A 57,671-nucleotide genomic window follows, 5' to 3' on the forward strand; every position below is an offset into this window, starting at 1 on the left:
ACTGCGTAATAGTGGGAGAGTAGGTAGTCGCCGTTTTTTAAGTTTCCCGTCCGGTTCTTCGATTGATAGAAGAAACAGGGCGGGAAACTTGTTTATATATAGGTGTGTATCCAGACTTTGGATTCTGTCTTAATATTTGTTCTAATTTTCTGTATCTTACTTTCGTTTTTCTATTTTCAGCCCCATTTTATTCCATTTTTATAAAACTTTCCTAAAGAAAGTGTCTTTTTCTTGATTGGTTTCCTTAAATAAACATTGATTTTGTACATTTGAACAAACTTCTTGTAAGGAAACATCAATAATAAAATAATATAAACTTCTAAATCCTCCAGTGTATGGAAAATAAGATTCAAGAGCTGACAGATAAAGTATTTCGTGAAGGTGTAGAAAAAGGAAATGAAGAAGCACAGCGATTAATAGAAAAAGCGCAAGAAGACGCTAAGAAAATCGTTGATGCTGCTAAAAAAGAGGCTACGTCTATCTTGGAAAATGCAGAAAAAAAGTCGAAAGAGTTCAAAGAAAATACTCAATCGGAATTGGGACTGTTTGCGAAGCAATCGGTAAATGCGTTAAAGACAGAAGTTGCAAACTTGTTGACGAATGAAGTTGTTTCTACTTCGGTAAAGAATTTTACTGGAAACAAAGAATATCTGAATGAGTTTATTGTTTCTTTGGCTACTAAATGGTCGGCAAATGAAGAAATAGTGATTTCTACTGGAGACGCGGAGTCTCTGAAAAAATACTTTGCTGCAAAGGCTAAAGAGGTACTGGATAAAGGTGTAAAAATAGAACAAGTAAACGGTTTGACCACACTCTTTACTATTTCGCCTGCTGACGGTTCGTACAAGGTGAATTTTGGAGAAGAGGAATTTGAAAACTACTTCAAGGCATTCCTTCGCCCACAATTAGTTGAAATGCTGTTTTAAAGAAACATATGGCAAATTACTATTACTTAGTAGCCAGCTTGCCCGATGTTCACTTAGACGACGGCAAACTTAGCTATACCGTAGAAACTTTCAAAGAGGAAGTTTATCCGTCTCTTTCCGAAACGGATCGGAAGCTGATTGACCTGCTTTATCTGAAGTATGATAACGAAAATTTGTTGAAACTGCTGAAAGATAAAGAAGCCGTAATCAACATGCGGGGAAACTATACAGCCGAGGAGTTAACCACATTAATACATGCAGTAAAGGAAGGAGACGCGATCTCAAACCTTCCTGCTTATTTAGCCCTTTTTCTATCCGAATATTTTCAGGATGGTAGTGATTTGGCTCTTCCCGAGAACTTATTGGCGCAATATTACTATGATTACGCCATGCAATCGAATAATGATTTCGTTGCTGCTTGGTTTGAGTTTAATCTCAACACAAATAATGTGCTTGCCGCATTGATGGCGCGTAAGTATAAATTGGATGTAGCTCCAAATGTGGTTGGCCAAACGGAGATTTGTGATGCCATTCGTACTTCTACCACGCGTGATTTTGGCTTGTCGGGTGAATTAATCTATTTTGATGATTTAGTGCGTATTGGTGAGACAGTAGAAATGGTCGAAAAAGAGAAAAAAATAGATGCTTTGAAATGGAATTGGCTGGAGGACGAATCGTTCTTTAATTACTTTACAATAGAGAAGCTTTTTGTTTTCTTGTTGAAGTTAGAGATGGTTGAACGATGGATATCATTGGATAAAGAGACTGGCAACCAACTTTTCAGAAAGCTGATTGGGTCTTTGAAAGAGGATGTTCAGATACCCGCAGAATTTAGATAATAAACAATAATACTATATGGCAACAAAAGGAACAGTTAATGGTGTAATATCTAACTTGGTAACACTTACCGTTGATGGACCTGTGTCTCAAAATGAGATATGTTACATCGCTACTGGCGGTGACAGGTTGATGGCAGAGGTTATTAAGGTGGTAGGTGTTAATGTGTACGTTCAGGTGTTTGAAAGCACCCGCGGGTTGAAAGTGGGAGCCGAAGCTGAGTTTACCGGACACATGTTGGAAGTAACCCTCGGACCGGGCATGTTATCAAAAAACTATGATGGCTTGCAGAATGATTTGGATAAGATGACGGGTGTATTTCTTAAACGTGGCGAATATACATTCCCGCTGGATAAAGAAAAGAAATGGAACTTCGTTCCCTTAGCAAAAGTAGGCGATAAAGTGAAAGCATCGGCATGGTTGGGACAAGTAGATGAGAACTTTCAGCCGTTGAAAATTATGACGCCCTTCACCCTGGAAGGAACATGGACTATTAAGTCAATCGCTGCTGAAGGAGAGTACACAATTGAGGATGTCATAGCTGTACTTGTAGATGAGAAAGGTAAGGAACTTGCTGTTAATATGATTCAGAGGTGGCCTGTGAAGCTGGCGATGACTAATTACAAAGAAAAACCAAGACCTTTTAAGATACTAGAAACCGGAGTTCGCGTTATTGATACCGTAAACCCAATTGTAGAAGGTGGAACAGGTTTTATTCCCGGACCTTTCGGAACAGGAAAAACCGTACTTCAGCATGCAATCTCCAAACAAGCCGAAGCTGACATTGTAATCATGGCAGCCTGTGGTGAGCGTGCAAACGAGGTGGTGGAAATTTTTGCCGAATTCCCTCACCTGATTGACCCGCATACCGGACGTAATCTGATTGAGCGTACTATCATCGTAGCAAATACATCGAATATGCCAGTTGCAGCTCGCGAAGCATCGGTTTATACAGCTATGACTATGGCAGAGTATTATAGAGCGATGGGATTGAAAGTGTTACTAATGGCAGACTCAACCTCCCGTTGGGCACAAGCCTTGCGCGAAATGTCCAATCGTCTTGAAGAACTTCCTGGTCCTGACGCTTTCCCGATGGATCTTTCTTCTATTATCTCCAATTTCTACGGAAGAGCGGGATATGTAATCCTTGACAATGGTAGCACAGGCTCTATTACCTTTATTGGAACAGTTTCTCCGGCAGGAGGTAACTTGAAGGAACCTGTAACTGAGAATACAAAAAAAGTAGCTCGTTGTTTTTACGCGCTTGAACAAGAACGTGCTGATAAAAAACGTTATCCAGCGGTAAACCCAATAGATTCGTATTCCAAATATATTGAGTATCCAGAGTTTGAAGCATATATCACTGAAAAGATTAATGACCAGTGGATTGGTAAGGTAAATGATATCAAGACGCGTTTGCAACGTGGAAAAGAAATTGCCGAACAGATCAATATCCTTGGCGATGATGGTGTGCCTGTGGAATATCATGTTACTTTCTGGAAATCAGAATTGATTGACTTTGTTATTCTTCAACAAGATGCTTTTGATGATGTAGATGCGGTAACTCCACTGGAGCGACAAGAGGAAATCCTGAACATTGTAATGGAAATATGCCGTACCGAGTTTACCTTCGATAATTTTGAAGGAGTAATGGATTACTTCAAGAAAATGATTAACATTTGCAAGCAAATGAACTACGCAGTGTTTAAGTCGGATGACTACATCAAGTACAAGAGTGAGCTGGATTCATTAATTGCTGAAAAGAAAGTAGGATAAAAGCATTAAGTTATGACAACAAAAGCATTCCAAAAAATATATACACAGATTAGCCAGATAACCAAAGCGACCTGTTCTTTAAAGGCTACAGGAGTTGGTTATGATGAATTGGCAATTGTTGATGGTAAACTGGCACAGGTAGTGAAAATTGCCGGTGATGAAGTTACCTTGCAGATTTTTCAGGGAACGGGTGGTATTCCTACCAATGCCGAAGTGGTATTCCTTGGTAAAGCGCCGACTATTAAAGTAAGTGATCAGCTGGCAGGACGTTTCTTTAACGCCTTTGGAGACCCTATTGATGGTGGACCCGAAATTGAAGGTGTTGAAGTAGAAATTGGTGGACCTTCCGTGAACCCGGTACGTCGTAAACAACCCTCTGAGTTAATTGCAACAGGTATTGCAGGTATTGACCTAAACAACACATTGGTGTCCGGACAGAAGATTCCATTCTTTGCCGACCCCGACCAACCATTTAACCAAGTAATGGCTAACGTGGCCTTGCGCGCCGAGACCGATAAAATTATCTTAGGCGCTATGGGTATGACAAATGATGATTACCTTTACTTCAAGAATGTATTTTCCAATGCCGGTGCACTCGACCGTATTGTGAGCTTTGTAAACACTACCGAAGACCCACCCGTTGAACGCTTGCTTGTGCCTGATATGGCATTGACTGCTGCCGAGTACTTTGCTGTAGAACAAAACCAAAAAGTCTTGGTGTTGCTTACCGACATGACTTCGTACTCCGATGCTTTGGCTATTGTATCTAATCGTATGGACCAGATTCCTTCCAAAGACTCAATGCCGGGTTCTTTGTATTCGGACTTGGCGAAAATTTATGAAAAAGCGGTACAATTTCCTGATGGAGGTTCTATAACTATTATCGCGGTAACAACGCTTTCGGGTGGCGACATAACACACGCTGTACCTGATAATACGGGTTATATCACCGAAGGACAGCTCTTCTTGCGTCGAGATAGTGATATTGGTAAGGTTATTGTAGATCCGTTCCGATCGCTCTCTCGTTTGAAACAGTTGGTTATTGGCAAGAAAACCCGTGAAGACCATCCGCAAGTAATGAATGCAGCTGTTCGCCTATATGCCGATGCTGCCAATGCGAAGACAAAAATGGAAAATGGTTTCGACCTAACTAACTACGACGAGCGTACACTTGCCTTTGCTAAGTCTTATGCCGACAAGTTGTTAGCCATTGACGTAAACGTAAATACCACTGAAATGCTTGATACTGTTTGGGGATTGTTCGGAACCTATTTCCGTCCCGAAGAGGTAAACCTCAAGAAAGAGTTGGTAGAGAAATACTGGAAAGAAAAAGAATAGTTTCAACCCTAATTAGAATCAAGTGGCTATAAAGTTTCAATATAACAAAACTTCGCTCCAGCAGCTCGAAAAGCAGCTTAAGGTTCGTACGCGCACACTTCCCATCATCAAGAATAAGGAAAGTGCCCTGCGTATGGAGGTTAAAAAATGCAAGGAAGAATCTGTGGAGCTCGAAGTGAAACTGGAGAAAAAAATCCAGCGATATGAAACCATGTTTGCCCTTTGGAATGAATTCGATGCTTCACTCATAGCAGTAAAGGACGTAAAACTCGGTATAAAGAAAATTGCCGGAGTACGTGTTCCGTTACTCGAAACCGTCGACTTCGATATACGTCCATACAGTCTGTTTAATGCCCCCAAATGGTATGCAGACGGGATTCATATTCTAAAGGAACTGGCTCACACAGCTATCGAACGCGAGTTTACGCTGGCTAAGTTGGGACTGTTGGAACATGCGCGTAAAAAGACGACTCAAAAGGTAAATCTTTTTGAAAAGGTACAAATTCCGGGATATGAAGATGCTATCCGCAAGATTAAGCGTTTCATGGAGGATGAAGAGAACCTCTCTAAGTCATCCCAGAAGATACTCAAGTCAATACAAGAGAAAAGAAAGGAGGAAGCGGTATGATTACAAAAATGAAAAAATACACATTTCTTATCTTTCATAAGGAATATGAGGACTTTCTGCTAAAGGTAAGAGATCTGGGCGTGGTGCATGTGGAAACCAAGCAAGAGGGGCAAGCTATGGATAAAGGTTTGCAGAATGCGGTGAAACAACATACTACCATTCTCTCTGTTGAGCGTTTTTTGCAGACATATATAGACAAAAAACACGGAGGAGCCCAAAAAACAGCTACTCTTGTAAGAGGCATGGAGTTGATAAAAGAAGTAGAAGAGCTACGCAAAACATCCGAAGCGTTGACACTAAAACTTCAAAGCATTCAAAAAGAAGCTGACATCATGTCGCCGTGGGGAGATTTTGAAATCTCTTCGTTACAAAAGTTGAAAGATGCCGGCTACAAGCTTAATTTTTACATTGCTTCCTCTCGCGACTTTAAGCAAGAGTGGGTTAGCGAACTCAATGCGGTTGTTATTCGTAATACTGGTTCTCACTGTTACTTTGTAATTCTTAGTAAAATGGGTGAACACCCTACTATCGAGGTGGAACAAGCCAAGTTGGGACAATACTCACTCTTGGAATTGGAAAAACAGGCTGAAGAAACAACGCTTCATTTAGAGGAAACAAAAAAACAGATTGTGGAGCTTGCCAATACTGAGATGGAATCTCTGGAACTAGCCAAGCGCGAAGTGCAAAACGAAATAGAGTTTTCTAATGTGGTATTAGGTGGCGACAGGTATGCCGATGATAAACTTGTGATGTTGCAAGGGTGGATTCCCGAAGAGAAAGAAACCGTGCTGAAAAACTTCCTTGATACTGACCAACACTTCTACGAAGAAGAAAAAGTGGCGTTGACAGATAATGTGCCCATTCTCCTGAAGAATAATGCCTTTGCAAAACTTTACGAACCTATAACCCGTATGTTTAACTTGCCAAACTATAGCGAGCTTGACCCTACGGCATTCTTTGCTCCGTTCTTCATGCTCTTCTTCGGACTTTGTATGGGCGACGGTGGATACGGACTTATTATTATGGCAATCTGCTTGTGGGCAAAAACCAAAGTATCCGAATCGGCAAAAGGTTTTTGTCAGTTGGGAGTTTATTTTGGACTTTCTACGGTTATTGTGGGTATCCTTACAGGCAGTTTTTTTGGTATCGCACTAGATAGTGTAGAATGGGCGTGGCTCAAAGGGGTAAAAGGTTACTTCATAACTGACAATAACTATGCCGAGAAGCTTGGAGGTTACAGTCCGCTCATGATATTTGCTATAGTTATCGGTCTTGTGCAGATTCTTTTTGGTATGTGCATCAATGCTGCGAAGATAATCAAGCAATTTGGTGTTAAGTACGCACTCTTCAAAATTGGCTGGGTGGTGTTCTTAGTATCAGTAGGTATAGCTTTCGGTTTGCCGGCCTTTGGTGTTGAATTGCCTATGTTTGTGCTTTATGCATTCTACGGACTCATTGGAGTAAGTGTACTACTTATTCTGTTCTACAATTCTCCCGATAAGAATGTGCTTTCAAACTTCGCCTCGGGACTGTGGGATACCTATAACATGGCAACTGGTTTGTTGGGCGATACATTGTCATACATTCGTCTCTTTGCATTAGGTTTGACTGGTGCAATCTTGGGTGGTGTATTCAATTCATTGGCTTTTGAACTGACGGCTACTTTGCCTGCTGTGGCACGCTTCTTTGCAGCATTCCTCATTCTTATTCTTGGACATGGCATAAACTTTGCCCTTTGTCTGATATCTTCTCTGGTTCACCCCATTCGTCTTACGTTTGTGGAGTTCTACAAAAACAGTGGTTTTGAAGGCGGTGGAACAGCATATAAACCTTTCAAGAAATAATAATAAAACAATTAATAAAAACAAAACAAAGAAAATTATGGAACCAATTGTATTAGCTTATTTAGGCATCGCACTTATGATCGGACTTTCGGGTACCGGTAGCGCTTACGGAGTAACAATCTGTGGTAACGCAGCAGTAGGAGCATTAAAGAAAAACCCGGGAGCAACGGGTTCGTACATCGGCTTGTCGGCACTTCCTTCTTCGCAAGGACTGTATGGCTTTGTAGGATACTTCATGTTAAGTGGTTTCCTTGTGGCCGACATTACTTGGTTTGCAGCAGCAGCGGTGTTTGGCGCAGGTCTCGGATTGGGTATTGTAGCATTGTTCTCTGCTATTCGTCAGGCACAAGTTTGTGCAAATGGTATTGCAGCTATCGGCTCTGGTCACAATGTGTTTGGTACTACTATGGTACTTGCCGTATTCCCTGAGCTTTATGCCATCTTAGGACTACTGGTGTTGATTCTTATCTCTTGGTCTATCTAAGAGAAACAAAACACCTCATAATAGTATTGATTAGGGGAGGAGAGCCATTGCTTTTCTCCCCTTTTTACATACAAAGAAGCAGACTCTTTTTTCAGTGATTTAAACTTTATTTTTCAGTGATTTACGATTCGTTTTTCAGTGATTTATGATTCTTTTCTCAGTGATTTATGATGCACAAAGCAGTGAGAAAACTCTGTATGAAAGTTTTGTCATCTTATTTTGCCGAAAAATTCGGCAGGCTTATAAATAATCGTTATTTTTGCAGACTGGAAAAAAATGAGAGTTCTAATTAGAGTATGATGAATGACATGAAGACCCCCGACTATATTTTCGAAGCAAGCTGGGAAGTATGTAATAAAGTGGGCGGAATATATACAGTATTATCTACAAGAGCAAATACACTGCAAGAAAAGTTTAAGGATAGATTATTTTTTATAGGTCCCGATGTGTGGGAAGGCAAAGAGAATCCTCTTTTTATTGAGTCCGATACACTTTATGCAGATTGGAAAGAACATGCACTTCAAAAATCAGGATTAAAAATTCGAATAGGACGCTGGAATATACCCGGTAATCCAATTGTTTTTTTGATAGATTTTCGTCCCTTTTTTGAGCATAAAAATGAAATCTATACATTAGCATGGGAGTATTTTCAGGTAGATTCCTTACATGCATACGGTGACTATGACGAAGCTTCTATGTTTGCTCATGCTGCCGGCCGGCTTGTAAAGAGCTTTTATCTTTATAACCTCTCAATAACAGATAATGTTATCTTTCATGCTAACGAATGGATGCTTGGTCTTGCAGCGCTTTATTTGCAAGCCCGTGTGCCCGAAATAGCAACCATATTTACTACACATGCTACCTCTATAGGACGCTCCATCGCAGGTAATAACAAACCTCTGTATGACTATCTCTTTGCTTATAATGGAGACCAAATGGCTGCTGAACTGAATATGCAGTCCAAACATTCCATCGAGAAACAAACTGCGCACTATGTGGATTGTTTTACAACAGTGAGTGAGATAACGAACAATGAGTGCCGAGAATTGTTAGATAAAGAAGCCGATGTGGTACTGATGAATGGTTTTGAAGACGATTTTGTTTCGAAAGGTGCTGTTTTTACCGGTAAGCGCAAAAGAGCACGCAGTGCTATGCTACAGGTAGCCAATAAGTTACTGGGTACTGATTGGGGTGACGACACCTTGCTGGTAGGTACCAGTGGACGCTATGAATTTAAGAACAAAGGCATAGATGTGTTCCTTGAAGGGCTGAGTAAACTCAATAAAGATAAAAAACTGAAAAAGAACATAGTAGCTTTTATAAATGTGCCTGCTTGGACACGTGCCCCACGCGAAGATTTGCAAACAAGACTCCATTCAAAGGAGAAATTTGCTACTCCTCTTGTGATGCCCTATCTCACACATTGGTTACATGATATTGAAAATGACAATGTGCTTCGCATGATGGCTAATGTTGGTTTGAATAATAATTTAGGCGATAAGGTAAAAGTGATTTTTGTACCTTGTTATCTGGATGGAAAAGACGGTGTGTTCAATAAAGAATACTACGATTTGTTGCTTGGACAGGATATAAGTGTTTATCCATCATATTATGAGCCGTGGGGTTATACTCCGTTGGAGAGTATTGCATTTCGTGTTCCAACGGTTACAACCGACTTAGCTGGATTTGGGTTATGGGTAAAGAGCTTAAAAAAGAAAAGTACCCTCTATGACGGGGTAGAAGTGTTGCATCGATCAGATAATAACTACGTTGATGTAGCCGATGGCATAAAAGATACCCTGTTGCAATTTGCTGCGTGCAGTGAACAGGAAGTGAAAGAGATTCGAAGAAATGCAGCCACTATTGCTGAAAAAGCATTGTGGAAGCATTTTATCCAATATTATTACAAAGCATACGACATTGCTTTAAGAAAAGCAGAGAAGCGTATGTTACGCTGAATATTTATTTTTTAGTAAAAGAGTATTAGAATGAAGGTAAAAGTTAGTAATGCAAACACTCCTAACTGGAAAGATGTTGATGTAAAGGCATTTATCCCCAAGGAGTTAGAAAAGTTGTCAGAGATATCACGTAATATCTGGTGGTCTTGGAACTATGAAGCCACAGAATTGTTTAGAGACCTTGACCCCCAATTGTGGAAAGAAACAGGACACAATCCGGTTCTTCTTTTAGAAAGAATAAGCTACGAAAGTTTAGAAGCACTTGCCAAAGATAAAGTAATCATCAAAAGAATGAACGAAGTGTATACTAAGTTCAAAGATTACATGAGCGTGGAACCCGACAAAACACGTCCATCGGTAGCTTACTTCAGTATGGAATATGGATTGAATAGCATATTGAAAATATATTCGGGAGGTTTAGGTGTATTGGCTGGCGACTATTTGAAGGAGGCTTCGGATAGTAACGTAGACCTTTGCGCGGTAGGTTTTCTGTATAAATACGGATATTTTACGCAATCACTCTCTATGGATGGGCAACAGGTTGCAAACTACGAAGCTCAAAACTTCGGACAACTTCCACTAGACAGAGTGCTCGATGCAAATGGACAACAGCTGGTTGTTAAAGTGCCTTATTTGGATTACTTTGTAAGTGCCAATGTGTGGAGAGTAAATGTAGGACGCATCTCCCTCTATTTATTGGATACAGACAATGATGCTAACAGTGAATTTGACCGCCCTATTACACATCAACTGTATGGGGGAGATTGGGAAAATCGCTTGAAGCAAGAAATACTTCTTGGTATTGGTGGTATTTTGACACTGAAAGAATTGGGTATTAAAAAAGAAGTGTATCACTGTAACGAAGGTCATGCGGCACTTATCAACGTACAACGTATTTGTGACTATGTTGCCGAAGGTCTTTCTTACGAACAAGCAGTAGAGTTGGTACGTGCTTCTTCTCTTTATACTGTACACACACCGGTTCCTGCCGGTCATGACTATTTTGACGAAGCCTTATTTGGCAAATATATGAGTGGCTATCCTGCTAGAATGGGTATTTCTTGGGATGACCTTATGGACCTGGGACGCAATAATCCGGGTGATAAGAGTGAGCGTTTCTGTATGTCAATCTTTGCTTGCAATACTTCGCAAGAAGTAAATGGTGTAAGCTGGTTGCATGGCAAAGTATCGCAAGAAATGTTTGCACCTATCTGGAAAGGCTACTTCCCCGAAGAAAGCCATGTGGGCTATGTAACCAACGGTGTTCACTTCCCAACGTGGTGTGCTACTGAATGGAAACAACTATACGACAAATATTTTAGCGAAAACTTTATATACGATCAATCGAACGCAAAGATTTGGGAAGCTATCCAAAACGTGCCCGATGCTGAAATTTGGGCAACTCGCCAACAAATGAAAAGCAAGTTGATAGATTATATCCGTCGTCAGTTCCGTGAATCGTGGTTGAAGAATCAAGGAGATCCTTCGCGTATTGTGTCTATTATAGATAAGATGGATGCTAATGCATTGATAATAGGTTTTGGACGTCGTTTCGCTACTTATAAACGCGCACATTTGTTGTTTACAGACTTAGATCGTTTGGCTAAGATTGTGAATAATCCGGAACGTCCGGTGCAGTTCCTGTTTACAGGGAAAGCACATCCACATGATGGAGCAGGACAGGGGCTGATTAAGCGGATTATTGAAATTTCGCGTTTGCCACAGTTCTTGGGCAAGATTATCTTCCTCGAAAATTACGATATGCAATTAGCTCGTCGCATGGTGAGTGGTGTGGATATTTGGTTGAATACACCAACTCGTCCATTGGAAGCTTCGGGGACTTCGGGAGAAAAAGCATTGATGAATGGAGTAGTAAATTTCTCTGTGCTCGATGGCTGGTGGCTCGAAGGTTATCGCGAAGGTGCAGGTTGGGCATTGACCGAAAAACGCACTTACGCAAATCAAGAGCACCAAGACCAACTCGATGCGGCAACTATTTACAGCATCTTGGAGGCAGAGATTCTTCCGTTGTACTATAATCGTGGAAAGAAAGATTTTTCGGAAGGCTGGGTTAAAGTTATAAAGAACTCCATTGCTAAGATTGCTCCACATTACACAATGAAACGTCAGTTGGATGATTATTATAGCAAGTTCTACAGTAAACTATCAGAACGATTCAAACTACTTTCGGCAAATGATAACGCTAAAGCAAAAGAAATTGCAGCGTGGAAGCAAAATGTTGCCGAAAAGTGGGACTCTATTGAAATAATTTCTTCTGATAAGAATGAAGAAATCTTGAGTGGTTCTATTGAAAGCGGCAAAGAATATTCTGTGACGTATGTTGTTGACGAAAAAGGATTGGACGACTCTATCGCTCTCGAGCTGGTTGTTACTTATATCAATGCTGAAGGAAAACAGCATGTTTACTCTGTTGCACCATTCAAATTGATTAAGCGCGAAGGTAATCTTTATACCTTCCAAGTGAAACACTCTTTATCGAATGCAGGTAGTTTCAAAGTAATGTATCGTATGTTTCCTAAGCATGCAGATCTGGCACATCGTCAAGATTTCTGCTACGTTCGCTGGTTTTACTAACCAAGTTTAGAGTTGTGAAAAAATAAGCGATAGCTTTTTACTAATAATGGGAAATAGTTCTGTACACTTATATGTATGGAACTATTTTTTTATTAATAAGTGTGATAACCTGTATATGCTGAATGTCAGTGCTTAAGATGCTAAGGTGCAATTGTGAGTTAATAGAAATAGATAAAAACATCTAAAAACATTTGCGTAGTCCAAAAGTTCGCTCTATATTTGCACCGCATTTGAGAGCAAATGTTATAGAAAGGAAGTGTGGGTGAGTGGCTGAAACCACCAGTTTGCTAAACTGACGTACGGGTAACTGTACCGCGAGTTCGAATCTCGCCGCTTCCGCTGAATAGGGGTCTTAAAAAGACCCTTTTTTTATTTTAAACAATCGATATCGCTTTCATTTTTTGCTTTTAAAGCAATCTCCAAAAAACAAAGCAAATAGTATAGGCGTGTGCTCCCAATACTTGACGCGTCAAGTATTTGGGGCTGAAATACCCCTCTCAGAAGCGTCTTAGCGCAACGTTGTTTTTTAGAAATAGGTAGAAATATAAAGGGAAGGCAAGCACCCAACAAAAAATTCGACTTGCCCCCAAAAAAAGACAATCCCCAGTTATAACTTGTTGGCGAATTAATTAAACTATAAGCATCCAAAATGTGCCTATGGACGAGCAGTCGTATGCCAATGGTGGTTAAAAAAGAATACATGTTTTGGCAATAAGTTCAAGTAAATCGGTAAAAAGTTCATGTTCTCCGCATCTCAAACTCATATTTTTGTCCAATGCGTAACAGGGAGGTTATCCTTCTGTGGTATACCTTAATATATTAATAACTTGAAAAATACAACATGGTATGAATTTAAGAAAATGGCTTCAAAGAGCAACTGTTATTTTATGTATGAGTGCCTTGTGCTTGGTTGCTTTTGCACAAGGGAAACAAATCACGGGTAGTGTTATAGATGGAATTGGCGAACCAATAATTGGAGCCAATGTTATGGTCGTTGGAACAACCAATGGGGCAATAACCGATATTGAAGGGTCTTTCAGCTTGCAAAATGTACCTTCGGATGCAAAGATTCAGGTTTCATTTATTGGCTATATAACGCAAGTTATAGTTTTGAAACAAGAACAGAGTAATATTAAGATTACTTTAATAGAAGACGCACAATCGCTTGACGAAGTTGTTGTAGTGGGTTATGGTGTACAGAAAAAATCGGATCTCACTGGATCTATCGGGAGTGTGGATAATGCCAAACTAATGAGCAAAGGAGCTACAACTGTTATGGAATCCTTACAAGGACAAGTTGCTGGAGTAGACATCAGTCAGTCATCGAGTCGTGCAGGCGAGAGTTTTAGTATTTCAATACGTGGAAAAAGTACACTTGGAAGTAATACAAGCCCTTTGTTTGTAGTAGATGGAGTAATTTGTGATGATATCAGCTTTCTGAACCCCTCGGATATTGAGAAAATAGATATATTAAAAGATGCCTCTTCTACCGCCATCTACGGTTCGCGTGCTACAAATGGAGTGGTAATTGTTACTACCAAACAAGCTAAAATGGACGATGGTATGAAGGTAAATGTAACATACGATGGTTATGTGGGGTATAAAACAGTAGCACGAATGCCAGACTTTATGGATCCCATTGAGTGGATTAATTACCGCTACATGAGATATGCTACGCCTATTGAGAAGATGGGAATAGTTGATGGACGTTTACCTCTTGAAATAACATCAACTAACATGAAAGCCTGTTGGAATAAAAACGCTCCTAAAATGCAAGAACAATTTCTTTATAATGATTTTACCGATTGGACTGATTTAATGCTTAAAGATGGTATACAACAAAATCATTTTATTCAAGCATCAGGCGCTGGAAAAAATATTTCCTATCGCATAGGTGCTGGATATCAACAGGAAGATGGAGTTATGGGCGATGGTATGAAACGCTATAATCTGAAACTGGCAATTGATGGTAAGATAAATAAGCAATTATCCTTGGGCGCAACAGTAAACTTGGTTGCTTTTGAGTATGATTATGGTTCAAGAAGAGCTGTGCAGACTTCTTTTCGCTCCAATGGCTTTTGGTTACCTTACAATACAGCAACCGGTGAATTGAATTACATGCCGGGTAAAGACTTAGTAGCCGGACAAGAAAAAAGTGAGGCGTATCCGGCAGGGTTTACCTCAACAGTTTCGCCTTTAGTCGATGCAATGAATTCGGAAGATAAAACCAAGGGGTATCGCATACTAACAACCATGTATTTGCAATATCAGCCAATAGAAGAAGTACTGATTAAAACAACATTCTCCCCAACAATGTCTACAAAACGAAGAGGAGAATACTATGGAGGGCTTTCTGAAGAACAAGCAGGAACCTACAATGCTAAAGATAACCCAACAGGTGATGCAAAAGCTACAATAACCAAAGATGAATACTTTTCTTATACATGGGATACACAGGTGAACTATATAAAGACATTGGCCGAGAACCACAGTGTAAATGTTATGGCTTTGATGAGTGTTTATAGTACGGAAGCTGAAAAATATGGGTTAACGGGGAATAATATTACTCCTGAAACCTTATGGTATAACTTGGGGTCTGCTGCTGCGGGATATAGTAACGTGAAGAGCTCGTATGGAAAGTCAACTATGCTTTCGTATGCTTTACGTCTGAATTATGGATATAAAGGAAAATACCTGGCTACCTTGTCTACCCGTTGGGATGGTTCTTCAAAGTTTAAAGAAGGTCATCGTTGGGGTATGTTTCCTTCGGCAGCATTAGCATGGCGTCTTAGTGAAGAAAATTTTGTTAAGGACAACATATCCTGGATTAGCAATTTAAAACTACGTGCCAGCTATGGAGCAACGGGAAATAATGCTTCTGTAGGAGATTACGAAACTTCATTTCTTGCCAATCAACTTTATTACTCAGGTTTTGGCAAAGGATTTGGACCCGGTATCATGAACGAACTGTTGAGTTGGGAAACTACTACAGAATTGAATACAGGTTTGGATTTTGCATTGTTGGGAGGTCGCATATCGGGTACTCTTGATTTGTACACAAAGACCTCCAAAGATTTGCTTATGGATATGAAGTTATTGTTAGAGCAAGGCACCTATGATGGGAGTATGACTGCAAATGTAGGTAAAGTACGCAACAGTGGAGTAGAATTGATGTTGAAAGGTATTTTATTTCAATCCAAAGATTTTTATTGGGATATAACCACCTCATTTGCTAAGAATAAAAACAAAATTCTGGAATTACAAGGTAAAAAAGAAGATATGCGTGCCGAGCGTTGGTTTATAGGGAAACCAGTTGATGTAGCTTACGACTTGAAGCAAATGGGGATATGTACTCAAGAGAAAGCAAATGAATTGATAACTATTAATGGAGTGACAAAAAGTAATTCAGAATGGTATGGTTATTTTGAAGGATGCATGACTTATGAAGATGCCAATAAAGATGGAAAACTGAATGATGATGATCGGCAGATATTGGGACATGCTTTACCTAAATGGATCGGGAATTTATCTACTACTTTATCTTATAAGAACTGGGATTTTTCAATGAGCATTAACACCAAGCAAGGACATTTGCTCTATAGTCCGTTTATGGAAGAATTCACAAATTATAGTGATCGTGGACGAACTAAATTAAATATGGATTTCTATATTCCTCAAGGAGCCCCTATTTTTAACTATACATGGGATGGAAAAGACCCAACTACACTAACTTCGAATCCTAAGGTAGTATCCGAACAGACAACAAAAGGCTCTTATCCATATCCATTTGATGGAGCAGCATACAATTATGGTGGAGGAAATGGTTGGTATACCAGTAAAAACCAAGAATTTGAATCCAATAATTACGTAGATGCCTCTTATTGGAAAATTAAGAATATAACAGTAGGATATACTTTCCCTAAAAAACAGATAAAGAAAATAGGTCTTGAGCATTTGCGTATTTATGCTAATGTATTGAACCCTTTCACTTTTACAGATTATAAGGGCTTTGATCCGGAGTGGGCAGATGCTAAAATTTCTGATGGAACAGGAGGCCCTAGCTCTATTACTTATCAATTGGGATTGAATGTGAAATTTTAACGATAAAAGTACTATTATGAAAAAGTTATATACGTTTGTAGCAATACTATCATTTACATTATTAGCCGGATGTTCTGATTTCTTGGAACAAGATAATAAATCCAACGTGCCGGGAGCGGATTATTACAATACACCAGCAGGTTTTGAAAGCTTATGTAATGCAGCTTACAGCTCATTAAGAACTATATATAGTAAGGACCCTTGGTTGTTTGAAGGGGGCACTGACCTTTTTGCCAGTGGGCGTACCTCAGTACAAGTTTGTAACCTATACGGTCAGAACTATTCAAGTGCTGAAGAAAATGTTACGACATTTTATAAAGAACACTATAAAGCTATTTCATTGGCAAATGAAGTAATCTACTGGGGAGATGGTGATGATAATCGGGCAGAGCGCGTTGCTGAAGCACGTGGCCTACGTGCCTTTTATTATTTGAATTTGGTACAACAGTTCGGTGGTGTTCCTTTGAGTATTGATCGTGCTACTTCTCCTATTACAAGTTTACAGAGAGAAAGTTCGGAAACTGTTTTTCAATTTATTATTAATGAGCTAACAGATTTAACTTCTGCTTCATCCTCACTTGCCGAAAAATCAGCAGATGGTCGTTTCACTAAAACTGCAGCTAAACACTATTTGGCAAAAGCTTATTTATGTAAAGGTTATCTTACAAATGATGAGAAAGACTTTAATGCAGCCATTGCATCGGCTAGAAGTGTAGGAGCAGGCAATCCATTGAATACTCCATTTGCAACTTTATTTAGTAATCAGGGAGAAGGAAACGAAGAGGTGTTGTTCTTTATAGATTATAATATAGCAACTGTAGCTAATGTACAGAGTGACGGAAACAGGCAACAAGCCGATTACGGACCTTATTTAAGAGGTGCGGAAGCTGGTCATAAGTACACTTCCTCTACATTGACTCCCACGTTATGGATGCATGAAGTATTTAATACAAATACGGATAATCCGGCTCAGGACGAACGATATGAAGCTACTTTTATGCTTGAACTACGTCAAAGCTATTGGGACTATTATGATGAAAATAAGAAAAACTCAAGTGAAGTGATTTATTATTATTGCCCTTCTTGGGAGATTTCCAATATAGCGAATTGGCGTTCAGCACTTGATAGTCGCAAAAATGCAACTGTAGTGGAGATGCTTCCGGAAGGAAATAATATTAGTAATGAACAAACGTCCTATCAAGCTAAAATGTCTGCTGATATTTGTGGAGTTGCTCCATTCCGTAAATTTGATGATGTGGAAAATGGCAAAAAGTACTTTAAAATAACTTCTTCTATGCGTGATATTTATTTGGCCCGCCTGGCGGAAACAAATTTAATAGCAGCAGAGGCGTGTGTTAAGTTGAATAAACCAGAGGATGCAGTTTCTTATATCAATGTTGTACGCAATCGTGCCAAGGCAACGCCTGCAATTGCATCTGAGGTAAACATTGACTATATTTTGAATGAACGTGCCCGCGAACTTGCCGGCGAATATCACCGCTGGACAGATTTAACACGCACAGGGAAACTGGCAGAATATGTTGAAACGCATAACCCCGATATCCCTTCAGGACGTATTACATCTAAGTTCTATCTTCGACCGATTCCTTTAGCAGCAATTGAGTTAAATCCGGCATTAGTTGGACATCAAAATGAGGGCTGGTAAAGAAGCATTTGTTTAACTATATTACAAAACAATGAATTTACAATTTAAGTTCTTATTACTTCTTGCTGTATCAGTAGTGTTATCTTCACTTCAGCTATTCGCGCAAGATATGGATAAACTATATCAGAATTTACCATTTGAAATGCCTTTCGTAGAACGTCCGTTCATCCCTTCGAGGAGTATTGAATTAACAGACTTTGGAGGAGTTGGCGATGGTATAACTCTTAATACAGAGGCTTTTGAACAAGCAATCTCCCACCTAAGTAATTTAGGTGGGGGAAAGTTGATTGTTCCTCAAGGTGTGTGGCATACAGGACCAATAGAATTAGATAATAATATCGAATTGCATATTTCCGAAAATGCTATTATCGTTTTCAGTCAAGAGAAATCGCTTTATCCTATTGTGCATACACTTTTCGAAGGGTCGGAAACTTATCGGTGTCAACCTCAACTACTAGCCGTAGGAAAAAGCAATATAGCTGTCACGGGCAAAGGTATTATAGATGGTTCAGGAGATGTTTGGCGTCTTGGGCGTAAGAGCGAAATGCCTCCAATGGTTTGGGAAGATTGTTTGAAGCGTGGCGGTATATTAAGTGAAGATGGAGAGCTATGGTATCCCACTGAGAGTTACTACCGAGGAGCAAAAGATGCTATTCAGAATAGAGTTCCTTGGGCAAAAACAATGGAGGATTTTGAAAGTGTTCGCGATTTTCTACGTCCGGTCATGGTTAATTTTAGGTCGTGCGATGGTGTTTTGTTAGAAGGTGTTACCTTTCAAAACTCTCCTTGCTGGAATGTTCATTTATCCTTGTGCAGCCATGTTATTGTCAATGATATTGCTGTACGTTGTCCTTGGTATGCCAAAAATGGCGATGGTATCGATATTGAATCCTGCACCAATGTTATCTTAACCAATAGCTGGTTTGATGTTGGAGATGACGCTATCTGCATCAAAAGCGGCAAAGATGAAGAAGGGCGCAAACGCGGAATACCGGCTTCAAACATTATTGTAGATAACTGTATTTGCTATCATGGACATGGAGGTTTTGTTGTTGGCAGTGAAATGAGTGGAGGAGCCATAAATATTGCTGTTTCCAATTGCCGTTTCTCGGGTACAGACGTAGGACTACGTTTTAAGAGCAAACGCGGTAGGGGAGGAGTCGTGAAAAATATCTTTATCAGAGATATTATGATGAATGATATTGCGACGGAGGCGGTTCTATTCGATCTTTTTTATCAAAACGCCTCTTTAGAGGAAATGTATGAGAGAGGTAAAGAGAATGATATTGCAGATATGTTACGGCTACCGGTAGATGATGGCACGCCCCAATTCAGAGATATTTATATCTCTCGTATTACCTGTCATAGAGCCAATCGTGCAATGTACTTCAATGGACTGCCCGAAATGAATATCGAAAATGTGCGAATAGAAGATAGTGCTATTTATGCAGAGAGAGGGATTGAAATAAACGAAGCTACTGATATCCGGTTGCATAATGTGTTAATTGCTCCACAAAAGGGTCCTGCATTACTCCTTAATAATGTGAAGGAGTTAAGAGCTAAGAATTTGATATGCCCCGACGGAGAAGATGAAATGCTTAAAGTTACAGGAACTCGTAGTAAAAACAACGTGATAACTCACTCAAATATTACTCCCAGCAGGGTTACTGTTTCAGAGAACGCAAGCAGAAGTGTAGTGATAGAATAAATTCTTTACTTATATTTGCACATATAGTCTCTTCCTATGCGAGTAATGGTATTAATAAAGATGTTGTTGATAGGTCTATCGACAGTGGTGGCACAACCTCTTCAAGGTGAGTTTTCTTATTACACCCCTCTTGATGGACTTGTTCATAATCATATACTTGATATCCATACAGACTCCAGAGGCTTTTTATGGCTATGCACTTGGAATGGAATCAGTCGCTTCGATGGGTATCGATTTAAGAATTATTGCAATGATCCTGACAACTTGCCGATACAAAATAATCGTTTTATATCGGTTGATGAAGATATGAATGGGCATCTATGGTTTCGTACATACGACGGACATATTTATCGTTTTAATAGGTTCACGGAAGTTTTTGAGAATATAGACGTGTTAATTCCTCAACTGAAAGGAAAACCTTATAAGGTTGGGAATACATATATTGAACCCAATAGTGCCAGTGCTTGGGTGGAGTTTCAAGGCTTTGGTGTGGCGCGTTTCATCGGAACTCCTGATGCCCTGCCACTTATCGTAGAAAACTATATTGACGATGAAAGGGTTGGGAGTGGAATTAATTTCATAGACGAAAGTAGCGATCGTAAAATGTGGCTTGTCTGTGATGGAGGGCAAGTTTTAACCATAAGCCCAGACAGAAAAATAGAGGAAAAATGGGATAGCGACCTACCTGTTATAGCAAGCACATCTATAGGTGATGGCATGGCTTACACTACTTCGCATGCAGTCAGGTATTTCTTAGACGGAAAAACCACTCACTTAGAACTCGATTCGGATATTATAACTTGCTTAGCTGCCTCTACCAATGGCAATAAACTATTTGTGGGGACACAGAATAGCGGAATTAAAATAATAGATATACATACAGGTGTTTTTGAAGATAACATTCCTTCTGGAAGTGTGCCAAAATGTATCCAGAACATGAAAGTAGATTCACATAATACTGTATGGATAACAACCCCCGAGGCAGGAATATCACGATTTGATACGAGGAAGAATAACTACAAGCATTTCATGCAATCCCCTAATACGGTTGATTATTTCCCAGATTCGCTTACTGTTGTTTTAGAGCGCAATGATGTGGTTTGGGTGAAAATGAAGAAAAGCGGATTTGGCTACTATAATCGTGAGATGGATCAAATGGAGTCTTTCTATAATGATTCATCAAAACCAGATTACCGCATGACGAATGGCGTTACAGCATTTGAAATAGATAGTAATAACGTGATGTGGATTTCACCATATTACGAAAAAGGTCTCATAAAGGTTGTTATCGAAAATGCTCAGCCTAGTATGATTTCACTTAATAATCATTGGGCCGGGGGAAGTTCGGATGATGTTCGCGCTTTGATGCTCGATAGTTCCAAACGTTTATGGGTAGGAACAAAAAACGGATGGTTGTCATGTTATAATGAGCAATATGAGCTTTTACACTCCTGTTCGGAATTTATCAATGGAGTTCCTATTGGGCGGATTTATGCAATCTTTGAAGATTCTTCACGAACCATTTGGGTGGGAACGAAAGGGAATGGACTTTGGAGATTGACTCCTGATGGAGACGGGTATATTGCTAAACAATACCGACATTCAAAAGGAAATAGCAAGTCGATTTCTGATGATAACATTTACGCTATAACCGAGGATGGTGCTGGTAATATATGGATTGCAACTTATGGAGGCGGAGTTAACAGGTTGCTGGATGCCGAAAGCGGACATTTTGTAAATATGCACAATGGTTACCCCAATTATCCAAAAGAAGAAGGTGCCCGGGTGCGATATATCCTCAGTGACATCCCCGAACGGATGCTGGTTGCTACAACCGAGGGGCTGATTGTGTTTAACCCTTTGCTTCCTTCAAGCGAAGTGCAGTTTTCTTTGTATCAAAGACATCCAAATGAAAAAAACTCCATTGGGGGTAATGATGTTATTCATATTCTGAAAGATGCTATGGGGCGTGTGTGGCTATCTACTCATGGGGGTGGATTAAGTCTTATTGCCGGATATTCTGATGATGACTCTCCTGTATTTATTAATTATACCACAAATGAGGGCTTGCTTAGCAATATCGTATTGGCTGCTGTAGAAGATAACGAGAAAAACATCTGGCTTTCAACAGAGAAAGGTATTGTGAAATTAAACCCGGAACGCAAAGTTTTTACTAATTATACAGAGTGGAATAGTTTTAGCCATACGTCATACAGCGAGACCTCAGCAGTAAAAGGTGCTCATAATGAAATCTTATTTGGAGGGATGAATAAACTCCATATAATTGATCCCTATAAAACAGATAACTTCAGTTACGATTACAAGCTGACCTTTACAAGTTTCGAGATGCAGAATAAAGAGGCGGAAATTGGCGTGAATGCCCCTCTTGAGGTTGCAGTCTCTGAGAATGGAACCGTACATTTACCGTATGATTATTTACTCTTTCGTATAGAGTTTGCATCGTTGAATTATGAGATTCAAAAAAAGGTAAGTTACATGTATTACCTTGATGGTTATGACAACGATTGGACCATATCTCGCGACGTGAATAGTGCTTACTACTCGAAGGTATCTCCCGGAGAATACACCTTTAGAGTAAAAGCATTTGTCGGCAATGAGCAAGTAGCAAGTCCTGAAATTACACTGAAAATACAAATTGCTACACCACCTTGGCTCTCTTGGTACGCATATTGCGTATATAGTTTACTGTTGTTGTCTGTTATCTGGATTGCGTTCCGAACACTAAAAACAATAACCCGTCTGCGCTCCGAAGCTCGTATCGAACAACAGGTTTCAGAAATAAAACTTCGGTTTTTCACAAACATATCACATGAGCTACGCACTCCATTAACGCTAATACTGGGTGGGATAGAAGACATACAGAGACGAGAAGCGCTCTCCGAAAAGGGAGTTGATAGCCTTAATATGTCTTATAAGAACTCAAAAAGGATGCTAACCTTAATCAATCAACTGCTCGACTTCAGAAAGATTGTAAAAGACAAAATGGAGTTGAAAGTAAAGTACGTAGACGTTGCATTAATGGCTCAAAGCGTACTTGACGATTTTCGTGATATGGTCAATGAACATAGTCTTTCAGTTCAGTTCTCAGTATCACATCAAAGCATCTTTTTATGGATTGACCCGGAGCGTATGGAGGGCGTTTTTTACAATTTGCTGTCAAATGCTATAAAATTCACGCCAGACATGGGAGTAATACGTTTGTCGATAGTTTGGCAGGAGGAGCAAGAGTGTGTATGGGTAGCAGTTAGCGATACTGGCATAGGAATTCATGAAAAAAATCTGAATAGTATATTTACACGCTTCTCGCAACACAATCGTTCGTTAAGAGGGAATGTAAGCGGTAGTGGCATTGGATTGGCGCTTTGTAAAGAGATTGTCGAACTTCATCAAGGCACAATAGAGGTAGAAAGCAAAAAAAATGAAGGTACAAAGTTTACGATAAAGCTTTTAACCGGTAATTTGCATTTTGGCATGGATCAAATAGACTTTGAACAACGTGAAAATGAAGTAACCCTGGCAACCGAAAAATCCGATACACCTGTTCAGTTGCCACCTCCAGAAGGCATGCAAAATATACTACTGGTAGAAGACAATGCAGAGATGCGACGTTTTATTCATGGCAGTTTGATAGAGAATTATAATATTGTAGAAGCGGTTGATGGCGTAGATGCTTTAGAAAAAATGGTTGTTAATCCTATTAATATGATTGTGACAGACCTTATGATGCCCCGTATGGATGGGATAGAACTTGTTAATAAGGTTCGCGGTGACTTTAGGTTCAGTCATATCCCAATAATTATGTTGACTGCTAAAGATACTTCCGAAGATCGTTTATTAGCTATGAAATATGGAGCCGATGCTTATATAACAAAGCCTTTTAGCATGAATTTGCTGCAAGCACGAATTGATAATTTATTGGCACAACGACGACTGCTTTTTGAACGCTTTTCGACCGAGGCAGCAACTCAGCGATTGGAGGACTTTGTACCGAAGGATATAGTGGTAACTAACCGAGATCAAGAGTTTATGAAAACACTCATGAAGTGGGTTGATGAGAATATTAGCAATACAGAATTAAAGATAAGTGATTTAAGTTCTTATCTTGGGCTTGGTCGCACAGTGGCCTATAATAAAATTAAAGCACTAACAGGGAAATCTCCGGTAGAATTAATCAAGGAGTACAGAGTAATCAAGGCAGAGTCGCTTTTGAGAACCGGACAATTTTCTGTTTCTGAAATTGGTTATCAATTGGGATTTTCAGACCCGGCATACTTTAGTCGTTGCTTTAAGGAACGCTATAAAGTATCTCCAAAAGAATATATCCGATTACATAACTTAAAAGATAAGGAGTAGTCACAAGTCGCTGGTTGGTGAAAAATACATGATAAATGGCAAAAAGTACAAACCCCATTATCGCTTGGCAACTACTTTTGCAATAGGTAAACGAACAAAATATGTATATGAAAAAACTCTTTAAACCCATCGTGGTTGTTCTTGTGATTTTTGCATTTGCGCTTCATTGTAAAGCCGGGAAGTATAATCAGTATTATAGAGATTTATCTTTTAATGCTCTTGAGGTACCTGTTCCTATTATCCCGAACTTAAACGTATCGATTGTTGAATATGGAGGTGTAGGCGATGGGGTAACTTTAAATACACAGGCTTTCTCTTCTGCAATAACAGATTTGTCAAATAGTGGTGGAGGACACTTAATTGTTCCTGAAGGGGTGTGGCTCACAGGGCCTATTGTTCTAAAAAGCAATATAGATTTGCATGTTGTGAAAAATGCGATTGTTTTATTCACACCAGATAAAACGCAATATCCGCTAACGCCTCCAGATGCCGGAACATCAGGAACCCGTTATCAGTCTCCGATTAGTGCTCATTATGAAAGTAATTTCTCAATTACAGGCGAAGGGATATTTGATGGTAATGGAGAGCACTGGCGACCAGTCAAGCGAATTAAAGTGAGTGATGTAGAGTGGAATAGTCTTCTGAAAAAGGAAGGTGTGGCCCGAGAGGATAATGGGATTTGGTATCCATGGGTTGTAAAGGATAAAACAACTCATAAAGATGATTTTGCATCGCTCGAAAAATTAGCAAAGAAACGTCCTCGCATGTTGCGTTTTGTTGCTTGTGAGAATATACTACTGCAAGGAGTGGTGTTTCAGAACTCGCCAAGCTTTCATGTAAATATGGTTTTATGCCATGATATTATTATTGATGGCATAATGGTTCGCTGTCCTTGGAACGCTCAAAACGGTGATGGGATTGATTTGAGCTCATGCAGCAATGCACTTATCGTAAATTGCTCGGTAGATGCGGGAGATGATGCTATTTGCCTGAAAAGTGGAATTGGCGATGCCGGACGTCAAAGAGGTCCTTGCTCTAATATTGTTATTGACAATTGTACTGTATTTCATGGGCATGGTGGTTTTGTTATCGGAAGTGATACCGGAGGCGGAATGAATAATATTTCTGTTAAGAACTGTCGCTTTATCGATACTGATACAGGCGTTAGATTCAAAAGTAAACGAGGACGTGGAGGGAACGTATCGAATGTTTTTATTGATAGTATTGTAATGAGTGACATTGCAAATGCAGCCATTTCATTTGATTCGTACTATCAAGAGAAAACACCATTCCCCGATAAAGCACCCGAAGGAGGTGAGATATCTGATGTTCCTTATGTGGCAATCAACCAGGATACGCCAAGTTTCAAAGATATACATATCTCGAACATTGTGTGTCGAGATGCCGGAAGAGCATTATACATCAATGGGCTTCCTGAAATGAACGTAAAGAATGTGTTTCTTACAAATTGTATTATCTCTGCTGCAACCGGAGCGCAGATTGACGAAGCTTCGGAGTTGCGAATTGAAAACATACACTTGGATATTGCTCAGGGTGAAACCTTCTCATTCAATAACTCAAAAAATATAGAGATTAACCATGTAACAAATAGTGGTAATGGAGAAGAAACAATCCGTGTATCCGGAAGTCGTAATAAAAACATCAGAATAAAGAGAAGCAGTTTTACCCTTAAGAATGTTGTATCAACTCCAAAAGCTAAAACAGCAATAACAATTGATTAATAACATATAAACCGAATAGATATCAGATGGAAAAACAAAAATTGATGAGTATTTCTTGCGGAATAGCAGGAGCCTTAGCCGCTGTTGGTTGTACACAACAGCCCAAAGCTACATGGGAAACAAGTCCTAATGTAATTTTTATTTTGGCAGACGATTTAGGAATAGGAGACATCTCTCCTTATGGTCAAGAACTGATAAAGACGCCCAACATCCAACGTATGGCAGACGAAGGGATGCGTTTTACCCAAGGGTATTCGGGTACATCTGTATCGGCTCCTTCGCGCGCATCGCTTATGACTGGACAGCATACAGGGCACACATACATACGAGGAAATATGCGCATGGATCCCGAAGGACAGGTTGCAATGCCTGCGGGGACTTTTACTGTGGCCCAACTCTTTCATGAAGCAGGTTATGCCACAGGTGGCTTTGGGAAATGGGGACTTGGCTATCCGGGTTCCGAATCCGACCCCATGAAGGTTGGGTTTGATGAGTTCTTAGGATATAATTGTCAGACGTTAGCTCACGACTACTATCCAACTCATTTATGGGATGGCACTACACGTGTAGAATTCCCCGAAAATAGCAATGGAAATGAGGTAACCTACGCGGCCGATTTAATTCACGAACGAGCGCTTCAATTTATACGTAATAATGCGGACAAACCATTCTTCGCTTATTTGCCCTATACTTTGCCTCATGCTGAGCTCGTTTTACCGAAAGATTCTGTTTATCAGTATTATTGTAACGTTATACCTGCCGAAGATGATAAATCCTGGGCGGAAGAAAACCCCAATAGGCGCGGAGCTTATGGTGCTACCGAGCGACCACTGGCTGCATTCGCGTCAATGGTAACGCGTTTGGATAGTTATGTGGGCGACATCATGGATTTGCTGGCTCAACTGGGTATTGACAAAAACACAATTGTAATTTTTACTTCCGATAATGGCCCTCACAGAGAAGGAGGTGCCAATCCCGATTACTTCAAAAGCTATGGCGATTTTCGTGGAGTTAAACGCGACCTCTATGAAGGAGGAATACGAATGCCTATGATTATTCGTTGTCCAAATCATATTGAAGCAGGTACTACCAATGACCATATTATGGCATTTTGGGATATGATGCCTACTTTTGCCGATCTGATTGATTGCAAAGAGCCTATTCAAACAGATGGTATATCATTTCTGCCTACGTTACTTGGAAAGAAAGGACAGAAGGAACATGACTATTTATACTGGGAGTTTCATGAAAAAGGTGGTAAGCAAGCAGTTCGCTATCAAAACTGGAAAGCAGTAAAGCTGAATGTCGGTATTCCCGATCAAACTATTTTCGAGTTATACAACCTTTCTGATGATATACATGAAGACCACAATGTTGCCAATCAACATCCGGAAATAGTGAAGAAGATTGAAGACATGATGAAGAACACTCGCACAGAATCAGAATTGTTCAATTTCAGTAGAATGTGATATGACCACCTACGCACCATTTGCCAAACCATTGTATGTAATGCTGAAACCGGTAAGTTCTATTTGTAACTTAGCCTGTGAATATTGTTATTACTTAGAGAAACATAATTTATATAAGAATGAAGAGAAAGAAAGTAGATTTGTGATGAGCGACAAGCTACTGGAACGTTTCGTAGAGCAATACATAAATTCACAGACGCAAGATCAGATTCTTTTTACATGGCATGGGGGAGAGGCGCTGATGCGTCCCGTATCTTTTTACAAACAGGCAATAGCTTTGCAAAAAAGATACGGGAGAGGACGTCAGATAGAAAATTGCATACAGACAAATGGAACACTACTGAATGATGAATGGTGCCGTTTTTTTAAGGAAAATAATTGGTTGGTTGGAGTGTCAATCGATGGACCTCAGGAATTTCATGATGAATACAGGAGAAATAAGCAAGGATTGCCATCTTTCAACAAAGTAATGCAAGGTATAAAATTGCTGAATAAACATGGAGTTGAATGGAATGCTATGGCTGTCGTAAACGATTTCAATGCAGACTATCCACTGGAGTTTTATCAGTTCTTTAAAGAAATAAATTGTCGTTATATACAGTTTTCTCCTATTGTAGAACGCATTATGCCTCATGCTGATGGCCGGCATTTGGCTTCGCCACTAGAGAAAGAGGTAGTGCAATTAGCCGATTTTTCCATAACACCCGAGCAATGGGGCAACTTTCTATGTGCTATTTTTGATGAATGGGTAAAAGAAGATGTAGGTAGCGTATTTGTTCAACTGTTTGATGCTACTTTAGCAAACTGGATGGGTGTACAACCGGGTGTTTGTACGATGGCAGAAACATGTGGACACGCTGGAGTTATGGAATACAATGGCGATGTCTATGCGTGCGATCATTATGTTTTTCCTGAGTATAAGTTGGGGAATATCTATAACGAAACGCTCACGGAGATGATGTACAGCCACAAACAACTTTCTTTTGGAACAAATAAAAACAATAGCTTGCCACAGCAATGCAAGGAGTGTAAATTCTTGTTTGCTTGCAATGGAGAGTGTCCAAAGAACCGCTTTGCTACTACCTCCAGTGGTGAATCCGGATTGAACTATCTATGCAAAGGGTATTACAAATTCTTTGAACATGTGGCTCCGTATATGGATTTTATGAAGAATGAACTCGAAAACAATAGACCTCCGGCTAATGTGATGAAGGCAAGCCTGCATGTATAATAATACAACCACTCAACGGTCTGCTCGGTTCTTATTTATTTATGGACAATTAACTTTTAGGTTTCTTGTCTCCGTGTTAAACACGAAGGGTAAGGGTGTTAAACACGGGAATACAAAAAAGCACACTATGACACTATGGCCGAGCGATCGTCTGCTTATGGCTGAGTGGTCGTTTGCTTATGGCTGAGTGATCGTTTGCCTATGGCTGATAAGGTCAAATACCATAAGCATTGAAATAAGAGCTTTAATCTCTGTAATTTCTGACTGATTTTAGCTTCACTTCTCACTGCTTTTCGAACCATTTCTCACTGGTTTCTTACTACAAATACAGTCAGAAAATTAGTTGTGAAGACCTATTACAAAAATACACATCTAGTTAGTCATACCTTGTTCGTGTTATTCAGTTTCTTATAGTTTTTATTGTTAAAGTACCAATTTCTCAAGTATTGGCCGATGCTTTTCTCCCCAATCATCCATACTATCTATAATCGGTAATATGCTTTTCCCTAAATCAGTCAAATAGTATTCACTATGAGGAGGAAGCTCTGCAAATATTTTTTTCTTGATAATACCATGTTCCTCCAATTCTCTCAGGTTTTGATTTAGAACCCGTGAAACAGCATCAGGTATTTCGCGATGAAGCTCACTGGGGCGTTTGGAAGAATCTCTCAGAGCATCTATCAAGCACGGTTTCCATTTTGAACCAATGATGCTCATTACTATACGGATACCACACGATAAATCTAAAGGTACTTTTCGTTTATACATAGACTAATGTTTTCTATCTGGCAAAGATAGTCATCTATTATGTATTGATAATCAGTATAGGAGTAAATTAGTCAGTATAGGATTATTTTCACATGTATTGCCAAGTCGTATTATGTATTCTATCTTTGCGAAGAGATAGAATGAGAATAAAGTATCTTAATACAATTAATTATTTAGCATGATGAAATACAGAATTTTAGGAAAAACAGGATTTAAGGTGAGCGAAGTTTCGCTTGGAACTTGGCAACTTGGTTCAAAGTGGGGAGAAGCCTTTGATGAGAAGATGGCGCAAAATACCCTGGAGGCAGCTTACGAGCAAGGTGTTAACTTCTTTGATACGGCTGATATCTATCAAAACGGGATGAGTGAAAAAAGCATTGGTAAGTTCCTAAAGACTAGAAAAGATAAAATATATGTAGTGACAAAATGTGGCCGGAAATTAAATCCCCATGTGACCGAAGGCTATAATGAAGAGAATATCACAAGATTTGTATTCGATTCCATACATAATATGGAAGTGGAAAGCCTCGATCTTATACTGTTGCATTGCCCTCCTACAGAAGTCTATCATAACCCTGCGCTCTTCGAAGCTTTGGATAAGTTGAAACAACAGGGGGCAATTAAACATTACGGCGTAAGTGTGGAGCGTGTAGATGAAGCATTAGCAGCTTTGAGTTATGATATTTCTGCTATTGAAATAATTTTCAACATGTTCCGGTTGAAACCTGCTGAAGAATTATTTGCCAAAGCAAAAGAGAAAAACACAGGAGTAATAGTGCGCGTACCTTTAGCTAGCGGACTATTGACGGGAAAATATACCGAAAACACCTCTTTCGGGAAAGATGATCATCGTTCTTTTAATAGGAACGGGGACTTCTTTGATAAGGGAGAAACATTTTCCGGCATAGATTATCTGACAGGGATTAAGGCCGCGCAAGAACTAAAAGCATCCTTACATGTCGAAAATTTATCGGCAAAAGCCTTGCGTTATATTCTAATGTACCCCGAAGTTAGCACAGTCATTCCCGGAGCAAGTTCTCCCAAACAAATTATTGAGAATGCGGAAGCATCTATCCTTCCTCCTTTTTCAAATGAAGAAATGACTATAGTTCGGGATGTGTATGATAAATATATCCGTAGACAAATTCATAATAATTGGTAACACATATGTCCTTGGTCAAAGCAAGTAGGACAATATAATTATAAAGAGTTCGTTTTAAGGAGAGTCTGAAATGAGAAGGCTGCTACCCTTGTGCGAGCAGCAGCTATTCTCATCACTGTTTCTTTTTTTATATTTATGATTTATGTATCGTTTTATTGCTGATTACCAGTGAAGTCATAGATATGGAGCCGGCTACTATTGTGTCGTTAAACAGTTCTACCTTATCCTCCGGTTCTTGCAACCCAAGAGTATATATTAGTGGAATATAGTGTTCCTCGCTGGGTATGCCAAGCTGGGCTTCCTGAGTCAGGGTATGATAGTTAATCATTGATGCGTGGTCGCCGGTCAAGATTTTCTTCTTCATTGCCTCATTTAGTTTCTCAGCCCATTCGTAGGCAAACTCATAATTGTATCCCTCTTCATTGGGGCGAGCAAGGCGTAGGTTGTGCACCATATTACCGCTTCCAGCAATCAGCACGCCCTTCCGGCGGAGAAACGACAACTCTTTCCCCAAATTATAGTGATATTGCATATCTTGGGTATAATCAATACTTAGTTGTACGACCGGAATATCAGCATTCGGATACATGTGTTTCAGGAACGACCATGTGCCATGATCCAATCCCCACCGGTAATCTTTTTCTATCTCATACATTTTTACCTTATCTCCAAGTATATCCGCCAACCGTGGTGAACCCGGAGCAGGATATTGCTGCCGATATAATTCTTCCGGGAAACCTCCAAAATCGTGGATAGTCTTAGGCTTATCCATCGCCGTAACCATAGATGCTTCGGTTTCCCAGTGAGCAGAGATGCAAAGTATAGCTTCGGGTTGGGGCAATACTTCTCCCATTCTGTTCCATTTCCTTGAAAATGAGTTGTCTTCAATCGCGTTCATAGGCGTACCATGCCCGATAAACAAAACAGGCATTATCGTTTTATTGTATTCCATATCATTCCATTTGAGAGGTTATAAATATAAACAATCCTATATGGGAATAGTTTGGAAGATGAGAGATTAAATGTTTATTTCTTATGGTTTTCAAACCTTTTTCTCTTATAGGTTGTTTCTTCTGTAATGTTTGAAATAAATTATAAATAAAAACTGGATTATTTATGGAATGGATTGTTAAAACCATGCAAAACGCGCCTGAATTGGCTATTTTTTTAACTTTAGCATTAGGCTTTGCTATTGGAAAAGTTAAGATAAAAAATTTCAGTTTAGGTCCGGTTACAGGTGTTCTTTTAATGGGAGTATTAATAGGACAACTAGACATTGCGGTTTCTCCCACTGTAAAATCGACCTTTTTTCTGATATTTCTGTTTGCTGTTGGCTATAGCGTAGGACCGCAATTTGTGCAAAGTCTAAGAAAAGAAGGTTTACCGCAAATAGCTTTTGCTGCTATAGTATGTATATCTTGTTTACTAGTGGCATGGGGTGCCGCTCTGATAGCCGGTTTCGATTTGGGTAATGCTGCCGGATTATTGGCCGGCGCCAACACAATTTCGGCAGTAATAGGGGTCGCCACAGACACCATAAACCAGTTGAATATCGATTCTGTCCTAAAACAACAATACATAAATCAAATACCTGTTGCTTACGCAGTAACTTACATTTTCGGCACAGCCGGTACAGCATGGTTTCTTGCATCGGTAGGGCCACGTTTATTGGGTAAAGACATTGTACAAAAGACTAAAGAATACGAGGAGTCTTTAGGTGGTTCTATAAGAGAAGAAGATTCAAGCATGGAATATGCCTATGACGGTACAACCTTTAGAGTCATTGAAACCACAAGCGATTACTTTAACCGGGAAAGAACGGTAGAAGAAGTAGAAAACATGTTGGTAAATAAAGGTTGGCCTGTATACATCGAACGGATACGTACTGTTAAGGGAGACATAATGGAAGAACCTGCAATAGATACTAAAATAAACAAAGGCGATCGCCTTGTATTGGACGGTCCGTTGGATACCCTTTTGGCAGATGAAGATTTTATCGGTAACGAAGTAGCTGATATGGAATTGTTGAATTTCAGAGCAGAAGCTTTAAGAGTAATCGTTGCTAATAAAGATATAATAGGAAAAACCTTGCAGGAGATTAAAACCTGTAAAGAGCGCCATGGAGTGGTTATACGCAAAATAAACAGAGGGAAAGCAGAAATTCCGTTACTGAAAAACGTAACCCTGCAACGGGGCGACGTAGTTGAAATGGAAGGAAGCAAAATGGATGTAGACCGCTTTTCAAAATATCTTGGATACGCCGAAAGACCCACTAATATTACCGATTTATTGTATGTAGGATTAGGAATATTTTTAGGAGGTCTATTAGGTTCACTTACTATACATACGGGTAATGTGCCGTTAAGTTTAAGTGCCAGTGGCGGCGTGTTGATTGTAGGTATTCTATTCGGGTGGCTGCGTTCTCATCGACCCACATTCGGTGCGATACCCGAACCTGCAATCTGGCTTATGAATAACCTTGGGTTAAATATCTTTATTGCCGTAGTGGGTATTACTGCCGGTCCGGACTTTATAGCCGGATTAAAAGCAGCAGGAGTAAGCCTGTTTATTGCGGGTATTTTTGTGAGCATATTGCCTATGTTTATAGGTATTCTTTGCGGTAAGTACATATTCAAATTTCATCCCGCTATAACATTAGGGGCATGCGCAGGATCGCGTACAACCACAGCTGCGCTTGGCGCGCTCGAAGATGCATTGCAGAGTAAAGTTCCTGCCTTGTCGTACACCACAACATATGCTATCGGCAACACCTTGTTGATTATATGGGGAGTAGTTATTGTTTTGTTAATGAGTTAGAATAAATAGGATAAATAAGAATTAAACTTTTAAACATAAATATTATGGAGATTTCCAAGTTAAAAACATCACGTAAACGTGAACTACAATTAGAGCAACTAAGTCCATTTGAATTAAAAGATAACTTAATAGCTCTTGCATCCGATCAACAAAAAAAACCGGTAAAAACCATGCTTAACGCAGGTCGTGGAAACCCCAACTGGACTGCGACTATACCTCGCGAAGCATTTTTTGTACTGGGGCAGTTCGGTATTGAAGAGTGTAAACGGGCCATTAATCAGGAAGTTGGTTTGGCTGGCATACCACAAAAGGAAGGTATTGGCAAACGCTTTCAGGAGTTCTTAAATAGAAACAAAAATACTCCCGGCGCGAAACTTCTTAAAGGCCTGTTTCAATATGGTATTGAAAAACATAATTTCAATGAAGATGATTGGGCACATGAGCTGGCAGAAGGCATTATAGGCGATCAGTATCCAAGCCCTGTACGTATGTTGAAACATCCGGAAGTTATCGTACACGATTATTTAATCCAGGAAATGTGTGGCAACAAACCCCAAAGAAGCGGTAAATACGATTTGTTTGCTGTTGAAGGTGGTACGGCTGCCATGTGTTATATATTCGACTCATTGGTTGAAAACTGCCTGTTGAAAAAAGGAGATAAAATTGCCTTGGGGGTTCCTGTATTTACACCCTACCTCGAAATTCCCGAACTGGCTAAATACCAGTTTAAAGTAACTTATATATACGGTTCGGCTAAAGATGGCGAAGGAAATTCTAACTTTCAGTACCCCGAATCGGAATTAGATAAGTTAGGAGATAAATCGATCAAGGCATTTTTTATTGTAAACCCGAGCAATCCGACATCGGTCGAAATTGCAGATCCGAGTCGTAAATATCTGGTAAAAGTAGTTAAGAACCTGAATCCGAATTTGATGATCTTAACAGATGACGTTTACGGAACTTTTGTAGAAGGTTTTAATTCATTGATGAATGAATTGCCGAGAAATACTCTGTGTGTTTATTCATTCTCGAAATATTTCGGAGCAACCGGTTGGCGTTTAGGTGTTATCGCTTTATACGAAGACAATATTTACGACGATATGCTTACTGCCATTCCTGAAAAGGATAAAGAACGATTGGCAAAACTATACGAAAGCCTTACCCTGCATCCCGAGAAATTGAAATTTATAGATAGGCTTGTAGCAGATAGTCGCGCTGTTGCGTTAAATCACACTGCAGGACTTTCAACACCGCAGCAAATACAAATGATGCTGTTTGCTGCCTTTGCCCTTCTCGATACGGAGAATAAGTATAAGAAAGCATGCAATGATTTAATTCAAAGTCGCTATAACCTATTATGGGAAGGTTTGAATTTACCCATAATTCCCGATCCGAACAGGGCCGGTTATTATTGCGAATTCGATATTCAGGAATGGGCGATGAAAAAATACGGAAAAGAGTTTGTTGCTTTTCTTGAAAAGAATTTCGAGCCCGTTGATATTGTATTCAGACTGGCTGAAAAATCTTCTATAGTGTTGCTAAACGGTGGTGGCTTTGCCGGACCCGAATGGTCGGTAAGAGTTTCGCTTGCCAATCTTAACGACGAAGATTATTCGATTATAGGTAAAGAACTTTCGGAAACTATGCAGGAATATGTTAATGCATGGAAAAATAAATAATTAATACTCACTACTAAAAAGAGATAAAGCAATGAAAACAAATATCAAGAAAGTAATAGGTCTTTTTATACTGGCTGTATTGGTATCATTCTCATTAGATGCACAAACGAAGCCTAAAGTGTATATCCTTGCTACAGGTGGAACCATAGCCGGAACAAGCTCGTCACAAGTAGACTCGGACTATAAAGCAGGAGCAATAACAGTCAATCAGCTATTGTCTGCTGTTCCCGAAATTTTGGATATTGCAGAAATAAAAGGCGAACAGGTTGCCAATATTGGCAGTCAGGATATGAACGATGAGGTTTGGTTAACATTGGGAAAACGAGTAAACGAATTGCTTAAGCAAAACGATGTTACCGGTATCGTAATAACACACGGAACCGACACACAGGAAGAGACTGCATATTTTCTTAACCTGGTGGTGAAAAGCGACAAACCCGTTGTTTTGGTAGGATCAATGCGTCCCTCGAACGCAATTAGCGCCGATGGTCCGCGCAATATTTACAATGCAGTAGCATGTGCTATTGCTCCGGAATCGAAAGGCAAAGGCGTAATGGTTGTGATGGACGACAATATATTGAGTGCCGACGATTTAACAAAGACTAATACATTGTCGGTAGGTACCTTTCAAAATCCGAATTATGGGCACTTAGGTATTATGTACGACGGCAAACCCATTTATACAAGGGAATCAGTAAAACGTCATACAACAAAATCTGAATTTGATGTTACAAATCTTACCTCTCTACCCCGAGTAGACATTATATTAAGTTATTCAAACGCTACTGCTCAATTTGCAGAAAGTGCAGCTATAGCAGGAGCAAAAGGTATTGTAGTTGCAGGAGTAGGTAACGGAAATATGACAACTGTATTGATGAATGCTTTGGAGAAACTGAGGAAAGAGCAAGATATTGCCGTAGTACGTTCGTCGCGGATTATGACAGGGCCTACAGCTCAATGGGACGAAATTGACGACGACAAACTGAATTTCGTAGCTTCGTGGTACATCAATCCTTACAGAGCACGTGTTTTATTAATGCTTGCATTGACTAAAACAAACGATTATAAAGAAATTCAACGGATGTTTGCTGAGTACTAAACTTCTATAGATCATGAAAAAAATATATATCATATTATTCTCCCTGTTTTTAGCCATAGGTGTATATGCGCAACACAAGGAAAGTGAAAATATACTTGAAAGGCTTTTGTGGGACGATAAAATGCTGAATATAATGTTAGATACCCGTGTCGATTTTCAATCGGATATTGACAGAGACGGAATACAAGGTTTGTCTTTTAAAGGGCAAACATTTAAGATATGGGTTGTGGGCGAAATTATTCCCGGGCTCCGTTACAGGGTACGCCACCGGTTGAATAAACCACAAACGCCGTTACGTGAAGGCTATTCAGGAGCAACAGACCAGGCATGGTTGGCATTCGATTTCGGGCGCGACAAAGAATGGACGATAACCGCCGGGAAACAATCTGTGCAGTTTGGTACATTCGAGTACGATTACAATCCTGCCGATATCTATTTGCCGACTATGGCTTTTAACGACCTCGACGCTTATAAAACAGGGGTAAATGTTGCTTACCGTTTTGCAGAACAAACTGTAAATTTACAGGTAGTTAATTCAGATGCACCACAGTTTGCAAGCGAAAAATACAAAGACAAAGCGCTTGCAATTAATGTTTTATGGGAAGGTAACCTTTTTAACGATGTGATAAAAACACGTTGGGCCTATGGGGCATTTCAGCATGAAAAAGGCAAATTTTACAACTGGCTTACTGTTGGTACACAGGTAAATATAGGCAAGTTTACAACAGAGCTCGACTATTATTGGGGATCAAGAGATATGGATTATAGCTCCGTAGTAGGAATCGACGATTTAGGCACACGTTATGTACAAGATCAGTCGGCAGCCGTTAATCTGAAGTATAATTTCGGAAAATGGCGTCCGTTTGTTAAAGGTACATGGGATAAAAGATTCGATAAAAAAATGGATAAATCGGCTTACGAGACAATAGGAGCACAAGCTGTTGTAGAGTTTTATCCGTTTACCAATAAATATGTGCAGGATTTGCGTTTTCACTTTGCATACGAATACAGCAATACCCGATTTAAAGGAGCATTCAATAATTTAGACAATAAGGAACTACACACGATACTTGCAGGACTAAGATGGCTATTCAAGGTTAAGTAATTTGGCTCAAGTCGAAATCTTTCTTGGTGCTTGTCTTCCCTTTACATTTCTGCTTATTTCCCCCAAAAACAATGTTGCGCTAAGACGCTTCTGAGAAGGGTATTTCAGCCCCAAATACTATTTAACTTGATCCTGTTTTAATAGGATTTTTAGCTAGGATAACAAAAAAGAAAAGTCCTGTATTCTATTGAATATCAGGACTTTTCTTTGATTTTTTAAATCTATCTGGCGGTATGGACGGGACTTTTATTGATTTCTAATAATTTTCAATACTTTCTAATAGTTGCTGAATATCAGTATTATATATATTTTTATTTCTAATATTTTTTGCTTATTTCGAATAGTTTTTATAGATTTGCAACACAAATGCAACATAATAAATTTAGCGGTATGGCAAATTTATATTATCCCTACATCAAGCCAAATTATGTCTCTGGCGACGGAAAGACGCCTTTGTATGTGCGCTATAATTACAATCGCACAAAGCGTACACTTATATCTACCGGATATAATATCAAGCCCGACCATTGGGATGATAAAAAGCGTTGGATAAAACGTGCTTGTCCCGAATTTGAAGAGATTGATTCTGCTTTGACAAAAATCACATCGAAGCTGGGTGAGATATTAACCTACGCTAAAGACAACGGCATAGACCCTATTGTGGATTTTGTGTTGCTTGAACTGGAAAAGAACCGGGAGTACGAACAACGCTCTAATCGGGTAAACATGTTCGATACATTGGAGCTTTACATTGAAGAGAAAAAAGGCAAGGTTTCTGCCGACCAGATAAAAGACTACAAATCCCTAAAAAAGCATCTGACCAATTTTAAGGAGCATTCATCACAACCTGTTACATTCCGTAATCTTAATTTGAAATTCTATAATGAATTTATGGATTACCTTTTCTACAAGGCGGAGAAGCCGGACGGAACAATCGGCTTACTGACGAACTCCGCTGGAAAGATTATCCGACTATTGAAGGGGTTCGTTAATTACCAAATAGCCAAAGGAACTATTCCGGCAGTTGACCTTACCCATTTCAAAGTCGTTGAAGAAGAAACAGATGCTATTTATTTAAGCGAGGATGAGCTCGCTAAGATTTATAAACTCAGCCTTTCGGACGACAAAGAACTGGAAGAGATTCGGGATGTATTTATCGTAGGATGTTTTACTGGATTGCGATATAGCGACCTGTCCACACTTAGTCCGGAACATATTGATGTTGTCAACGAAACTATTAACCTAAAACAACGCAAAGTTCATAAAGCGGTTATTATTCCGATGATTGACTATGTGCCGGAGATTTTGGAAAAATACGATTATGACCTACCCAAAATACCCAGCTATAAGTTTAACGAACGCCTGAAAGAACTTGGCAAGAAAGCAAAGCTAAAACAAAAAGTAGAGATTGTTCGCAAGAAAGGGAATCTCCGTGTCAAAGAAGTTCATGAGAAATGGGAAATGATGTCTTCACATACTTGCCGGAGGTCATTCTGTACCAACATGTATCTTTCCGGTTTTCCTGCCGAGGAACTTATGCGAATATCCGGGCATAAAAGTCCAGCGGCGTTTATGCGATATATCAAGGTAGACAACATGCAAGCGGCAAACAGATTGAAAGCATTGAGAAACAGTCTACAAAACCAGTAAATGAGTAGAGAATCTGTTAATGAGTCTGTTAATCTCAATTCGGCGATCACTTTCCGCAATATCTAGCAAAAGATTAAAAGCCCCTATGTTCCAACAGGTTATTCACTTCTTTTATTCTTTCCTTTATTTTCTCTTTGCCAATAAGAAAAATAGCCCTATATTTGTAACCAATGTATAATGTTATATAATTTGGTTATGAGTGAATATTTATCACTATCAGAAACAGCAGAATTACTAGGGAAAAATAAAGAAACACTTCGTCGATGGGATCGAGAGGGCAAACTAACCGCAGTCCGTGAACCTATGAGCAACTATCGTGTTTATCGTAAATCTGACGTAGAAGATTTATTTGCTGATTTTTTTCGAATGGATTTTATAGAAGAAGATACCAATAATTTTGTTGAACCCCAAAACGAATATAAAGTTTTAGAATTATTTGCTGGAGCAGGAGGATTAGCAGTCGGATTAGAGAAAGCGGGCTTAAAGTGTTTAGCTTTGAATGAAATAGATAAATTTGCATGTCAAACGCTTCGAAGGAATAGACCAAATTGGAATGTTTTAGAGGGAGATATTAAAGATTTTGATTTCACGAAATATAAAAATGAAGTTGATATAGTCACAGGAGGATTTCCTTGCCAGGCATTTAGCTATGCAGGGAAAAAACTTGGACTTTCAGATGCGAGAGGAACGCTTTTCTATGAATTTGCACGAGTTGTAAAGGAAGTAAATCCACCTATTTGCATAGGGGAAAATGTAAGGGGATTACTAAGTCACGATAATGGTAAGACTCTGCAAGGCATGATTTCTATTCTTGATGAAATTGGTTATAGAGTTGCCCCTGTACAAGTTCTTAGAGCTGTTGATTACAAAGTACCTCAAAAACGAGAGCGATTAATTTTAGTTGGTGTTCGAAAAGATATAACAGCGGTTAAGTATGAATATCCGAAACCACATAAAAGAATATACAATTTAAGTGACGCCCTAAAAAAAGGAGATTTATATGACTGTGATGTTCCAAAATCTGATGGTGCAAAATACCCAAAACGCAAAAAAGAAGTCTTAGACTTAGTTCCACCTAAAGGATATTGGCGTGATCTACCAGTTGATATTCAGAAAGAGTTTTTAGGGGGAAGTTATTATCTGGGGGGAGGAAAAACGGGTATGGCGCGTCGAATAGGTTGGGATGAACCTTGCCTTACATTGACTTGTAGTCCAGCGCAAAAGCAGACGGAAAGATGTCATCCTGACGAAACTCGTCCATTTACGGTTCGAGAATATGCCAGAATACAAACTTTTCCTGATGACTGGGATTTTGCTGGCTCACAGGCTCAACAATATAAACAAATCGGAAATGCTGTTCCGGTTAATTTAGGAAGAGAAATTGGGTATTCTATCGTAAAGTTCTTAAATGATTACTACAATCTTTCAAAACCCCAGTAGTAGCAATAATTTTCAAACGTAATTTGGTCAAGAATAGTCCGTTTTGATTCTTTTGTTTCAGTAGCAATTTCCTCCAATGCTGAATTTTCTTTTTCAACTAGCTTTGCCTTTGTAGATTTCATGTAATCTGCAATGGCTATGGGCAAGGCTTTATATAATTGAAAAAAAGCATCTTTTCGTCCTGATAGCAAAGAATAAAATTGATCCCCAGATATTTTATAAACACGACTATGGCTATATTCTTTCCCGTTAATTTCTCCTCGCCAAAGTTCATTAAAGCTCCCTTTTGCTAATATTTGAACCCAATAGCATTTTGCTTTTTTATAGTCATCTGCATATCTTGCCAATTTTTGGAACAAGGCTTCCGCAGAACTACTATTCATAGTATTGTGTTTGTTCTTTATATCTGCAAAAAGCGTATTGTCAACAGCCTTAATGTCAAAACCGCTCAAGTTTCCCACCTCGAATCCGCTTATACCTCCTAAAATCTGTTCATGAAACGTACCAATGGAGTTATTGATAGACTTGTCTATTTGTCGCAGAATCTCAGATTGAATCAATGCTTCCTCTGATATTTCATTAAACTTAGAATCGAAAGTGAGCTTAATTGTATCAACTTTATTTTTGTAGAAAGTCTTTTTTGAAATATTATTTTTAGCTTTCAGATAAGAACTGTGTAGGTTCTCAATACAAGTCAGCAGGTGCTCGTCTTTAATAAAATTCACATATTTATTTGCCATATTCTTACTTTATTTCGATTTTATCTTATTATCGCATCAAACAATTTAGAGTATGAAATTTATTTATGCCTCTCTTTTTGAGTTAGTTCTAAATTTCTTACCTGATATCAAGCCAATATAAAATTGCTCATTTAAAAAGCACAATATGTCTTTACACATTTTTTTATCATTAGGGATGTCTAATTTCCCATTGTTAAATGAAATTGTTAGATTGAACCTCCTTGCTGAGGATCTAATTTTACCAACTGTGGCCGTTGCTAGAATATTACTTTTTTGAATTAAAGTTATTTGCTTTCTAATCATTGAATTACCATTTTCTTTTAGCCAAGCAGAATCAACATTTAATAATTCTTGTGCTGCAAATTCATCAATTGTCTCATTTGAAGCTTCTTCAAAAAAGCTGGCTAATGACATTATTTTATTTGCATTAGCGTAAGAGTTGAAATAAAACTTTCCATCTTTATAGATAGCGTTTACAGCATTTTCCACAATTAATGCATTGCTTGAAAATTTGTGATATGTCGAATCACTCCAAAATAACACGTTTTTATTCTGAAGTAGCTTTCTTTTGTCGAAATTTTGAAAATAATACATACCGTTTTCAATCCAAAACAAGGCTTTAATATCATCTGTGGAGATATTCAAGGTTTCTATACCAATACTATTAGTGCTCGCTTCAATAACAGCTTCAGGGAGAGCCATTTCAACATATAGAATCTCATTCCCATCAATATTAAAATTTCCATCAAACAGGATTTCTTCTGTTTCACTATTTATTAAATTTGTAGAGTTTTCAATAAAGACAGTTTTTATATCATTCGTTATTGATTGAAGAAGATCTATCTTTTTTACAGTATCATTCCTCAATAGAGCAAAGAAACTACATATTGGTGGGTGATGTTCAGGCATATTATGTTTGATTTAAAATTACGTAGTCTGTTAATTGAGAATAAGACTTTATCTCATTTGCGTTAATTAGTTTTTTTTCTGAAATTGCAGTGTATGTTACACCTTTTCCTGTTGTAACCTCATAATACCTAAAGCCAAATAGCTTTAAAATAGGATTATAAAAATAAGTTCCTTTATTTATAATTATCAAAACAACAAGTACAATAACCCATCCTATTACAAATACAGTATCTTTTTTAACAAGCTCAACACAAGGCAAAAAATAGCTCAACAATAAAGTATTCATGTTTAAATCTGCACTTTTGATGGCTTTTATTTCAACTGGATTAACTGTTAATTTCTTTTTTGCAATTTTCATCAAGATATAACATATTAGCAGAAGGAGAAAGAAAGCAAATACTAGATTTAACCGATTAAAAAGCTCAAACCAATTATCGATTAATTCAACAGACTCGCCTCTACTCAAGCAATTGTATAATTCAACTGCTGCTATGATAAGCAAAATCGGAGAATATGCTGTTAAAACAAAAAGTAACTTTATATAATTAGCAAACATATTTAGTTTTATTAAAAACTCGTTTTTCAAATCATATTATCAGAATAAGATATTGTAATAACAAAGCACTATAGACACACGACATACAACAAACTATCAGCTTCAACAAATTCTTATTGGCAACAAAAATACTAAATACTTGCGAACCAGCCATATTTCTATTTGGAAATCTTCTTTTTCTACTATTTGTCGATCCCTTTTACCTCTTTATACATCCGATACCAATACACAGCCTTCTCTTTCCATTCCCTATATTCATGGATGAAATATCCGGCAAGAAATGTAGAAGCCAGTGTTATTACCCACATCGCAATATACCACTTCAAGCCCTTAGATGGCTGCTTTACCTTTCGGAGCTTACTTTCCATTTCATAGATAAAACTCCTGTTCAGTTGCTCAAACTTAGTTGTATCAATGGCAATTCGTTTTTCATAAAGGGTATTCACGCTCTTTTGTATTTTGCTTGCTGTTTCATCGTTAGTGTTGGATATTTCCCGAAGCCGATCGATTTGAGCAGATAGAATGCTATCTACCGATTCTCGGGAAATGTCTTCTTTCCCTGCAAACTTATTTCTACGTTTGGAGTTCCTATTGTTGTCGTCCATAATATCGTTTTTTTGGTTTCTTCTTTTTATGTTTCAATGTATTCTCTTCTTCGGGATTGTGTCCATTTGGAGTAAACAGATCTGCTAATAGCGAAGCTATACTGGAACTTACTCCTGAATAGGATTGTTGATTGCTCTCATCTTGGTTATAGTTCTGTTGAAGTCGTTGCGGACGATTCTCTTCCAGTGAAGAAGAAAAGTTCCCCGCAAGCGATCGGAATCCGAACTCCCGTCCGATCTCCGAAGCTTTGAATGTTTGCCCCTCGTAAGTGAATCGGATTCCATAGGTTTTACCTTGTTTATTATTAGCAGGCTCAATACCGACTCCTTCTTTTTCCAATCCATATAAAAAGCCCTCTAAGCTGGTATTCTTAAACAACTCATAATAGGCAATTTGTTGGAGCTTCTCTTTCGTCTGTTGTCGTGCGGGGTCTGTATGAGCTTCTTGATGCTCCTTTTGTTTCTGAACATCTTTGGCAATCGTCAATCCCATTTCACGGCTTATTTCTTCTGCAATCTTTGCCGAACGGTTGCTCACAAAGGTTGTATCGAATACTTTGCTATCTATTCCGATACGGTTTGCAATCAGGTGGATATGCGGTTTCCCGGTATCTTTATGGGTACAGGCTATCCATTGATGATTCTGTAATCCCATTTTATTTGCAAATGTCCGGGCAATCTTAATCATATCTCCCGGCTTTAGCTTGCCTATATCCTTGGGAGATATACCTATCTCATATCGTATATACTTGTTTTTGCATCGGTAGTTATGTTGGTTAACCATTTCAAACTCTCGGAGAATATCGGCAGGCGCATCACTCTCAATCATATTCCTGCCAACTATCTTATCCAGTTTACCATCACGCAAGGCGTAATCAATCGCATTGCCTCCGTGTGCTATTGCTTTTCCTTTCCCAATCATACGCTTAAAAGAATCGGTTATACAACTGTCGGGATTGTTCCAGATATTCTGCAATAGCGATTACTAATTGCGGATCTTTGTTCCGTATAAGATTGGCGAGCCGGGCAATGGCATTATTATGTTCTTTCAGTTCCCGGAAGTATGAAATCTCTTCCGGGCTTAGCTTCGGGCTGGCAAGTATCCGGCCAGTTAGACATTGTTGCCGGCAATACTCGGAGAGGGTTACTCCCGACCTTTCAGCCATACCCTCGATTCTCTCTTTCTCTGATCCTGTACAACGGAATTTTATATAGGTATTTTTCATTTCTTCTCTTTATTATTTGGTTCAAAAACTGTCGAGAGCGAAGCGATTGCAGTTTCCCCGCCAGCGAAAGCGGTTCAGGCGGCAAGCGCAGTTTGTGGTAACAAACTGACGTCTTGCAATGCACTTCGCGCATTAGGTTAGCTTATAAGCTGCGCCCTTTCTTTCTCGTTGGTACTTGCCGCTTAATCAGGACGGCGGCTCTATTCTTTTCAGGCTGTTTTTGTAGGTTGGATTTATCCCTCCAGTAATCGTTCAGGTCTTTATGGTCTCGATAGAAAACAGACTGGTCGATTACTTCTTTACATATCGGGCTTAAACTCTGAACAGCCCGCTTTCCAGCTTCATCGTTATCTAAAAAGGCGTGTATTGTTTGATGGGGTTGAAGAAACGGAATCGCTTTCGGAAGATTGGCGATTGAGTTTAATATTGCCGAATCAATTACAGGTGAAGCATTCTGTTTTAATGAAAGATAAGAAAGAAAGTCTATGAAGCCCTCGAATAGCATAACTGCATTGTTACCGTTGTTTATGGTTGTTATATTCTTTGGAGTAGTACTTCCTTTGAAATACCTGTTCCGAAGCTCCCATCCTCCGGCATCGTTCCGAAAGCCGACTGCAAAATAAGGTTTGTCCGCAATGGAATAATGGATTTCCGAACAATGCTGTTTCGCTATGTCGGCATTTATACTCCGTTCTTTCAGGTAATCAAGCAAAGCAGGGTGAGCAAGCGGTTTTATATCCGTAATGGTTAGTGCCGATTCTCGGCTTTCTAGTTTAGGAGAAATAGGCAAAGTGTCATTCCGATGAAAGGAAAAAGAATTTTCCAATTGTCGGAGTGCTTCTGCCAGCGAACAATTTTCCAACTTCATCACGAGGTCAACAATCGAACCGCCCTCATTAGTACCGAAGTCGTACCATAAATCTTTATCATAATCAACTTTGAAACTAGGATTGCTGTCATTCCTCAAAGGGGAGAGATACATTCCGTAATATCCCCGGTCTTTTACCGGACTGATTCCTTTATTTTCAAGATATTGCTTTATACTTATATAATTTGAATTTTTCATTTTCTTATTTTTTAGCTGTTTTACTTACTACACAAATGAATCTATGTATTGAACTGATAATCAATTATCGTTATGTAGTATGATTATATTTTGTAGTAACTACTACTCTGTAGTAAGGTAGTAGGATGAGAGTAAGATGCGGATTTTGCTTCTTACTACGACTTAATCCTTTTTCTTTCACTGGATTATATATGATTGTAGTAAGGTAGTAAGAAGAATAATCCATATCTATATTTCTATAAATCACGGTCGAAGAATGGATTCGGCTTGATTTTCTTTATCCGGTAGCATTGAACCGGATTAGCTCCTTTTGTCAATCGCTTGGAGAGCCGTTCAAATTCAGCTTTACGCAGAGCTTCGCCCATTCGCTTTTCGGACAGTTTTACCAAAGTGTATGCCTGTAAGTAGCTTAATACCTCCGAAGTAGTCATATAACATTCTTCGTCAGCTTCCGGCTTCTCAAATCCTTTTAGTAGCATTTCATATTCTACCGTCTGTACGTGGAATTGTTGGCTAAGCCTGTGCAGTTCCGTAATTTCTTCCTCGACAAACCAATAGCGATAGCCATTATCCAAAAGCCACATCACTTCGGAGAATACATTATCCATATTGATTTGCTCCGCTGTTTTGATGTCGATACTGATAACCTCGAACGGCAAGAACCTACGACTGCCAGTCGGGTCAGTCAGAAAGTCGTTGCCGTTAACCGATGCCATGAAGCTGGCTAAATGCGGATATTCTTCAATATACACATCATAAGGACGACGATATTTAACAGCCGGAGTCGTTATCAGATTCTTTAATTCGTTTTCGTCCCGCTTATTCAGGGCTTTTAACTGGTCATCGATATTGATAAACAGGTATTCGGCAATCATCGTCAGTACATCTTTATTCTGCGGGTCTATCTTTCCGGTAAACAGATAACTTTTTAGCGACTGCGGACAAAGGTGATCTAGCCATGTTGTCTTGAACCGTCCTTGTTCTCCGGTTAATACCAAACAAGTATGATTCTGACAACCTACATCTTCCAGCGCATTGGCACCAACGCCTATTAACCATTTGGTAAGATATTCGTCCCATTTTTCAGGATTGCCGGTGGTTACGGTCTGCGCTAATTGGAGGATGTATTGATTCACTTCAGGTTGAAGACGAGGCAATTGCCGGAAATAGTCTTTAACCGGATGCACCTTTGGCGAAAAGTCGCTTTCGAGAATGGTTCGGATATTCTCTGCCGATGTAGAAATGCCCAGTTCCGTATCAATCCGCCGTTTGAAAGAATTGAGGGCAAACTTGGTAACAGGCTGAAACGGATTATTGTCATTCTTTGTGCGATACTCCGGTTTGGATTTTATCACATTGAAGCGGAAATCGTATTTTTCCTGCAAGTATGCCTCAATCCGCTCATTTTTGGATTGGCGGACGGAAGAATCTGTTTTCTCTTTCATCGGGATCAAGATTCTTCTGTCGTTCTACATCTATTTAGGATGAAGTTTAGAATCTCCTCCTTATCATAGAAGACGAGCTTTTCTCCGAAACGGTACTCTTTGTAATGACCGAGCCTGGCATATTTGCGGACGGTGGGCGCAGAGGCTTTTAAGAGCCGGGTAGCCTCTTTCATCTTGATTAGATTACTCATCGCCTTATCAACAGGCGATGCTTGTTCTTCGGGAATACTGTTCTCAACAGCTTCCTCATTTTCTGATTTTAGCCAGAATTTTTTAAACGCTTTTCGCATAATTCGCATTTTTGAGATTAATTACTAATGTTTGCCTTGTGGCAAATTCACGGTGCGAATGTAGCGAGTGCAAAAAGCGATGGGGTACCCCAAAGAATACCCCAAAAATCAGATTATCAAGATGTTTTTGAAATTATTCTTCTATAGAATTTCTTAATTCATTGATTTCATTGAGGATTAGCGTCTTCTCCTTTTCTAATCCGAGATATTCTAACTGCTCAACAATATATGTATAGTCCTTGATTCGTGCCTTGATTTCTCCTTTGACGAGCAATTCCTTGTTGTTAGTCTTTAAAATTTTATAGGTATTTGTATTGGCAATCTCCTTAGTATTAGGTTCGACTTCTAATAAATTGCGGATAAAACGGGCTTTGTCAGAATTGCTTGCATCCACCTTACAGACACGAAATAGACTCTCAAATAACAGAATCTTTTGACGAAGTGTTACAGAGAACTTGGATTTAGCATGATTATCAGAAGTAATTTCTTCGTTTTGTGCCTCTATAACTTGTGCCTGAAACAAGTCATATTCGCTTTTAAGGTTCAAGTAGTCTGAATAACTGAACTTTCCGGAAAAATACCTTTCAACCTTTTCCTTGTGGTTCTCGATGATATTACAGACACGATTGGCAACGGTCAATTCTTCCGAACTAGCCTTTCTCTCAAGGGAACGTTTGTAGGCGAATAAAAAATCATCAGCGAAGACGCTGTATAGTTTCTTTCCTTCTCTAACAGATTTATATGCCCGATACGCACGTTTTAGTACCCTATATTGGTAATCAAACGGCATATATAATACCGGATGCTTTTTCAGAAAATAGATATATAGCAGAAATAACACAATTTCCGCAAGGATGAAAACGATAAGCCAAATTCCCATATATAATCAACAGACAGAATAGCTGTCCGTTCTGCAAAAATAATTATTTTGTTTATAATTTCGGATAATTTCCAGTATTGCATAATAACGGGAAAGGAATGAAACAAGAGCAAATTTGCAACACAAGTGCAATACGATGAAAAATAGAAGCCTGTCAATCAGATGATTAACAGGCTTATTGGCGGTATGGACGGGACTCGAACCCGCGACCCCCTGCGTGACAGGCAGGTATTCTAACCAACTGAACTACCACACCAAATTACTCTTTCAAGTAACAATCTCTCTCGATTGCGGATGCAAATGTAGCGCTTTTTTTGAAACATGCAAAATAATTAAGCGGATTTGGAGATTTTTTTTGTGACACCACCAATAATTTGCCATATTTGTAAGTGTAACACATAACAATAAAATAAGAAATAATATGAGAAACTACAAACAACTACTTGCTGCATTCCTGCTTTCTACAGGGACCATGGCAATTGCGCAAACCAATGAGTTGGTTATTCAAACCAAAAAGGTAGGTGCAGAGATTCAACCAACCATGTATGGCCTGTTCTTTGAAGATATTAATTATGGAGCTGATGGAGGACTTTATGCCGAACTGATAAAGAATCGCTCCTTTGAGTTCCCGCAAAATTTGATGGGCTGGAAAACCTATGGGACAATATCATTGCAGAATGACGGACCTTTTGAATGTAATCCGCATTATGTGCGTTTGTCCACTCCCAACCATGAGCATAAACGTACGGGTCTTGAAAATGAAGGCTTCTTTGGCGTAGGTGTAAAGGCAAACGAGGAGTATCGTTTTTCTGTATGGGCGCGTTTACCACAAGGAGGTCGTGAGTCGAAGATACGAGTGGAGCTGGTAAAACCAAATTCTATGGGTGAGCATCATGCTTTTGCTGCGCAAGAACTTGTCGTATCATCGGGCGAGTGGAAAAAATATCAGATAATACTCAAACCGAATATGACAGAGCCTAAATCAGTATTACGTATTTTTCTGGCTTCGGAAGTGACGGTAGATTTGGAACATATTTCGCTCTTTCCTGTAGATACATGGAAAGGACATGAAAATGGACTTCGCAAGGATTTGGCACAGGCATTAGCAGATATACATCCAGGAATTTTTCGCTTTCCGGGCGGGTGTATTGTAGAAGGAACAGATCTTGATACGCGTTATGATTGGAAGAAATCGGTTGGTGCAATAGAAAACAGACCGCTTAATGAGAATAGATGGCACTATACGTTCCCACATCGTTTTTATCCTGACTACTATCAGAGTTATGGATTGGGATTCTATGAGTACTTTTTGCTTTCCGAAGAAATTGGAGCGGAACCACTTCCTGTGTTGAGCTGCGGTTTAGCATGTCAATTCCAAAACAAAGAGATGTCGGCACATGTACCTCTTGAGGAATTAGATTGTTATATTCAAGATGCGCTTGACCTAATAGAATTTGCAAATGGTGACGTAACCACTACTTGGGGGAAACTGCGTGCGGAAATGGGGCACCCCACACCATTTAATCTTAAATATATAGCTATAGGTAATGAGCAGTGGGGAGCTGAATATCCTGAACGCTTAGCGCCTTTTGTTGTTGCTATTCGTAAAGCATACCCCGCAATGAAAATTATAGGCAGTTCAGGACCTGGGTCAGAAGGAGATAAGTTTGATTACCTATGGCCGGAAATGAAACGTTTAAAAGTGGATTTGGTGGATGAGCACTTCTATCGTCCCGAGGACTGGTTCCTGACACAAGGTGCCCGTTATGACAACTATGACCGGAAAGGGCCGAAAGTATTTGCCGGAGAGTATGCTTGTCATGGTAAAGGAAAGAAATATAATCATTTTCATGCCGCTTTACTTGAAGCTGCTTTTATGACAGGTATGGAACGTAACGCCGATATTGTGCATATGGCAACTTATGCACCTCTTTTTGCACATGTAGAAGGCTGGCAGTGGCGACCGGATATGATTTGGTTTGATAACCTTAATTGTGTGAAAACTGCAAGTTACTACGTGCAACAACTTTATGCTCATAATGCAGGTACAAATGTGTTGAAACTAAATATGGCGGGTAAAAATGTAACTGGTGCTGAAGGACAGAATGGCCTATTTGCCAGTGCTGTTTGGGACAGAAACAAAAATACTTATATAATAAAGGTGGCAAACACTTCGGATGTTGATCAACCTATTACGTTGAATTTTGCAGGTTTAGGTAAGAAAGATGTGTTGATTGACGGCGTTTGTATCACGCTTCAGTCTACCAATCCGGATAATGATAACACACTGGCAAGTCCGCAAAATATATTACCGCAAGAAACCAAGGTAGTTATAGAACAGCATCTTTTCAATACGATATTGAAAGCTCAAACGTTTGCAGTCTATAAATTCAAAAAAGGTGTGAAATGAGTTAAAAACAGGTAGTAGGTTGTCAAAACGTCAGGGCAAATCCAAAATTAATTGAATATGTTTTGCGTTTCTCAAAACAGTTATTATATTTGCAGAGAGGAATAGGATAGTCAATAACTGACAACCAAAGGATTCATATATATCCTTCCTTAATTGATACACAAATTGTTTAAATGTTGGAAAGTGCAAGCATGTGAATGATTGCACTTTTTTTTATTTTTCCGTAGCCAACAAATATTCATCAATTGCTCTCTTGTATGTTTCCTTATCGGCTGCTCCACGAAGAGGCTGTGGCATATCGTCTATTCGGATAAAAATAAGCAACGGTATGCTGGTTGCTTCAAATATTGAGGCAAGTTCTTTTTCTTTATCTACATTTACTTTATAAATAATAATCTGCCCGTCATACTCCTTGGCAAGTTCTTTCATAATGGGTGCTATCTTACGGCAAGGAGGGCACCAATCTGCATAAAAATCAATAATAACGGGTTTATCTCCCTTGAACTTCCACTCCGAATCATTTTCATAATCAAAAATACGTTCAAGAAACATCTGCTTATTCATGGTAATTACTTCACCACTTTTCTCTTTTCGTGCTTTTTGTTGTGTGTTGTCGGTATTGTTGGTTGCAAACAATAGCAATCCAACCATAAGGAAGGTGACACTAGTAAATAGTTTTTTCATATTAGTATATCATTTATTTAATTAATAGTACTCCGCCCCAGACAGCTAACAACCCCAGTATTACACTTGCAACTATATACAATAGTGCCGTCAGTGTATGACCCGATTGGAATAAATTAATGTTCTCTAGCGCGAAAGCGGAAAAAGTGGTATATCCACCGCAAAAACCGGTCATGAATAATAACCGTAAATCTGTATTGATTATTTGGTTACGCTCAAATAAACCGAGCAGCATTCCAATGATGAAACAACCAATTATATTTACGGTAAATGTGCTTAGTGGATATGTTGTTTGTGTGTACTTGTTGACTATTACGGAGGTAAGAAAGCGTAATATACTTCCTAATCCGCCACCTAATCCAACTAAAAGTATCATTTTTATCATGTAATCTTTTTGGCAAAGATAACTATTTATTGTTATTTTTGTAATCCAAAATTAGTGAAATGAGAATACTCTATTACATCTATCAAATTTGTATTGCGCTACCTATACTCTTGGTTCTGACTATCCTTACAGCGCTTACTACTATTATAGGATCACTTGTTGGTGGTGCGCATTTTTGGGGATATTATCCCGGGAAAATATGGTCGCAACTCATCTGTTTATTCCTTTTGATTCCTGTCAAGGTAAAAGGGCGTGATAAACTGCAAAAGAAGACTTCTTATGTTTTTGTAGCTAATCATCAGGGGGCTTTTGATATCTTTCTTATTTATGGCTTTTTAGGACGAAACTTTAAATGGATGATGAAGAAAAGCTTGCGTAAAATACCTTTTGTAGGCAAAGCTTGCGAAAGTGCCGGCCATATTTTCGTGGATCGTTCGGGTCCGAAGAAAGTACTCGAAACCATTCGGCAAGCCAGAGCTTCTTTAACTGATGGCGTTTCGCTAGTGGTGTTTCCCGAAGGTGCGCGAACCTTTACCGGGCATATGGGATATTTCAAAAAAGGAGCATTCCAGTTGGCGGATGACTTGCAGCTTCCTGTTGTTCCACTTACTATTGACGGCTCTTTTAACGTACTTTCGCGCACAGGAAAATGGATTGATCCGCACCGTATGACATTAACCATTCACGAACCAATATTTCCAAAAGGAAAAGGAGCGGAGAATATAAAAGCAACAATGACAGAAGCCTACGCTGCAGTAGAGAGCGTATTGCCGCTAAAATATAGGGGGATGGTAGAAAATAAAGATCAAGAAGTGGAATAAAGAAACACTATTGTTTCAATCCCTCAAACACTGCCTTGCGTAGTGTACCTTCTGTATCATCGCCATCGTACTCCCAATACATGGCTCCTTTTAAGCCAAAATCATTGATAAATGCGCATTTTTCCCGAATAGATTCCTCGTCTTCATAATTGCAAACAATATTTCCTGTCGAGTCTATTAAATAGGGGACTTTAGCAAGACTGTCCCATTGGCGGCTATAATCTTCCTGACTCAGGTTTTTAATATTTCTGTATCCGAGAGGTTTCGGCATAGAAGATAACCCACGTCCATAGAATGGTATACCCAATACCAATCGGTTGGCAGGCATACCTGCCCGGATATGTGCATTAACCGCCATTTCGCAGGTTAGCTCTTCGGTTAATTCCGAACGGTAAAGTGGAGCATGATGCAATGGCGTGTTCGAAATATCATACGCCATGATATTGACAAAGTTTACATACGGACAAATATGCTTAAAGTTGATATACTTGGCACCTGCTTCCGAAGCTATGGTAAGTAGTTTTTTCTTGCCGATAGCAGTACGGATATCACCTAACATTAGTGTAAAGTTCTCTGTATCTCGGGGTGTAGACGATATCTTTGCCAAACTGCTGGTAGGGTATTCCCAATCAATGTCAATGCCATCGAGCTTAAACTCATCAATGACGCGTTTGCAGTCGGCGGCAAAGGAACGACGGAAAGTTGCAGAATCCGCCATCTCGGCGAAACGTCCGCTTCCCCAACCACCAATCGATAACAATACTTTAAGAGAAGGTTTCTTTTTTCGAAGCTCTACGATTTGCCGTAGACGCGCTTCATTGTCTATGCGTATGCCATCGCATGTTTCGTTTACATGTCCAAAAGCATAGTTGATATTGGTAATGTGTGTGGGGTCGGGTAGGGTGGCTGTTTTCCACGAAGTAACATAAGCAACAATAATCTTACTGTTTTGTTCTGTGGTTCTGGAACAACCAACTGACAGGATAACTATCGATAGGAAAAACCATTTAAGTGTTTTCATGAATGGATGTGTTAAAGATGATTTTTCAAAGGTACAAAATTTCTGGAAATTCCTTTCCTATTGTATGATTATGTGTATGTAGTAAAGGGTATAACAATAAAATCATCTTTTGTATACTATTGGTCTATGTTTTTCTTTATTTTTGTGGAGTTGAACATTAAAATCTTATTGTATGAAGAGTAAAACACTTAGTTTGATATGCTTATTGCTACTACCGCTTGCACTTAATGCAGCACGAGTTGATACGCTGATGGTAAAGAGCCCTTCTATGAATAAAGAAGTGCAAGTATTGGTTGTTGTGCCCCATGTGGTTCTGGAGAAACCAGTGCATTGTCCGGTTATATACCTGTTGCATGGGTATAGCGGTAATGCTTTATCATGGATTAATCTCAAACCGAATCTTCCGGAAATAGCCGATGAAAAAGGAATTATGATTGTTTGTCCCGACGGTCAGAATAGTTGGTATTGGGATAGTCCGTTAGACCCAGATTCTCGTTACGAAACTTTTGTGAGTCAGGAACTTATAGATTTTATTGATACCAATTATCCTACCATTCCACACCGCGAGGCACGCGCTATTACCGGTTTAAGCATGGGGGGGCATGGTGGCATGTGGCTATCTATACGCCATAAAGATGTGTTTGGTGCTGGTGGTAGTATGAGTGGTGGATTGGACATTCGCCCTTTTCCTAAAAATTGGCTTATGGCGAAGCAACTAGGCGAATATGGCACTAATAAACAAGTGTGGGAAGAACACACAGCTATTCACCTGATTGAAGGATTGAAGGATGGCGAACTCGCTATAATTATAGATTGTGGTGTCGATGACTTTTTCTATCCGGTAAATCTGGAATTTCATCAATGTTTGTTAGAGAAGAAGATTGCACACGATTTCATAAGTCGTCCGGGTAATCACGACAGGAAGTATTGGAACAATGCAGTAGATTATCAGATTTTGTATTTCTACAAGTTCTTTTCAAAGTAATAGAAATTGTTTTCAGGGCTTATGGCAAGAGCCATAAGCCCTAAAAAACTACTCTATAACCAGCTCTGCCATTTTTACAATATCTTCCGAACTTCGTCCTACCTTAATCTCATATATTCCCGGTACTACACGCATTGTGTTCGTGTTATCATCCCACCATTCAAGCTGCTTGTTTGTTAGTTCAAACGCAACGGTTGTTTGCATTCCTTTTTCTATCTTGATCCGTTCAAAAGCACGTAATGCTTTGGTAGGACCCATGATGTCTTCTTGTTTACGAATATAGACTTGCACAATTTCGTCACCACTATAAGCACCGATATTACTAACCGGGATGGTTAATGTTACTGTTTCGCCTGCTTTGATGCAGTTTTTGCTTAGTGCGAGCTCACCGTAACTAAACGTTGTATAACTTAATCCATATCCAAAAGGATACAGAATGTTATCACTTTTGGCATAACGATAAGTGCGGTTTGTCATGTTGTAATCTTCGAAATCGGGAATTTTATCTACGTCCTTATAGAAGGTTATGGGTAGTCTGCCTGCTGGATTATACTCACCAAACAGGATATCGGCAACTGCCGTACCACCTGCCTGACCGGGATACCATGCCTGTAATACAGCTCCTTGATTGCGTATTGCTTGCGGAATCTCAATGGCCGACCCCGAGCAGTTTATATAAACCACTTTTTTATTAGCCTTCAGCAATGCCTGAAGAAACGTGTTCTGAATAGCAGGCAACTTAATGTCCGTGCGATCTCCTTTGCGAAATCCCGGGTAGTCTACGTTCATTTCTTCACCTTCCAAAGAAGGAGAAATACCACCCGCAAAAACCACAATATCTGCCGCCTTAATGCGTCCTAAAGATTTATTGACGTTGCTTGGCTCTTTTACCACAATGTCAAAGTGCAACTGCGCATCGCTATTAAGGTATTCGAATTCAATACGTACGTCATATGCTTTCCCTGCTTTAGCTGCCAATGTATAGGAAGTTTCGCGTGGGTCATATTTATGACTATATTTTTTTATCTCTTCACCGTTTATATATAAGCGCCCGGTGCCACAACTGTTGAAATCAAAAATAACGTCGCCAGTTTGTTGAGGGATAAAAGTACTGCTATATGTTGCCGAAAAGTCGGTTAGATTAACACCTGCTTCAAAAACAGTAGCTCCGGCAGTATGTAGCCAGAAGGGGTTTTTCATTTGTGTAGTAGCAATGGGGGCGCCTTCGCGTTTCATGTTATTCCAATAAGTGGCTCTGAATCCTATACCAGCTTCGGTAGCGCTTTGGTTGTAGATACTTTTCTTTATTGTTGTCTCAATCCATGAGCAACCGGGTTCGTAAATAAGTTTGTCGTTAGCTCCCAACGCACGACGAACACCTTCGAGAATTGTAACTGTCTGTGGTGGGTTTCCGTTATAATTGCCCCATTGCATTACTGAGTCGTTAGCATTGGGCCCCATTACAGCAATAGTTAGTCCACCACGTTTTAGAGGGAGAGTGTTGTCATGGTTCTCTAATAAAACGATAGATTTGTGGGCTATATCCAATGCTAAGGAGTCATGCTTGGCAGATCCAACGGCAGAGTAAGGAATTTGTGTCCAAACCACCTCTTTAGGATCGTCCATTTCGCCCAGTTCAAAACGGGCTTTTAGTAAACGTTTTACAGAAATGTCTAAATCTGCTTCAGTAATCAATCCTTTTTCTATAGCCTCTTTAAGATATTTGTAACTATTCCCACACTCTAAGTCTGTTCCTGCTACTACGGCTGCTGCAACAGCCGTAGCACCATCTGGATGTGTTTCATGGCGTTTTGGCTTGAAGAAATTATCAATAGCACCACAATCGGACAATACAATACCTTCAAAGTTCCATTCGTTACGCAGTATTTGCACTAATAATCGGTCGCTTCCACAACACGGATCTCCTTCAAGGCGATTGTAGGCACACATAACTTCCTTTACACCGGCTTCTTTAACGAGCGCTTCGAATGCGGGAAGATACGTTTCGTGAAGGTCACGTGGGGAAATGTTCTCTGCGTTGTAGGAGTGGCGATTCCATTCAGGACCCGAGTGTACGGCAAAATGTTTGGCACAAGCGTGTAATTTATCATATTTACTTCCTGCAGGTCCTTGTAAGCCGTTTACCACTTGTATGCCCATAACGGTGGTTAAGTATGGATCCTCACCGTAGGTTTCCATGCCACGCCCCCAACGTGGATCGCGAAAAATGTTAATATTCGGTGTCCACATCGTCAGCCCCTGGTAACGTTTGTAGCTGTTGATAGATGATGTGTAGGTGTTCTTGGCTCTCGCTTCATCGGATATTGCATCGAAAACATGATACGTAGCTTGCGGATCAAAAGATGCAGCCATACCGATGGGTTGGGGGAAAACCGTGGCTAGTCCGGCACGCGCTACTCCATGCAGTGCTTCGTTCCACCAGTTGTATTGTTTAATGCCCAATCGCTCTACTGGTGCAGAAGCATCCATCATCAAAGCTATTTTTTCATCGAGGGTTAATTGACGGAGCAAGTCTTCGGCACGTTGTTCTGCCGGCAAAGAGGTGTTTCTATACGATTTATCGGTACAAGCTCCTAAAGATATAAGGAGAGCAACTAAAAGTAGGAGTGTGTGTTTCATGGTTATGTGTTTTTTATGTTATTCTTCTTCAAATCCCAGTAATTTTTCGCTTTCTTCGCTTGGAAGTTGCTCTACGTTCCGCAGTCTCCGTTCAATGGCCCGTGTTCGTTTTCCCATGACTTCCTCCAATTGGTCGCCTGCTGTTTGCAAGTTTTTCTGAACTTTTTCCAACATCCCTCCAAATTTGCCGAACTCTGTTTTAACTGCACCAAGTACATTCCATACTTCGCTGGTTCGTTTTTGCAGGGCAAGAGTACGAAAGCCCATTTGTAAACTGTTGAGTATAGCACCAAGAGTCGTAGGACCTGTAACTACAATTTTATATTCTTTTTGTAGCCATTCTACCAAAGAAGTGCGGCGTATTACCTCTGCGTAAATACCTTCAAATGGAAGAAAGAGTATGGCGAAATCAGTCGTGTAGGGTGGATCTACATACTTTTCGTGAATATCCTTTGCCATGCGTTTAATAGTTGTTTCCAATTGCTTGCTGCATAATTCTATCTGTGCAGGTTCGCCAATGTCGTAGGCTTCCTGGTATTGTTCGTATACATCTTTGGGAAATTTGGCATCGATAGGTAGGTATACCACATTTGCCGAATCGTCTTTGCCGG

At 39.4% G+C, this 57,671-nt stretch carries 43 protein-coding genes and 2 tRNA genes (1 of these 45 running past the window's edge); 27 read left to right on the forward strand and 18 right to left on the reverse strand.

The window, feature by feature from the left end:
• Positions 1-335: 335 nt before the first annotated feature.
• The 17 genes from D0T50_RS07020 (at position 336) to D0T50_RS07100 (ending at position 28,677) form a co-directional block, all read left to right on the forward strand.
• Positions 336-926: a hypothetical protein gene (locus tag D0T50_RS07020; RefSeq protein ID WP_163222810.1), complete on the forward strand. Its 591-nt coding sequence runs from the start codon at positions 336-338 to the stop codon at positions 924-926.
• Positions 927-934: 8 nt separating this feature from the next.
• Positions 935-1,765 carry a DUF2764 family protein gene (locus tag D0T50_RS07025; protein ID WP_163222811.1) on the forward strand — a complete coding sequence of 277 codons (831 nt, stop codon included), beginning with the start codon at positions 935-937 and terminating at the stop codon, positions 1,763-1,765.
• A 16-nt stretch (positions 1,766-1,781) separates the two neighbouring features.
• Positions 1,782-3,539 (forward strand): V-type ATP synthase subunit A, encoded by a 1,758-nt coding sequence (locus D0T50_RS07030; RefSeq protein ID WP_163222812.1) that lies wholly within the window; start codon positions 1,782-1,784, stop codon positions 3,537-3,539.
• A gap of 12 nt (positions 3,540-3,551) precedes the next feature.
• On the forward strand, positions 3,552-4,877 hold the full coding sequence (locus D0T50_RS07035; protein WP_163222813.1) for a V-type ATP synthase subunit B: 1,326 nt from the start codon (positions 3,552-3,554) through the stop codon (positions 4,875-4,877).
• A 22-nt stretch (positions 4,878-4,899) separates the two neighbouring features.
• Entirely contained in the window at positions 4,900-5,505 is a 606-nt protein-coding gene (locus D0T50_RS07040; RefSeq protein ID WP_163222814.1) for a V-type ATP synthase subunit D, read from the forward strand.
• Positions 5,502-7,349, forward strand: coding sequence for a V-type ATP synthase subunit I (locus D0T50_RS07045; protein WP_163222815.1), 1,848 nt, complete (start codon positions 5,502-5,504; stop codon positions 7,347-7,349). Before D0T50_RS07040 ends, D0T50_RS07045 begins: the two co-directional genes overlap by 4 nt.
• A gap of 37 nt (positions 7,350-7,386) precedes the next feature.
• Positions 7,387-7,833: an ATPase gene (locus tag D0T50_RS07050; RefSeq protein ID WP_163222816.1), complete on the forward strand. Its 447-nt coding sequence runs from the start codon at positions 7,387-7,389 to the stop codon at positions 7,831-7,833.
• Between the two features lie 296 nt (positions 7,834-8,129).
• Complete coding sequence (locus D0T50_RS07055; RefSeq protein WP_163222817.1) at positions 8,130-9,791, forward strand: glycogen/starch synthase; 1,662 nt, start codon at positions 8,130-8,132, stop codon at positions 9,789-9,791.
• Positions 9,792-9,821: 30 nt separating this feature from the next.
• Complete coding sequence (locus D0T50_RS07060) at positions 9,822-12,386, forward strand: glycosyltransferase family 1 protein (RefSeq protein ID WP_163222818.1); 2,565 nt, start codon at positions 9,822-9,824, stop codon at positions 12,384-12,386.
• A 252-nt stretch (positions 12,387-12,638) separates the two neighbouring features.
• Positions 12,639-12,725 (forward strand) — tRNA-Ser (locus D0T50_RS07065).
• A gap of 507 nt (positions 12,726-13,232) precedes the next feature.
• The gene (locus tag D0T50_RS07070) at positions 13,233-16,487 is read left to right on the forward strand and encodes a TonB-dependent receptor (protein ID WP_163222819.1); all 3,255 of its coding nucleotides are present in this window, start codon (positions 13,233-13,235) and stop codon (positions 16,485-16,487) included.
• 16 nt (positions 16,488-16,503) lie between these two features.
• Positions 16,504-18,153, forward strand: a complete 1,650-nt coding sequence (locus D0T50_RS07075; protein WP_163222820.1) for a RagB/SusD family nutrient uptake outer membrane protein — start codon at positions 16,504-16,506, stop codon at positions 18,151-18,153.
• Positions 18,154-18,184: 31 nt separating this feature from the next.
• Entirely contained in the window at positions 18,185-19,861 is a 1,677-nt protein-coding gene (locus tag D0T50_RS07080; RefSeq protein WP_163222821.1) for a glycoside hydrolase family 28 protein, read from the forward strand.
• 36 nt (positions 19,862-19,897) lie between these two features.
• Positions 19,898-24,235: a two-component regulator propeller domain-containing protein gene (locus tag D0T50_RS07085; protein ID WP_163222822.1), complete on the forward strand. Its 4,338-nt coding sequence runs from the start codon at positions 19,898-19,900 to the stop codon at positions 24,233-24,235.
• 107 nt (positions 24,236-24,342) lie between these two features.
• Positions 24,343-25,977 carry a glycoside hydrolase family 28 protein gene (locus D0T50_RS07090; RefSeq protein WP_163222823.1) on the forward strand — a complete coding sequence of 545 codons (1,635 nt, stop codon included), beginning with the start codon at positions 24,343-24,345 and terminating at the stop codon, positions 25,975-25,977.
• 26 nt (positions 25,978-26,003) lie between these two features.
• Complete coding sequence (locus D0T50_RS07095) at positions 26,004-27,446, forward strand: arylsulfatase (RefSeq protein ID WP_163222824.1); 1,443 nt, start codon at positions 26,004-26,006, stop codon at positions 27,444-27,446.
• A gap of 1 nt (position 27,447) precedes the next feature.
• On the forward strand, positions 27,448-28,677 hold the full coding sequence (locus D0T50_RS07100; protein ID WP_163222825.1) for an anaerobic sulfatase-maturation protein: 1,230 nt from the start codon (positions 27,448-27,450) through the stop codon (positions 28,675-28,677).
• A 423-nt stretch (positions 28,678-29,100) separates the two neighbouring features.
• Here D0T50_RS07100 and D0T50_RS07105 read toward each other — a convergent pair whose 3' ends face one another.
• Positions 29,101-29,445, reverse strand: a complete 345-nt coding sequence (locus D0T50_RS07105; RefSeq protein ID WP_163222826.1) for a helix-turn-helix domain-containing protein — start codon at positions 29,443-29,445, stop codon at positions 29,101-29,103.
• A 178-nt stretch (positions 29,446-29,623) separates the two neighbouring features.
• Here D0T50_RS07105 and D0T50_RS07110 point away from each other — a divergent pair, with 178 nt between their 5' ends.
• Positions 29,624-30,607 (forward strand): aldo/keto reductase, encoded by a 984-nt coding sequence (locus D0T50_RS07110; protein ID WP_163222827.1) that lies wholly within the window; start codon positions 29,624-29,626, stop codon positions 30,605-30,607.
• A gap of 133 nt (positions 30,608-30,740) precedes the next feature.
• On the opposite strand, the gene ygiD is transcribed toward D0T50_RS07110, so the two are convergent.
• A complete protein-coding gene (gene ygiD, locus D0T50_RS07115; RefSeq protein WP_163222828.1) occupies positions 30,741-31,559 on the reverse strand; it encodes a 4,5-DOPA dioxygenase extradiol in 819 nt (272 codons plus the stop codon).
• Between the two features lie 164 nt (positions 31,560-31,723).
• Here ygiD and aspT point away from each other — a divergent pair, with 164 nt between their 5' ends.
• The 6 genes from aspT (at position 31,724) to dcm (ending at position 40,397) form a co-directional block, all read left to right on the forward strand.
• Entirely contained in the window at positions 31,724-33,424 is a 1,701-nt protein-coding gene (aspT, locus tag D0T50_RS07120) for an aspartate-alanine antiporter (RefSeq protein WP_163222829.1), read from the forward strand.
• 44 nt (positions 33,425-33,468) lie between these two features.
• The gene (gene aspD / locus D0T50_RS07125) at positions 33,469-35,103 is read left to right on the forward strand and encodes an aspartate 4-decarboxylase (RefSeq protein WP_203558202.1); all 1,635 of its coding nucleotides are present in this window, start codon (positions 33,469-33,471) and stop codon (positions 35,101-35,103) included.
• Positions 35,104-35,134: 31 nt separating this feature from the next.
• Positions 35,135-36,202, forward strand: a complete 1,068-nt coding sequence (locus D0T50_RS07130; RefSeq protein WP_163222830.1) for a type II asparaginase — start codon at positions 35,135-35,137, stop codon at positions 36,200-36,202.
• A gap of 13 nt (positions 36,203-36,215) precedes the next feature.
• Positions 36,216-37,307, forward strand: a complete 1,092-nt coding sequence (locus D0T50_RS07135; RefSeq protein ID WP_163222831.1) for a hypothetical protein — start codon at positions 36,216-36,218, stop codon at positions 37,305-37,307.
• A gap of 366 nt (positions 37,308-37,673) precedes the next feature.
• Positions 37,674-38,957, forward strand: coding sequence for a site-specific integrase (locus D0T50_RS07140; protein WP_163222832.1), 1,284 nt, complete (start codon positions 37,674-37,676; stop codon positions 38,955-38,957).
• Between the two features lie 195 nt (positions 38,958-39,152).
• Positions 39,153-40,397: a DNA (cytosine-5-)-methyltransferase gene (gene dcm, locus D0T50_RS07145; RefSeq protein ID WP_163222833.1), complete on the forward strand. Its 1,245-nt coding sequence runs from the start codon at positions 39,153-39,155 to the stop codon at positions 40,395-40,397.
• Here the strand turns inward: dcm and D0T50_RS07150 are convergent.
• From D0T50_RS07150 to D0T50_RS07200, 11 genes are all read right to left on the reverse strand, one after another.
• Positions 40,373-41,137 (reverse strand): Eco47II family restriction endonuclease, encoded by a 765-nt coding sequence (locus D0T50_RS07150; protein WP_163222834.1) that lies wholly within the window; start codon positions 41,135-41,137, stop codon positions 40,373-40,375. The two genes, dcm and D0T50_RS07150, sit on opposite strands and share 25 nt — an antisense overlap.
• 63 nt (positions 41,138-41,200) lie before the next feature.
• The gene (locus tag D0T50_RS07155) at positions 41,201-42,046 is read right to left on the reverse strand and encodes a Kiwa anti-phage protein KwaB-like domain-containing protein (protein ID WP_163222835.1); all 846 of its coding nucleotides are present in this window, start codon (positions 42,044-42,046) and stop codon (positions 41,201-41,203) included.
• Position 42,047: 1 nt separating this feature from the next.
• Positions 42,048-42,602: a hypothetical protein gene (locus D0T50_RS07160; protein WP_163222836.1), complete on the reverse strand. Its 555-nt coding sequence runs from the start codon at positions 42,600-42,602 to the stop codon at positions 42,048-42,050.
• A 182-nt stretch (positions 42,603-42,784) separates the two neighbouring features.
• Positions 42,785-43,207, reverse strand: a complete 423-nt coding sequence (locus D0T50_RS07165) for a hypothetical protein (RefSeq protein ID WP_163222837.1) — start codon at positions 43,205-43,207, stop codon at positions 42,785-42,787.
• Positions 43,191-44,129 carry a relaxase/mobilization nuclease domain-containing protein gene (locus D0T50_RS07170; protein WP_163222838.1) on the reverse strand — a complete coding sequence of 313 codons (939 nt, stop codon included), beginning with the start codon at positions 44,127-44,129 and terminating at the stop codon, positions 43,191-43,193. Before D0T50_RS07170 ends, D0T50_RS07165 begins: the two co-directional genes overlap by 17 nt.
• 4 nt (positions 44,130-44,133) lie before the next feature.
• Entirely contained in the window at positions 44,134-44,433 is a 300-nt protein-coding gene (locus D0T50_RS07175) for a hypothetical protein (RefSeq protein ID WP_163222839.1), read from the reverse strand.
• 142 nt (positions 44,434-44,575) lie between these two features.
• Positions 44,576-45,499 (reverse strand): toprim domain-containing protein, encoded by a 924-nt coding sequence (locus D0T50_RS07180; protein ID WP_239058228.1) that lies wholly within the window; start codon positions 45,497-45,499, stop codon positions 44,576-44,578.
• 236 nt (positions 45,500-45,735) lie between these two features.
• Complete coding sequence (locus D0T50_RS07185) at positions 45,736-46,944, reverse strand: VapE domain-containing protein (protein WP_163222840.1); 1,209 nt, start codon at positions 46,942-46,944, stop codon at positions 45,736-45,738.
• Positions 46,945-46,949: 5 nt separating this feature from the next.
• The gene (locus tag D0T50_RS07190; protein ID WP_163222841.1) at positions 46,950-47,234 is read right to left on the reverse strand and encodes a helix-turn-helix domain-containing protein; all 285 of its coding nucleotides are present in this window, start codon (positions 47,232-47,234) and stop codon (positions 46,950-46,952) included.
• Between the two features lie 133 nt (positions 47,235-47,367).
• The gene (locus tag D0T50_RS07195; RefSeq protein WP_163222842.1) at positions 47,368-48,024 is read right to left on the reverse strand and encodes a hypothetical protein; all 657 of its coding nucleotides are present in this window, start codon (positions 48,022-48,024) and stop codon (positions 47,368-47,370) included.
• Positions 48,025-48,293: 269 nt separating this feature from the next.
• Positions 48,294-48,370, reverse strand: a tRNA-Asp gene (locus tag D0T50_RS07200).
• A 165-nt stretch (positions 48,371-48,535) separates the two neighbouring features.
• Here D0T50_RS07200 and D0T50_RS07205 point away from each other — a divergent pair.
• Positions 48,536-50,524 (forward strand): alpha-L-arabinofuranosidase C-terminal domain-containing protein, encoded by a 1,989-nt coding sequence (locus D0T50_RS07205; protein WP_163222843.1) that lies wholly within the window; start codon positions 48,536-48,538, stop codon positions 50,522-50,524.
• A gap of 213 nt (positions 50,525-50,737) precedes the next feature.
• On the opposite strand, the gene D0T50_RS07210 is transcribed toward D0T50_RS07205, so the two are convergent.
• Together D0T50_RS07210 and crcB are read right to left on the reverse strand one after the other, a co-directional pair.
• On the reverse strand, positions 50,738-51,208 hold the full coding sequence (locus D0T50_RS07210; RefSeq protein ID WP_163222844.1) for a co-chaperone YbbN: 471 nt from the start codon (positions 51,206-51,208) through the stop codon (positions 50,738-50,740).
• Positions 51,209-51,221: 13 nt separating this feature from the next.
• Positions 51,222-51,584 carry a fluoride efflux transporter CrcB gene (gene crcB, locus D0T50_RS07215; protein ID WP_239058229.1) on the reverse strand — a complete coding sequence of 121 codons (363 nt, stop codon included), beginning with the start codon at positions 51,582-51,584 and terminating at the stop codon, positions 51,222-51,224.
• 68 nt (positions 51,585-51,652) lie between these two features.
• On the opposite strand from crcB, the gene D0T50_RS07220 reads away from it, so the two are divergent.
• Positions 51,653-52,414 (forward strand): 1-acyl-sn-glycerol-3-phosphate acyltransferase, encoded by a 762-nt coding sequence (locus D0T50_RS07220; RefSeq protein WP_163222846.1) that lies wholly within the window; start codon positions 51,653-51,655, stop codon positions 52,412-52,414.
• Positions 52,415-52,421: 7 nt separating this feature from the next.
• On the opposite strand, the gene D0T50_RS07225 is transcribed toward D0T50_RS07220, so the two are convergent.
• Positions 52,422-53,435, reverse strand: coding sequence for a glycoside hydrolase family 18 protein (locus D0T50_RS07225; RefSeq protein ID WP_163222847.1), 1,014 nt, complete (start codon positions 53,433-53,435; stop codon positions 52,422-52,424).
• 172 nt (positions 53,436-53,607) lie between these two features.
• Between D0T50_RS07225 and D0T50_RS07230 the strand changes: the two genes are divergently transcribed.
• A complete protein-coding gene (locus tag D0T50_RS07230; protein ID WP_163222848.1) occupies positions 53,608-54,420 on the forward strand; it encodes an alpha/beta hydrolase family protein in 813 nt (270 codons plus the stop codon).
• A 48-nt stretch (positions 54,421-54,468) separates the two neighbouring features.
• Here D0T50_RS07230 and xyl3A read toward each other — a convergent pair whose 3' ends face one another.
• Complete coding sequence (xyl3A, locus tag D0T50_RS07235; RefSeq protein WP_163222849.1) at positions 54,469-57,060, reverse strand: xylan 1,4-beta-xylosidase; 2,592 nt, start codon at positions 57,058-57,060, stop codon at positions 54,469-54,471.
• 18 nt (positions 57,061-57,078) lie between these two features.
• Positions 57,079-57,671, reverse strand: the 3' portion of a protein-coding gene (locus tag D0T50_RS07240) for a DNA recombination protein RmuC (RefSeq protein ID WP_163222850.1). The gene runs 589 nt beyond the window's last position; only the last 593 of its 1,182 coding nucleotides appear in the window; the start codon falls outside the window, past its right edge; its stop codon occupies positions 57,079-57,081.

Origin of the sequence: Bacteroides sp. 214, from assembly GCF_010501015.1 — a bacterium.
In the GTDB taxonomy this organism is placed as follows: domain Bacteria; phylum Bacteroidota; class Bacteroidia; order Bacteroidales; family Bacteroidaceae; genus Bacteroides.

Excerpts from the sequence above, each read along its gene's own strand:
- D0T50_RS07055 (WP_163222817.1), top strand. The coding sequence starts at position 8,130 with ATGATGAATGACATGAAGACCCCCGACTATATTTTCGAAGCAAGCTGG.
- D0T50_RS07080 (WP_163222821.1), top strand. The coding sequence starts at position 18,185 with ATGAATTTACAATTTAAGTTCTTATTACTTCTTGCTGTATCAGTAGTG.
- D0T50_RS07110 (WP_163222827.1), top strand. The coding sequence starts at position 29,624 with ATGATGAAATACAGAATTTTAGGAAAAACAGGATTTAAGGTGAGCGAA.
- D0T50_RS07085 (WP_163222822.1), top strand. The coding sequence starts at position 19,898 with ATGCGAGTAATGGTATTAATAAAGATGTTGTTGATAGGTCTATCGACA.
- D0T50_RS07225 (WP_163222847.1), bottom strand. The coding sequence starts at position 53,435 with ATGAAAACACTTAAATGGTTTTTCCTATCGATAGTTATCCTGTCAGTT.
- D0T50_RS07095 (WP_163222824.1), top strand. The coding sequence starts at position 26,004 with ATGGAAAAACAAAAATTGATGAGTATTTCTTGCGGAATAGCAGGAGCC.
- dcm (WP_163222833.1), top strand. The coding sequence starts at position 39,153 with ATGAGTGAATATTTATCACTATCAGAAACAGCAGAATTACTAGGGAAA.
- D0T50_RS07035 (WP_163222813.1), top strand. The coding sequence starts at position 3,552 with ATGACAACAAAAGCATTCCAAAAAATATATACACAGATTAGCCAGATA.
- D0T50_RS07045 (WP_163222815.1), top strand. The coding sequence starts at position 5,502 with ATGATTACAAAAATGAAAAAATACACATTTCTTATCTTTCATAAGGAA.
- D0T50_RS07105 (WP_163222826.1), bottom strand. The coding sequence starts at position 29,445 with ATGTATAAACGAAAAGTACCTTTAGATTTATCGTGTGGTATCCGTATA.
- crcB (WP_239058229.1), bottom strand. The coding sequence starts at position 51,584 with ATGATACTTTTAGTTGGATTAGGTGGCGGATTAGGAAGTATATTACGC.
- D0T50_RS07160 (WP_163222836.1), bottom strand. The coding sequence starts at position 42,602 with ATGTTTGCTAATTATATAAAGTTACTTTTTGTTTTAACAGCATATTCT.
- ygiD (WP_163222828.1), bottom strand. The coding sequence starts at position 31,559 with ATGGAATACAATAAAACGATAATGCCTGTTTTGTTTATCGGGCATGGT.
- D0T50_RS07205 (WP_163222843.1), top strand. The coding sequence starts at position 48,536 with ATGAGAAACTACAAACAACTACTTGCTGCATTCCTGCTTTCTACAGGG.
- D0T50_RS07050 (WP_163222816.1), top strand. The coding sequence starts at position 7,387 with ATGGAACCAATTGTATTAGCTTATTTAGGCATCGCACTTATGATCGGA.
- D0T50_RS07070 (WP_163222819.1), top strand. The coding sequence starts at position 13,233 with ATGAATTTAAGAAAATGGCTTCAAAGAGCAACTGTTATTTTATGTATG.
- D0T50_RS07170 (WP_163222838.1), bottom strand. The coding sequence starts at position 44,129 with ATGATTGGGAAAGGAAAAGCAATAGCACACGGAGGCAATGCGATTGAT.
- D0T50_RS07155 (WP_163222835.1), bottom strand. The coding sequence starts at position 42,046 with ATGCCTGAACATCACCCACCAATATGTAGTTTCTTTGCTCTATTGAGG.
- D0T50_RS07030 (WP_163222812.1), top strand. The coding sequence starts at position 1,782 with ATGGCAACAAAAGGAACAGTTAATGGTGTAATATCTAACTTGGTAACA.
- D0T50_RS07020 (WP_163222810.1), top strand. The coding sequence starts at position 336 with ATGGAAAATAAGATTCAAGAGCTGACAGATAAAGTATTTCGTGAAGGT.
- D0T50_RS07180 (WP_239058228.1), bottom strand. The coding sequence starts at position 45,499 with ATGAAAAATTCAAATTATATAAGTATAAAGCAATATCTTGAAAATAAA.
- aspD (WP_203558202.1), top strand. The coding sequence starts at position 33,469 with ATGGAGATTTCCAAGTTAAAAACATCACGTAAACGTGAACTACAATTA.
- D0T50_RS07190 (WP_163222841.1), bottom strand. The coding sequence starts at position 47,234 with ATGCGAAAAGCGTTTAAAAAATTCTGGCTAAAATCAGAAAATGAGGAA.
- D0T50_RS07025 (WP_163222811.1), top strand. The coding sequence starts at position 935 with ATGGCAAATTACTATTACTTAGTAGCCAGCTTGCCCGATGTTCACTTA.
- D0T50_RS07150 (WP_163222834.1), bottom strand. The coding sequence starts at position 41,137 with ATGGCAAATAAATATGTGAATTTTATTAAAGACGAGCACCTGCTGACT.
- D0T50_RS07210 (WP_163222844.1), bottom strand. The coding sequence starts at position 51,208 with ATGAAAAAACTATTTACTAGTGTCACCTTCCTTATGGTTGGATTGCTA.
- D0T50_RS07230 (WP_163222848.1), top strand. The coding sequence starts at position 53,608 with ATGAAGAGTAAAACACTTAGTTTGATATGCTTATTGCTACTACCGCTT.
- D0T50_RS07185 (WP_163222840.1), bottom strand. The coding sequence starts at position 46,944 with ATGAAAGAGAAAACAGATTCTTCCGTCCGCCAATCCAAAAATGAGCGG.
- D0T50_RS07175 (WP_163222839.1), bottom strand. The coding sequence starts at position 44,433 with ATGAAAAATACCTATATAAAATTCCGTTGTACAGGATCAGAGAAAGAG.
- D0T50_RS07140 (WP_163222832.1), top strand. The coding sequence starts at position 37,674 with ATGCAACATAATAAATTTAGCGGTATGGCAAATTTATATTATCCCTAC.
- D0T50_RS07130 (WP_163222830.1), top strand. The coding sequence starts at position 35,135 with ATGAAAACAAATATCAAGAAAGTAATAGGTCTTTTTATACTGGCTGTA.
- xyl3A (WP_163222849.1), bottom strand. The coding sequence starts at position 57,060 with ATGAAACACACACTCCTACTTTTAGTTGCTCTCCTTATATCTTTAGGA.
- D0T50_RS07100 (WP_163222825.1), top strand. The coding sequence starts at position 27,448 with ATGACCACCTACGCACCATTTGCCAAACCATTGTATGTAATGCTGAAA.
- D0T50_RS07165 (WP_163222837.1), bottom strand. The coding sequence starts at position 43,207 with ATGGACGACAACAATAGGAACTCCAAACGTAGAAATAAGTTTGCAGGG.
- D0T50_RS07135 (WP_163222831.1), top strand. The coding sequence starts at position 36,216 with ATGAAAAAAATATATATCATATTATTCTCCCTGTTTTTAGCCATAGGT.
- D0T50_RS07090 (WP_163222823.1), top strand. The coding sequence starts at position 24,343 with ATGAAAAAACTCTTTAAACCCATCGTGGTTGTTCTTGTGATTTTTGCA.
- D0T50_RS07060 (WP_163222818.1), top strand. The coding sequence starts at position 9,822 with ATGAAGGTAAAAGTTAGTAATGCAAACACTCCTAACTGGAAAGATGTT.
- D0T50_RS07075 (WP_163222820.1), top strand. The coding sequence starts at position 16,504 with ATGAAAAAGTTATATACGTTTGTAGCAATACTATCATTTACATTATTA.
- aspT (WP_163222829.1), top strand. The coding sequence starts at position 31,724 with ATGGAATGGATTGTTAAAACCATGCAAAACGCGCCTGAATTGGCTATT.
- D0T50_RS07195 (WP_163222842.1), bottom strand. The coding sequence starts at position 48,024 with ATGCCGTTTGATTACCAATATAGGGTACTAAAACGTGCGTATCGGGCA.
- D0T50_RS07220 (WP_163222846.1), top strand. The coding sequence starts at position 51,653 with ATGAGAATACTCTATTACATCTATCAAATTTGTATTGCGCTACCTATA.